This is a genomic window from Streptomyces sp. NPDC096136, assembly GCF_044763325.1.
Taxonomy (GTDB): Bacteria; Actinomycetota; Actinomycetes; order Streptomycetales; family Streptomycetaceae; genus Streptomyces.
Map to the genome: position 1 here is coordinate 1 of NZ_JBIWFZ010000002.1, position 56884 is coordinate 56884.

The window sequence follows — 56884 nt, forward strand, 5'->3', positions numbered from 1 at the left end:
GGAGTCTGGGGCCGGCTCCACGAGGAGATCTTGTACCGACTCGACGACGCCGGGCTCCTGGACCTGTCCCGAGCTGTCCTCGACTCCGCCCACGTGCGGGCCAAAAAGGGGGCGAACTCACAGGTCCGAGCCCCGTGGACCGGGGCAAGCCGGGCTCCAAGATGCACGTCCTGTCGGACGCGGCCGGACTGCCCCTCCTCGTCGGCGTCTCGGCCGCCAATACCCACGACAGCCAGGCCCTGAAGCCCATGGTCCTCGGTCACCAAACGAGACACGACCCCCATCGTGGCCGTCACTTCAAGCCCCGGAAACTGCACGCCGACAAGGCCTACGATATCCCTGAACTGCGGAAATGGCTTCGGGGGAAGCGGATCGGCGTCCGTATCGCGCGCAAAGGCATCGAGTCATCAGAACGACTCAGGCGGCGCCGGTGGGTGATCGAGCGGACCATGTCCTGGCTGACCGGCTACCGCCGACTCAACCACCGCTACGAACGCCACCCCCGCAACTACCTCGCCTTCCTCGGCCTCGCCGCCGCCATCTGCTGCTACAAACGACTCGTCCGCCTCACCACATAGGACACGGTCTAAGCACCTCGACTGGCTCGCCGCCCTATTTTGCCTGCTGAGCGGCGTCGAACACGAGTCGGCTTCCCACGTGAAGGATCAGTTCGTGTGCCTTCTGTTCGATCCAAACACGTTCTGCGAGCACGATGGGGTCAGCGGCCTCTCTGTATCTTGCGGCAAACTCGGCAGATATGGGAATGTATTGGATTCCTAGTGGAATCATATGCAATGGGTTTGCATGTAGGTCCATATCGACTCCTTGCGAGGGAGATTCCATGGGCACTTTCAATACTAGTCACATCGCTGGACGGTCCGCTGGGCCAGACGGCACGAGTGCTCATCCGTATCGGCGCAGTTCGTGGAAGAAGTCGTCGATGACGTGCAGCTGCCCGGTACGGGCGGCTTCGTCGTAGACGTGTCTGCCGACGGCCAGGTCGAGCACGCCCAGGCCGAAGGGGGAGAACACCACCGGTCGGCCTCGGGGCAGTGTCGCGCGGCCGGTCGTGACGTCGTGCAGCGTGCCCGTGAGGAAGTCGCGGTTCCCGGTGAGCTGTTCGGTCAGGTGGGGCGAGGTGTCGGCTTTGAGGCAGTGCTCGACGTCGTCGACGACGTTGGTCGAGGCGAGCAGGATTTCGGGGGCGAGGTCGCGCAGTGACACGTGCAGGACCAGGGGGGCGTGGTCGAACCATGTCGGGTCGGTGACGTGGGGCCGGTCGGCGACGGTGGCGAGGACGAGCAGGTCGCTGGAGCGGATCAGCTGCTCGGGGCTGTCGTGCACGGTGAGCTCGGTGGCCGCGTCGGCGGCTCGCAGGTAGCCGTGGAAGCCGGCCGCGCTGTCGGCGCTGATGTCGTGCACCCCGGTCTCTTCGAAGGACCAGCCAGTGGCAGTGAGGAACGTGTGGATGTAACGGGCGATGAGTCCCGTTCCGAGGAATCCGACGCGGGTCGGACGCGTCCCGCGGGCTCGGCTGAGCGTGTGGGCCGCCGACGCGGCCATCGCGGCCGTGCGGGTGGCGCTGACGATGGAGCTCTCCAGGCAGGCGAACGGGTAGCCGGTGTCGTGGTCGTTCAGGATCAGCACGGCCGAGGCCCTGGGGATGCCGGCCTGCACGTTGTCGGGGAAGCTGGAGATCCACTTGAGGCCGTCCACCCGTGCCCGTCCGCCGATCGACGCGGGCAGCGCGATGATGCGGGCGGTCGGGCGGTCGGGGAAGCGCAGGAAGTACGACGGCGGGTTCACCGACTCCCCCACGGAGTGCAGGTGGTAGGTGGTCTCGATCAGGTCCGTGATCAGGCGTTCCTGTCCCTGGAGGATGCGCTGGACCTGGGCTCCGGGGATCACTGCGAACGCGGGCGGGGTCATCGGGTGCTCCTGTCGGGGGACGCGGTGGGGGTGGCCGGGAACGGGGCCGGGGGCTGGGGTTCGGCCATGGCGACCAGGACCTCGCGCGGTGGCTCGAACGGTTCGCGGCTGTGGGCGGTGCGGATGTTGTCGATGAGCATCAGGTCGCCGGACTGCCAGGGCTCACGGACGGTGTGCTCGGCGTAGGCCGTGTTGATCAGCTGGACCACGTCCTCGCCGATCGGGTCGCCGTTCGCGAAGCGGGTGTTGAACGGCAGGGCTTCGGGGCCGTAGACGTCGAGGAGGTACTCCCGTACGTCGGGCTCCAGCGTCCATTCGTTGAAGAACGCGATCTGGTTGAACCAGCAGCGCCGGCCGGTGGCCGGGTGGCGCACCACTGCGGCACGGTGTTGGCGGGTGCGCAGACCGCCGTCGTCCTGCCAGTCGAACTCGATGGCGTTGGCGCGGCAGTAGTTCTCGACGGCCGCCCGGTCGTCGGTGCCGAACGCCTCGGTCCAGGTGGCGCCGATGTCGTCGTTGTAGCTGCGGGTGAGGAGCCAGCCTTCCCGTTCGAAGCGCCGTACGAGCTCTACCGGCAGTGCGTCCAGGACGGCGGCCGCATCCGCGAGGGCGGTGGCTCCGCCTGTGGTGGGTGCCGTCAGGCAGCCCAGCAGCAGCAGGCCGGGTGGTCTGTGGACGTAGCTGAGTTCGTGGTGCATGCACATGGGCTGGTTGGCGGGCCACGCCGTGGAGGAGTACACCCCGGGGGCGAGGACCTGACGGGGGGCGAAGGATTCGGTGTCGGTCGTCAGGGCGGGGGCCAGTCGGGCGAAGACCGCGGCGGCCTGCCCGGTGTCGCGCAGGGCGAGCCCGCGGACGAGTACGGCGCCGTGTTCGGCGACGAGGCCCCGCAGTGCGTGGCGGTGTTCGGCCGCCCAGGTTGGAGGGTCTGCCGGGGCGGGGGCGGGGACGTGCAGGACCGGGGGCCGCCTGCCCGGGTGCAGCTCCACCGAGGGCAGGGGCGCGGAGGCCGGCACGGAGCCGGTGACGCAGCGCGTGAATGACATGGTCTTCGTCCTTTCGGTGGGGCGCGGAGGAGGCGCGCGATCAGGGGGAGGCGGGCTGGGCGGTGGGGCTGCGGTCGGGCACGGCCTCGAGGAGCCGGGCCAGATCGGCCAGGACCGGGTGGCGGGCGACGTCCGCCGGGGACACCGCGCGGTCCAGGGCGACGGCGAGTCTGACCGCCGACAGGGAGGTCCCGCCCATGTCGAAGAAGTTGTCGCGGCGGCCGATCCGGTGTCGGGCGATGCCGAGCACGCTCGCCCAGGCGGCCGCGAGACGGCGTTCGCAGGGCGAGTCCGGAGCCTGGACGCCGTGCTCGGCCGTGTGCAGCCGTGCGGCCAGGGCCGACAAGGCCGTCCGGTCGATCTTGCTGTTGGCCGTGAGCGGGAGGCTCTCCTGCCAGTGGAGGACCGAGGGGACCATGTACCCGGGCAGGGACGTTGCCAGGTGGTCCAGCAGGACGCCCGTGTCGATCGGGTGCGGGGCGGTGTAGAACGCCACCAGGTGGGCGCTGCGGTCGGGCCGTTCGGTGACGACCACGGCGCTGGCGCGCACCCCGGGCGCTCGCAGCAGGACGTTCTCGATCTCTCCGGTCTCGATGCGGAATCCGCGGAGCTTGACCTGGTTGTCGTGGCGGCCGAGGAATTCCAGCTTGCCGTCCGGTCGCCAGCGGCCGACGTCGCCGCTGAGGTACAGGCGCTCGCCCCCACGGTGGGGGTTCACGAGGTAGGTCGGCCGGGTGCGTTCGGGGTCGTTGACGTAGCCGCGGCCGACACAGACCCCGGAGAAGGCGATCAGGCCGGGCGCACCGAGCGGCACCGGGTCGAGGCGCTCGTCGACGACGTAGAGGTGCACGTTGTTGACGGGGCGGCCGAGCGGGACCCGGTCCCCGTCCGGCGTGCGGTCCATGACCTCGTGGTTGGTGTCGTCGCTGGTCTCGGTCAGGCCGTAGGCGTTGACGAGCCTGATGTGGGGCTGGGCGGTGAACCAGCGCTGGGCGAGTTCCCGCTTCAGCTCCTCCCCCGTGACCGACACGTACCGCAGGTCCGGCAGCGTCCGGGGGTGCTGTTCGAGATGGGACACGACGACGTCCAGGTAGGACGGGACGACTTGCAGCACACCGACCCGGCCGCGGACGACGGTGTCGAGGAAACGTGAGACGTCGAGGATGGCTTCCTGCTCGACCAGCAGGGTCCGCCCCCCGGCCAGGAGCGGCGCGAGCAGCTGCCACAGCGAGATGTCGAAGCACTGGGGCGCGGTCTGGGCGACCACCTGCCCTTGGCCGATCTCCAGGTCGTCGATCTTGGCGTAGAGGTGGTTGAGCATGCCCTGGTGCTCGCACATCGCGCCCTTGGGCTCACCGGTCGAACCGGACGTGAAGTAGATGTAGGCCAGTTGGTCCGGCTCGACCGCCACACCGGGGTCGGTCCCGGGATACCCCTGGTCGTAGGCGGTGTCGACGATCAGCGTGCGGACCTCCTCGGGCGGGGAGGCCGCCAGGGCCTGCTGGAGGGTGGTGGGGGCGTCCTGGGGTGCCCGCTGGGTCAGCACCAGCCCGCATCCGGCACGGGCCAGCATGGCCTTGATCCGTTCGGCCGGCAGGTGTGGCTCGACGGGCAGGTACGCGCCGCCGGCCTTGAGGACGGCCAGGACGGCGGCCGGCCAGTCCAGCGTCCTGTCCATGGCGACCGCGACGACGCCTTCGCTCCGCAGTCCCTGGGCGCGCAGGGCATGGGCCAGCTGGTTGGCGCGGACGTTGAGCTCCTGGTAGGTCAGCTTCCGGTCGCCGTGCTGGGCGGCGACGGCATTCGGGTGCTGCCGTGCGCGCTGCTCGAACAGCTCGTGCGCCCGGCGCGGCGGCAGTGCTCGGCGCGGCCCGGCCAGGCCGCGGAGCTGGAAGCGGAGCTCTTCGGCCGACAGGATGCTCCGACCCGCGTGGTCGGCCTCCGGGTCGGCGGCCATCAGGGTGAGCACGGTGAGGTGGTATCCGGCGATCCGGGCGGCACAGCCCGCGTCGAGGACGTCGGTCCGGTAGCGCAGCCGGAGCGTCGGCCGTCCGGTGTCGTGGTGGCCGTCGACGCCCAGCCACAGCACCGTGTCCGCGTCCGGTGTGCCGCCGTCCCCGGTCAGTCCGCCGTCGGCGGTGGGGCGGTCGCCGTCGATGCCGGTGGGATCGAGGACGGTCTCGAAGGGTGCTCCGGTCAGGCCGAGTTCGCGCCAGAGGTCATCGACGGGGAAGTCCTGCTCGGCCAGTAGCCGCTCGGCGGCGTGGTGACCGTGCAGCAGCAGCGTCCGCCACGAGCCGGGCCCTGCCGTCAGCCTGCACGGCAGCGTCCGGCGGTCGGCGGATGTGACGTACCCGGTGATCACCTCCTGTTCACCACTGAGTGCGGCCAGTACCTTCGCGTGCGCGGTGAGCAGCACGTGGGCCAGCGGAACGGCCAGGTCGTCCGCCAGGCGGCGCAGTGCCGGCGCCAGGCCTTCGGGGAGGTGGGCCTCGTACGCGGCCACGCCCTCGAGCGGGCTGCGGGTCCAGCGTGGAAGGGACGTGCGGCCGCTGCCGGTGCGGCTGCCAGCGGTCAGGACGTCGTGCCAGAACTCTCTGCGGGTGGATGCCTCGACTGCCATGACGATCTCTCCTGTCCTGGTGCTGGTGGTGGTGGTGGTGCTGGTGCTAGTGGTGCTGGCGTGATCGGGGTGTCAGACGGCGTGTGCCGGGGGCGTCGCGGGTGGCGGGGTGTCCTCGTGCTGCTGGCGGGCCGGGTTTCCTGCCCAGCGGGCTCCTTGGGGGACCTGCTCGCCCTTCATGAGGAAGGAGTCGCAGGCGAGCTGGACGCCGTCGGCCAGCGTCACGCCGTAGTGGACGAACGCGCCGACACCGAGGGTGCAGCCGTCACCGATGGCGGTGCGGTCGGACTTGAAGGCGCCGTCCTCCTGCGAGTGGCACTGGACGACCGTGCCCGCGTTCAGCGTGCAGTCGTCCCCGACGGTGACGAGGGTCCGCTCCGGGAAGAAGCAGCCGTCGTCGAAGACCCGTTTGCCGATCCTCACGCCCAGCAACCGCCAGACGACGTTCTTGAACGGGGTTCCGTTGAAGAGCTGCGTGTAGTCGACCGACGCGGCCTTCCAGAAGCGCTCGTGCCGCCAGAACGACGGGTCGTAGATCGAGCAGTACAGCGGTTCCTGGGCCCTGAACCCGGCGGCGGCCCGTTCGACCAGCGCGAAGTGGACGACGCTGATCAGCAGTGTGACGACGCCGGCCAGCGCGAACGCCGACGCGCCCAGGGAGGGGTAGAGGGCATTGGCGCCCAGGGCGACGAGGGCGACGAGGAAGAAGTGGACCCACCGCGCCGTCAGGTACAGACCCGCCGTGACGGCGTTGTGCCGGTTCTTGGCGGCCAGTCGCCGGCGCAACTCGTCGCCGCTCTCCACGTCCTGGAACCTGGTGTCCCGCAGCACCGTGCGTGGAATGACGAAGGGAGGCGAGCCCAGCAGGCCCACGTCCTCCCGGACCTCTCCGTCGACCGGCACCATCACCTTCGTCGCCAGCAGACAGTTGTCACCGGTCCTGGCCTGCGCGGGATAGGCGATGCGGTTGCCGAGAAAGCTGTGGGCCCCGACCGAGACCCGGGACAGCCTGAAGGACGTGCTGGAGTATTCGGCGTTGATCAGCGACAGCCCGTCGGCGACCATCGTCCTGCTGCCCACCGACGTCAGGAACGGGCTGTCGTGCTTCACGCTGGACCCGAAGTTCGACCCGGTCTGTGTGACACGGGACAGGTCGTAGCCGAGATAGCGCAGGTAGTGGACGATCGCGGAGCTGTCTCCGAACAGCGCCGTGAAGAACTTCCTGTTGGTCAAGACCCTGATGGCCCGGTGCAGACCGTACTGGACGCCGTAGAGCGGATGGACCGTGTCCGGCTCGACCGCCAGGTTGAGCAGACGCGGTACGACGCCCTGGATGAGGAGCGCGACGAACCCGGCGGCCAAGAACAGCACCAGGGACGCGGCCAGCGCGGTCAGGTAGAACGTCCCGCTGGTGAAGGGCGACGTCCCGACGCGAGGCGGTGCGTCCAGGCGCGGCAGCGGGTCCAGCAGCACGGCGACGCCGCCGGTGGCCAGCGGCAGGTACACCATCAGGAGGGCCAGCAGCTGCCCGACGGTGTAGCAGACCTTCCTGGTGCCGGAGCGGTCGGCGCCACCGACCGTACCGACGGTACGGAAGTCCGTACCGCTGGGCTCGGCTGGTGAGCCGTGCCAGCTCTCTCCTGCGGGAACGCTCTGACCGGCATGCAGGCTGGAGGCGTGCCCGAGCTGGGCCTGGGCGCCGAGGGAGGTGTTGATGTCGAGGACGGCTTGTTCGCCGACGAAGGCGTTGTCACCGAGGGTGACCGGGCCGGTCTGGATGAGGCCGGCGTGTGCCCGGTAGCAGGAGAAGAGCACGTCCTTGCGGATCACCGCACCGTCACCGATCGTGAGCAGATCGGTGCAGACGGGAAGGTGCGTGGAGAAGATGGCGACATCGCGCCCGATCGTGGCGCCCAGCGCCCTGAGATAGGCCGCGTACAGCGGCGAGCCGGTGAACAGGCGCACAGGGCTCGTGCGGATCAAGGTCTTGACCAGCCACCACCGTACGTACGTGAGGCTCCAGACGGGGAAGTCCCGGGGCGTGAAACGACCGATGAGGGTCCATTTCGCCGCGATCGGCACCATGCACAGGCCGACGAAGCCCGCGCTGCCCACCAGCACGGAGCGCAGGTAGACGTCGAGCACGCCCTGGCCGGCGGCTACCCACTCGAAGCCCTGGACCGTGGCCACCGCGGCGAGGTAGGAGTACGCGAGGAACAGCAGGAGCTGGAGCGTTCCGCACAGCAGGTACTGGGCCGTTCCCGCCCTCGCCGGCGTCGTGGCCGCGGGCTCGGGGGCGGGGGCGGGCATAGGCGTGGGCGCGGGCGCGGGACCGCTGGCGGCGGGCACGGTGCCGGCGAGTGCGGTGGCGAGGCTGTTGACGGTGGGATGGCGGTAGACGTCCTTCATCGACACGGGCGGCAGGTCCGCCCGCTTCCTGGCCCGGGCGCAGAACCGTGCCATGACCATCGAATCGGCGCCCAGGTCCGTGAAGAAGTCGCTGTCGCCCGACACTCGCTCGATGCCCACGACATCGGCCAGCACCTGTGCGAGGAGCCTGGCGGTCTCGGCCGCGGGGCCACCGGACGCGCCTTCGGGCCCGGGTGCGGGCCTGGGTTCGGTCCTGGGCGCGGTCCTGGGTTCGGGAAGTGCTGCGGGGACCGGCCGGGCGGCCGCCCCCGCACCAGTGGGTTTCTCTGGCATGTCGGCTCCTCGACGAGGTTCGGGGCGCGCAGCACGGCGGAGGCCTTCAAGGGCGGGGTCGCGATGCCGCCCTTCCAGTAGGCCGGGCCTCCGGACGCCCGTCATGCCGCTCGATGTCGTGGCTTGACATGAGGTGTCCGCAGGGCTAGAGCGGCGGTGCCGAGCCGTGATCGCGGCCGGTGTCAAGTCCCGAGATCAGGTGACGTGACAGGGTTGCGGTCAGCCCGCGTACTGGAAGTGGCCCCGAAGGCGCCGAAGCCGACGGGGTGCTCCCCGAACCGCCGCCACACCGGGCCTCCACACCCGGACGCCGATGCGCGTGCACACAAGGAGGCGACCATGCCGGTCATCTCGACCCCCCAGGCATTCAACCAGGACGATCTCTACATCGACCTCGAGGCGATCACCGGGCACCGGCTGTTCCTGAAGTGCGAAGGGTTCAACTTCGCCGGGTCGATCAAGCTCAAGGCCGCGACCGCGATGGTCGAGGCTGCCGAACGCGACGGCCTGCTCTCCCAGGACTCCGTCCTGGTCGAATCCTCCTCCGGCAACCTCGGCGTGGCACTGAGCATGATCGCAGCCAGCAAGGGCTACCGGTTCGTGTGCGTGACGGACTCCCGTTGCAACCTGGCGACCAGGCTGCTCCTGGAAGCCCTCGGCAGCGAGGTCCACGTCATCACCGAACCCTCCCCCACCGGCGGCCTGCTCGGCGCCCGTATCGACCACGTTCGCGCCCTGTGCACGTCCGACGACCGCTACGTCTGGCTCAACCAGTACACCAACCCCCACAACCACGCCGCCCATTACCGCACCACGGCACCGGCCATCGCCCGAGCCTTCCCCGACCTCGACGTGCTCTTCATCGGGGCCGGCACCACCGGGACCCTCATGGGGTGCGCCCGCTACTTCCGCACCTGGCACCGACCGGTACGCGTCGTCGCGGTCGACGCGGAGGGCTCCGCCAGCTTCGGACGGCCGGCCCGCCGCCGCATGATTCCCGGCCTCGGCACCAGCATCCGCCCCCCGCTCCTCGACCGCTCCTACGTCGACGACGTGGTCCATGTCGACGAAGCCGACACGATCCGCACCTGCCACCGACTGGCCCGCCACGGCTTCGTCTTCGGCGGCTCCACCGGGACCGTGGTCCATGGCGCCGACCAGTGGCTGGCCCGGTGGGACCGGCCGGTGACCGCGGTCGCCATCGCCCCCGACCTCGGGGAGCGCTACCTCGAAACCGTCTACCGGGCCGACTGGGTGCAAGACCTCTACGGCGACGACGTACTGCGGTCCAAGACCGCCGCCTGACGGCCCGCCCGGCCACCGCAGGTGCTGCCGCACTCCGGGCACATGAAGCGCGGCCCCGCCGGCGTCGACCGCTTCGCGGCGGGCCTTCGCCGTGCGCCAAGCCCTCGTCCTGCACGTCGCGGAGCAGTACCGGCGGTTGCTCCGGAGCCCGTACGGCAGAAGCGCTGCGCACTGACCGCAACGCGGGGTCTTCCTGGTCACTACGCCCCCCAGGTTGCCCCTCGGGAGGCGGAGGCGGTGCTGGAGCGGCGGGCCATCGCCCGCGTGGATCCGGCCGAGGCTCCGGCCGGGCCGGAGCCACAGGACAGCGGCTTGGCTGCTTTGGGGCCGGGTCTCGTAGTCCCGGGCAAGGCGCCGCGCGCGTATCAACCAGCTCAGTGTCCTCCCCACCACCCGCCTGCAGGAAAGCACCACGAACCCGCTCATGTCATCAGTGCGTTTGACGAACTGAAAGGTGCGCGGGCCTGGACGTCCCCTTGACCCGCACTTCCTTTGGTACGACCGTCTCGGGGAAGGCCGGACTCCGGGGTGATGTGACGTCCAGGTCCGTCAGGCGAGGTGGATCGTGAAGCGCCTCACGACCTTGGGGGTCGTGGCAATCGTGTCGGAGTGGACCCAGCCGCGAGCCTTCTTGTACTCCCCGGTGCCGCCAGTGATCGCGTTGTCGAAGGGACCCTGGTCGAGGTAGTTGAAGTACATTCCCTGCACGGTGAGCTGGCCGCCCGGGAGGACGTAGGTCACGACGCACTGCTCCGCTTCGTCGGCGCCGCCCCGGGTGGTGGTGCAGGTGCCGTGGGACTCGCCGACCTTGTTGTGCGCATCGTCGAAGAGGTCCGAGCGGACGACGACTTGATCGCCCTGCGAGACGCTGCCGGGGGTGACGGGGAAGCGGGTCAGCTGCTGCACCTCGGCCAGGACTGTGATGGTCCGGGCCTTGTCCCCGGCCTGGGCCGAACCGGTGTCCGTCGCGGCGGCCGCGACGGGGGTGCAGGCGAGGAGGGTGACCAGCGTGGCCGTGCCGAGGCCGGCCGCTCTGATGGGGCGCATCATGCCACTCCTGAGGTTGGTGTTCGGGAAGGACCGGATGGCGAACTTCCATCCGATGTCGCTCGATTCCCTTCATAACCTCGACCCCGCTGCGCCTCGGAGCACCCCGGCACGAACCACCGGCACATCCAGCCGGTCGGACCAAAGTCAGGCGGCGGAGCTCAGCACGAAGGCGAACGGCAGCTCCAGGCGACGCCGGGCCATGAGCTCCTCGTCGGCGACGATCCCGCCCGGCGGCCCGTCGGCGGCGAGCGGCGTGCGAAGGCCGGCCGGTCTGGCCGACCACAGCGCTCAGTCATGGGGCGGCGTCTCAAGCCAGTCGGTGTAGCGGGTGGGGGCGAGGTGGGCGTCCATGTCGGTGAGGACGTCACCCTTGACGACGGCGAACATGCCGGCTGTCGGGTCGGTGACGACAGTACGGTTGTCGCTCTTGTGGGACAGGGTGATCCGGCCCAGCTCGTCCAGGGAGAAGACCTCGGGGCCCCCGATGTTGTGGATGCCGTTCACCGGGTCGCCCGCGGCGACCTCCGCCACCGCGTTGGCCACGTCCTTGGAGGCGATCGGCTGGATCGGTGTGGGAGGCAGCCGGACGGTGTCGCCGTCGGCGGTCCAGGACAGGACGGCGTCCATGAACTCCATGAACTGCGTTGCCCGGACGATCGAGTAGGGGACGGACCCGGCGGCGAGGACGTCCTCCTGGAGCACCTTGGCCCGGTAGTAGTCCAGCTCCGGTACCTTGTCCGCGCCGACGATCGAGAGGATGACGAAGTGGCCGATGCCGCCCTTCCGTGCCGCGGCCAGCAGGTTGTCCATCGAGGTCCGGAAGAAGGCCGGAGATGCTTCGTCGAAGGTCGGGGAGTTCGTCAGGTTGACGACGACGTCGGCTCTCGCCACCGCCTCCTCCACTCCCCGACCGGTGATGACGTCGACTCCGGTGGACTGCGAGTGTGGTAGAGCCTCATGACCGGCGGCGTTCAGAATCCTGACGACCTGCGACCCGATCAGGCCGGTGCCACCGATGACTGCGAACCTCATGACGTACCTCTCGTCGGGACATGCACGTGCGATACGGCACATGATCCCCATGTGGGCGTTTGACATGGAGTAAGGGCCTGCGTCGGGTGAGCGTGTTGCTCAGCCGGCCGGCTCACGCGCTCAATGGCCAACCACAACGCTCAGCACGCGTGAGTGTCCCGACCGCCGGCGCGGCGCGCCTGCTCAAGCGCTGTCGATGCGGGCGAGCAGGGCCTGGGCCACGGTGGTGCGGCGGCGATCCGGCGCAGCTCGTCGGTTACGGGTGGCCGTGGTGATGAGCGGCACATCCGGCCCTGTGCCGTGGGCTGCGACCCGGGCGCCGGCGGCGCGCTCCGCCTCGCATGCGGCGTGGAGGCCATCCTGCCCGAGGACGGCGGCAGCCTCTGCCTGCTCCGCCCTGGCGCATCGAGGAAGCCCGCGGCACGCGCCCCGGATGCGCCCTGGCTGTGTCGGGGTGCATCCGGTCGTCGTTGAGACCCGTACGCCACCGGCCCACCCTGGGTCTCGTGCGGCGGCCGGGTGGCCGGGGAGCTCAGACGGCGGTGGCGAGTGCCCGGGCGGGCTGGGTCTGCTCGTAGGCGTGGCCGACCCGCAGAAGGGTGGGCTCTCCGAGGGGGCGGCCGAGCAGCTGCATGCCGATGGGCAGGCCCGTCACGTCGTGGCCGACCGGAACGGTCAGGGCGGGCACTCCGGTGATGTTGGCGGGGGCGCAGAGACGTACGTAGGCGTCGGAGACGCTCTCGGCCGTGCCGTCGGGCCACGTCACGGTCTCCTCGTCGGCCTCGACCGCAGGCATGGGAACGCTCGGGGCGGCGATCACGTCGACCTCCTCCAGCATCCGCGCCCACTCCGCGCGCATGAGCGTGCGGGAGCGCTGGGCGCGCAGGTAGTCGCCGGCGCTCATCAGCTCGCTCGCCTCCAGGAGGATGCGGACGTCGTCCTGGTACCGGTCGGGGACCGTGCGCAGGCTGCCCTCGTGGTAGGCGCCGGCCTCGGGCACCATCAGGCCCCACTGGGTGGCCTGGATGTAACGGGTCATCGGGATGTCGACTTCGACGAGTCGCGCGCCCAGGGCTTCCAGTTGTGCGATGGCGTGCCGGACGGCGGTCTCCACCTGCGGGTGGACGTGGTCGAAGTAGTAGGTGCGCGGCACGCCGATGCGCAGCGCGGCCAGATCCGTTCCGCCAGTGGGCCGGTAGTCCGCGGCGGGCACGGACAGCGAGGCGGGGTCGCGCGGGTCGTGTCCGACCAGCGTGGTCAGGACCAGGGCGGCGTCTTCGACGGTGCGGGTGATCGGGCCGACGTGGTCCAGCGACCAGGACAGGGAGGTGACGCCGTGTCGGGGGACGAGCCCGTAGGTCGGCTTGAGGCCGACGACCCCGTTGAGCGCGGCAGGCACCCGGATGGACCCGCCGGTGTCGGTGCCCAGGGCGAAGGTGGCCGTGCCCGACGCCACGGCGACCGCGGAGCCGCCGCTGGAACCGCCGGCGACCCTGCTGCCGTCCCAGGCGTTGCGGGTCTGCGGAGTGGTCAGACCGAACGCGAATTCGTGGGTGTGGGTCTTGCCGAGGAGGATCGCACCGGCCTCGCTCAGCCTCGCGGCGACCGTGCTGTCCGCCGTCGCGCGATGGCCGGCGCGGACCCGGGAGCTGGCCGTGGTGGCCATCCCCTCGACATCGATCAGGTCCTTGAGTCCCATCGGGATGCCGTGCAGCGGTCCCCGGTAACGGCCGTGCGCCACTTCGTGTGCGGCTTCCCCCGCCGCCCTGCGCGCCTCCTCCGCGATGACGGTGACGTAGGCACCGAGGTGCGGCTCCGCCGCCTCGATGCGATCGAGGACGGAGTCGACCAGCTCGACGGGGGACAGCCGCCGGGCACGTATCGCGTCAGCGGCGGCGGCGACGGACAGTTCATACGGCTGCATCGTGCTTCTCTTCCTTAGTCGTGTGCGGCGCGGTAGGCGGCGGCGGGCGGTACGTCCGCGAAGTCCAGCTCGTGCAGGATCGTGACGACGCTGTGGATGTGGTTGGCGACCGCGGTGACGGCCGCGTGTCGCTCGGCGGGCAGGACCAGTCCGGCTCGGGCGGCCCAGCGGGCGGCCTCGGGTGGGGTGAGTTCGATGCCGGTCATGGGTTTCTCGCTCTCGGTGGAGGCAGCGGCGGCGGTGTGGCCGGCGCTGGGGAGGCCGGGTTCGCTTGGGGAAGGCTGTTGACGACGGCTCGGCAGGAGGCATTCGCGACGGGGCGGCCGTACGGGGTCTGTCCAGCGGACCCGGCCCTGCGGTCAGGCCGCGCCGGCCGGGATCTCGACCCCGTGCTCGCCGAGGAGCCGGTAGCCGCCGTTCCACCGTCGGACGGTGCCACCCGTGGGCTGCGGGAAGTGGGTACCCAGGAGCAGCGCGTCGGTGTCCGCCAGGGCGTCCAGGAGTCGGGCGCGGGTGCGGACGGCCTGGGCGGGGTCGATGTCGACGCAGCTGTTCACGTGGGGGTGGGACAGCTGGACGGGGTGGTGGATGCTGTCGCCGGTGATCAGCGCGCGGCGGTCGCTGCCGCGCAGTTCCACTGCGACCTGTCCCGGGGTGTGGCCCGGGGCGGGGAGCAGGAGGACGCCGGGGGCCACCTCGTGCCCTCGCGCGGGGACGTCCACGAGGTCGTACCGTCCGGCGTCGCGGACGGGGGTGACGGAGTCGCGGAACATCTGGCGCCGGGGCTCGTCCAGGTCGGTCGCGGCCCAGAAGCTCCACTCGGTGCGGCTGGCGACGTAGCGGGCGTTGGGGAAGGTGGGGACCCAGTCCTGGCCGGCGAGGCGGGTGTTCCAGCCGACGTGGTCGGTGTGCAGGTGCGTGGTGATCACCAGGTCCACGGACTCGGGCGGGAAGCCGGCTGCCGCCAGGCGCTGCGGGAAGTCGGTGTGGAGTCCGTTCCAGGCGGGGTTGGTGCGCGGCTTGTCGTTGCCGATGCCGGTGTCGACGACGATCCGCAGCCCGCCGGCCTCCACGGCGAAGCTGTGGCTCGCCAGTCGCGGCACGTCGGCGTCGGCGAAGTCCGGGCGCAGCCACGGTGCCTCGTCCAGGACCTCCCTGGTCGCGTCCGGCAGCAGCCAGGGCGCGGTCCGGCGGGGCAGTTCGATCTCGTCGACGCGTCGCACCACGATGTCGCCGAGATTCCAACCCGCGGCCGGGCGGGAGTCGGTCGAACGGGGCAGGGCGGTAACCACCGGCGGGTCCTTTCTGACGGGCGGACAGGGGAGCAGCTCTCCCCCCATACCGGCAAACGCAAAAGATTTGCGTTTGCCGGTATGGGGGGAGAGTAGACCCCCGGCCCCTCAAAAAGCAAACACTTAGCTTTTAGCTGCCCGAGGTGGGCCCCTGTCCGAGCGCCGCCGCCACGAGGCGGTCGGTGTAGGCCGACGAGAGGTCCGAGGGGCGGAACAGGATGCGGTACAGGAGGGGGGCGACAACGACGTCCAGCAGGGTCTCCACGTCCGGCACGGCCTCCCCGCGCCCGGCCGCGCGCACACCGATGGCCTTCAGCTGCTCGGCGGCGTAGTCGGAGCAGCGCAGCGCATTGCCCTGCCCGGGGTCCCCCAGCAGGGCGTCGCGGACGTACGTGCGGCCCGCCGTGGAGGACATCTCCTCCGCGAACTGCACCGCCCACGCCGCCAGGTCCGCCCGGAGGTCACCGTGGTCGGCCGGCGGGGCGTCGGGGCGCAACCGCTCGACGGCCACGTCCGACAGCAGCTCCCGCAGGTCCCCCCACCGCCGGTAGACGGTGGACGGCGTCACTCCCGCGCGGGCGGCGATCAGCGGCACGGTGAGCGCGTCCCGCCCCACCTCGGCCTCAAGATCACGAACGGCCTGGTGCACGGACTGCTGGACGCGGGCGCTGCGCCCGCCGGGGCGCGAGGTGGGTCGGGCACTCATACACCCAGCTTAACGCGAAGGAATTGCGTCTGCGTCTACCCTCTATTCCGCGCCGACCACGGATCGACGTGGTCGACGAGGCCCTCCATCGGCGCGGCCAGGTGCCGGCCCGGCCTGCGATCCGGCCGCCTGCCGCTTGCGGGTGATCCCCGCAGCGTGGGTCGCGCTGCGGGGATCACCGGCTTGGGTCCGAGTTCGGTCGTCAGCCCGGGCACTTCAGCCCGGTCCGGGCGGACTTCACCGCGCTGTCCAGCATCTGGGCCTGCGGCTTCAGCTTGGCGGCGGCCTCGGCGCCGGTGGAGTTGTCCGGCAGGTCGTCCCAGGTCTTCTTCAGCCCGTCCGCCGCGGACTTCACGGCATCCTTCTGCGCCGCACTCCATTGCGCCGTGGACTTCGAGACCGCATCCCAGCCGTCCCTGACGTCGTTGTACGCGCTCTTGACCTGGTCCTTCGTCGCTGACGACGGATTCAGTCCGGCCAGTGCCGTCGCGTCAGAGCGGAGCTGGTTCAAGTCGGTACACAACTGTGCAGCCGCCGCACTCGAGTTGGGGCTCGGATCGGCCGCCAAAGCGGCGGAGGCTCCGCCGATGGACAGGAACAGCGCTGCAGCCGCGCTCACGGCAGTACTCGGAATGTGCCTCATGGGTTTCCCCTCGTCCGGGATTCCTCGGGGTCGTTCCCGCCCCTGACCTCCCCGAGCTTCCGGCTAACCACGCTGACACAGCCCACCGGACCCCGCAATCGGCGGCCGCCGCACCCTGGCAGTGCATGGGCAGCCGACCTTGTCTGGTCGCCGGCGCGGCAGGAGCGGCGTGCGAAGAGCGGCTCGGATCCGCACGGGCCGCGTCCGCACGGCATGGGGAAGCCGACACGGCAGGGCTGCAGCGGTGGCGTATGCGGAGCGGATGTGCAAAGCACGGGATCGCGGGTAGGCGCAGCCCGTGATCGCCTCGGTGCCGCTCGCGGCACCGCGACGGATGCTTCGCGACCGACCAGGAGACAGCCCGTGCCGAGCACAGCCCTGACGTACGCCGACCGCATGCCGCGCCTCATCGCCCTACCGGGCGTCTACCGGCCCCAGGCCGATACCCTGCTGCTCGCCGACGCCCTCGCCCGCGAATCCCTGCGCCCGGGCGCGCGGGTGATCGAAATAGGGACCGGTACGGGCGCGCTCGCTCTGAAGGCGGCGGCCCGGGGCGCCGAGGTCACCGCGGTCGACGTCGCGTGGCCCGCCGTGCTGGCCGCCCGGCTGAACGGGTGGCGCCAGCGGCTGGAGCTGCGCATCCTCCACGGCGACTTCGCCACCCGGACCCGCGGGCAGCGCTTCGACCTGGCCCTGGCCAACCCGCCGTACGTCCCGTGTCCCGATGCCCGGCTGCCTGCCCGGGGAAGTCGGCGCGCCTGGGACGCGGGAACGGACGGGCGGGCCGTCATCGACCGGATCTGCGCCGCCGCCCCCGCCCTGCTGCGGCCCGGCGGGGTCCTCTTGATGGTCCACTCGGGGATGTGCGGCGCGCAGAAGACCCTGCGCCTCCTTTCCCGCCACGGAATGTCCGCGCAGGTCACCCAGCGGGACTCGGTGCCCTGGGGGCCGGTGCTGCGGTCGCGCAGGGCCTGGCTGCAGGAGCAGGGCCTGGCGGATGACGGCGACGAGCGGGAGGAGCTGGTGATCGTCCGTGCCCAGCACCTCTGACGGCCGGGGCCCCGGGGGCCCGTCCGGACAGGCCCCCGTAGCGCGGAGTGCCCGGCGGGTGGCCGTGGAACGTGCAGGGTCCGCGGACCGATGCGGCCCGGTCCTGGTCGAGGGACCGGTCGAGGTCACCCTGGACGACGGGACGACCGCCCGGTCGGACCGGTTCATGGTCGCCGTGTGCACCTGCCGCCGCAGCCGTACGTACCCCTGGTGCGACACCAGCCACCGCCCACGCGAGCGTGCGAAGCGGCCACCCGAGGAGCCCGAGGAGAGGGACGAACCATGACCGCAGCCACCGACGCCACCGCTCCGGCGCTGGTCGAGGGACGAGGTCCGCTGTCCCGCACCGTGGTGGACGCCCTGCGCGGCGGTCGGTCCCCCGCCGGCGCGACCGCGGCGGTCCTGAAGGCCGACCCGTGGGGCGAGGATCTCCAGCTCGCCCTGTACCTGCTGTACGAGCTGCACTACCGCGGTTTCGCCGGCGTGGACGAGGCCCTGGAATGGTGTCCGGACCTGCTGCGTCTGCGCCGCTCCCTGGAGGATCGTTTCGGCCATGCGCTGGCGGCGGAGACGGCAGGTTCCCCCGGCACCGTGGCGGAGGCGTTCGGCCCCCTCCTCGTCGAACCGGTGGACCTCGGCGACAGCCTGAGCCACTACCTGGAGACCGAGGGCGAGCTGTGGCAGCTGCGCGAGTACGCGGCCCTGCGCTCCCTGTACCACCTCAAGGAGGCCGACCCGCACGCCTGGGTGATCCCGCGGCTGCGCGGCCGGGCCAAGGCGGCCATGGTGGCCATCGAGTACGACGAGTTCGGCGCCGGGCACGCCGAGCGGATCCACGCCCGCCTCTTCGCCGACCTCATGGACGACCTGGGCCTGGACACCGCGTACGGCTCCTACCTGGACCGGGCCCCGGCGCCGCTGCTCGCCACCGTCAACCTGATGTCGCTCCTGGGGCTCCACCGGTCCCTGCGCGGGGCGCTCGTCGGCCACTTCGCCTGCGTCGAGGTGACGTCCTCACCCGGATCGCGGCGGCTCGCCAAGGCCATGCACAGGTGCGGAGCGGGCCCGGCGGCCGAGCACTTCTACGCCGAGCACGTGGAGGCCGACGCCGTCCACGAACAGGTCGTACGGCGCGAGGTCATCGGCGGGCTGCTCTCCGACGAGCCGGACCTCGAGCCCGACATCGCCTTCGGCTGCGCGGCGACCCTCCTGCTGGAGGACCGCCTGGCCGCCCACATCCGGCACGCATGGAGCAGCGGCCGCTCGGCCCTTCGCACGCCCCTGGGGCCGAGCCGGGCCGGGCGCGGCCGACGACCGCCCGACACTCACGGGCACGGACGGGGCGAGAGGTGGTAGACGGCGTATGCCCGGTCGATGACGGGCATGGCCACGTTGCGGACCAGGACTCCGCCGGCGGTGATCCCGTGTTCGGTGCCCAGGTGGGCATGGCCGTGGACGGCCAGGTCCGCCCCGATCTCGTCGATGGCCTCGGACAGCAGGTAGCTGCCGAGGAACGGATGGATTTCGGGGGGTTCGCCGGCCAGGGTGTCCGTGACCGGTGAGTAGTGGGTCAGGGCGATCCTCAGCGCGACGCCGGCCCGCGCGAGGTCGGCGAGCGCGCGGCGCAGTCCGTCGGCGCACGTGCGGGAGTAGCGCATGAAGGCCTTCATCTCGGGTTCGCCGAAGTCGCTGCCGCACCGTCCGGCGTAGCCGCCGCAGAATCCCTTGGCCCCCGCCACCCCCACCGCGGTTCCGTGGACGTCGATGACGGTGCTCCCGCCCTCCAGGACGGTGACTCCGGCCTCCGTGAGGACGCCGGCGACCTCCTGCGGCCGGTCGGCGTGGTGGTCGTGGTTGCCGAGTACGGCCACGACCGGCACGGGCAGGCCGGCCACCTCTCCGGCCACCACGGCAGCCTCCTCGGGCGTGCCGTGCCGGGTGAGGTCACCGGCCAGGAGCAGCAGGTCGGCCTGGTCGCCGAGACGTGCGAAGGCCGGCCGCAGCGTCCCCTCACCGCCCGGTGCCAGGTGGATGTCCCCCACCGCGGCGACGCGGATCACGGCAGGTCCTCTTCCCGGTCGGGCGGGCGCGTGCTGACGACGGTCAGGTCGTGGTGCCACACCAGGGGGTCCAGGACCTCTGCGGCCAAGCGCAGTACCGTCTCGCGGCACTCCGGGCTGGAGACCGGACCCCAGACGATGACCGTGCTGCCGCGCGGTTCGACGCGGACGCCGAGTTCGGCGACGTCCTCGTGGGCGAGTCGGTCACGCAGGTGCTGGGCCCGGTACTCGGGCGGGGTGGGCTCGCGTGTGGTCATCGCGGACCTCCTTGCGGGGCTCGATCACCTTGAGGCGTTCGAGGAGGTAGAGGAAGGCGTCGGGCAGGGGCTGGTCGCGGTGGCGGCGGTCGAGGAGGTCCCAGTCGATGCGTTCGCGGAGCATGCGTGCCATGGGGAGCAGATCGGCGAAGTCGCAGTAGTGCTCGCACAACGCGGTGAGGCCGCTGTCCATGAGATCGGTCGGGGCCAGTACGGGCATGCGGACGGAGTCCACGGCCCGCACGTCCGCGCGCCGCAGGAGCTCCGGGCCCACGGGTCTGCCGGCGAGGTCCAGGATCAGGTCGATGTCCTCGCCACCGTCGCGGCCCTTGATCAGCCAGTCTTCCGGTGCGTCGAGGATGGTGACGCCCCCCCGCGGACAGCGCCGCCACGGCGGCCGGTGCATCGTCCCGGCAGAGGCAGAAGTCGGTGTCGTGGCGGAATCGGGCGGGCAGGCCGTGGGCGAAGGCGGCGACGCTCCCGGCGAGCGCGAAGGGCACGTCGGCCTCCTTGAGGAGCGCGGCCACGCGTTTGGTGGACTCCAGGATGGCCTGCGTGTGATCGCGGGGGAGGGTGTCGGATCCGCTCACGGCGCGCCTCCTGCCGAAGAGGAGCGGCCGGTGCCGGCTCCCGACGCGGCCAGGGGCGGGGTGTCGGCGCCGAGGCCGCGGTGAAGGCCCGAGAGGAACTCCGCGACGGCCTGTGTGGCGGTGGCCGACGGTGCCCAGTCCAGCACGTCGCGGGCCCGGCCCGCATCGAGCAGGGGCAGCCGCAGGACGGCGTCCAGCAGGCCGGGGGCGGCGGGGACGAGGTGCATGCGCCAGGCCGCGGCGAGCGCGGCGCGGGCGGCGCCCGCGGGGAGCGGCACCGTGCGGGCGTGCAGGATCGCGGCGAGGGCGGCGGTGTCCAGTACGGGGTCGGCCACCAGGTTGAACGGTCCGCGGACCGGCCGGACGACGGCTGCCCGGTAGGCCTGGGCGGCGTCGTCGGTGTGCAGGGCCTGGAAGCGCAGGCCGGAGACGGCGGGGAGGGCGGGCAGCAGGCCCGGACGCATGAGGCGCCACGGCAGGAGCGGACCGGCGAAGATGCGGCGCTGTTCGCTCGCCGATTCCTCCTTGAAGAGGAACGCCGGCCGCATCCGCACCACCCGGATGCCGGGGTGCGCGAACTGGAATCCGTCGAGGTACCGCTCCAGGTAGGCCTTTTCCCGGGTGTAGGCGGCGCCCGGCCAGCCGTGGGTGGGCCAGGACTCGTCGACGGGGCGCCCGTCGGCGGGGCCCGGTGAGTACGCGCCGACGGACGAGGCGTGGACCAGTACGCCCACCCCGGCCCGGGCGCAGGCCTCGAAGACGCGGATGCTTCCCAGCACGTTGGTTCGCCAGGTGGTGACGGGGTCGTGGGTGGGCTGGAACTTCCAGGCGAGGTGGACGACGGCGTCCGCGCCCTCGAACAGGTCCGTCAGCTCGGCACGGCCGGGGTCGATGTCCGCCGCCGCCCAGCGCACACCCGGGACGTGGAGTCCCGGCAGCCGGCGGGCGACCCCGATCACGTCGCCGACCGTCCGGTCGGCGGCCAGGGCCCGCACCACGCTGGTGCCCGCGTTTCCCGTCGCACCGGTCACCACGACTCTCATGACGCCCACCCGGCCCTTCCCTGCAAGCCGTGGCCTGGCGATCGTCGTGACCGGCCGGGGGCAGCGGCCGCCGCCGAGGTCGCGAAGGACCGCCGCGCGGCCTCCACCCGCAACGCTTCCAGCTCGGACTCCTGCCGCACGGCCCGGGCCAGAAGCCGGTCGAAGGCGGCCCGGTCCAGGCGGGGATCGGTGACCGCGACAGCCCTCAGAGACCTCCACATGGCTGCCTTGCCCTCGACCCCGAGACGCATGGTTTCGAGTTCGAGCACGTCGCTCAGGGGCGAGCGCCTCACCAGGCGGCCGTTGAGCTTGAGCCGCGCGGCCTTCTCCGCCAGCCGCCCCACGACCACCCTGGGCCACTGCGCGGGCACGTCGAGAGCGGTCATGAACTCGCGCAGGCTCTCGCGATCCTCGGCGATCTCCGTGGCGAGTGCGGCCAACGGCTTCGCCGCAGGCCCGCTCCGGTGGGTCCGGGCCAAGCGGCGGATGAGGGCGACCCCACTGCCCGCACCTGCGAGATGGTCGTTGAGGTAGACCGCCAAGAGGCGCTGCGGCTCCGTAGGGGACTGGGCTTGAACCTCTGCGCTGGGGAAGGGGGTGTCCATGGCAATTCCGATCGCTCGGGTGTCGCGGTTGCCGGCATGGCCCGATCGGCGCGTGCCCCGGCCCACGGGACGCAAACCCCGCCGGCGGCTCACCGCGTCAGGTGGGGCGCACCGGGTAGGCGCCGCTTGCCCGGGGATTCGGCGCTGACGGGGCCGCACGGCGGAGAGGAGCGGCTGTGAGGCGGAACCCGCGGACGGATCCGGCGGGCGGCCCATGGGGGCGCCGTGTCACCGCTCGTCGACCTTGTCGCCCGGCGCGGGAAGTCGGACCGCGGCCGACTCCCGGACGCCACGCGTGTCACGTGTGCGACGGCGCGGCCCGCAGGCCTCCGAGCAGCAGGGCCAGGTAGCGGCGGGCGGTGTCGATCCGGTCGTCGGGGTCGCCGCCGTGAACGTGCACGGCATGGGCGACGCCGCACATGAGCGGGAGCAGGTCGGCCGGGGCCAGCTCAGGGCGGACCGCCCCGGCCCGGACGGCGCGGTCGACGAGTGTGCTGCCGGCCGACCGCAGCGACTGCTTGAGCTCCGCGGTGCGCGGCAGGGCGTCTGCGGGTGCGGCGGTGACCGGGGCCAGGGAGGCGTCCGTGATCTGTGCTTCGAGGGTGCGGGTCAGGAACCCCTCCAGCGCGCGCCACGGGTCGGTGTCGGCCAACGCGCGCTCGCCGTCGGCGGCCAGGGCCTCCAGGCAGGGGGCGGCGACGGTCTCCAGCAGCGCCTCGGGAGAGGCGAAATGTCGGTAGACGGTGCCGACGCCGAGTCCTGCGCGGCGGGCGACGTCGTTGAGTTGCAGCGGCGTGCCCTCGTCGACGAGTGCACGGGCGACGGCGACGATCCGGTCCCAGTTGCGGGCCGCGTCCTTGCGCAGGGGTGTCGTCGTCATGGGGACATGATAATCGGATGGCCCATCCGGATGGCCGCGCCGCCCGCATCGCAGTCACGGGTCGGGTCGGGCCGGGGCGGGTCAGGCCGGGTCGGATCGGATGGCCGCGAGAGGGGCGTGCTGTTCGCTGAGCCGGCGTACGGCCTCGGCGATGCGGGGGTCCGTCGCCGCACGCGGCGGCGCCACCGGCCTCGCCCGGGCACCGATGACGACCCCGGTGCGCCCCGCCAGAGCGCCGTCGGTGGCGGCGACGATCGAGGGCCTGGCCGCCACGGATGCCGGACCCGAGGTCGAGCGTTCGAACGTGCGGCGCACCAGCGGCCACAGCAGACGCAGGGCGGGCGAGACGATCTTCGGGTCGGTCATCGTGCCGTTGGTCATGTCGGTCGCCGCGCCGCCGGGGTCTGCGGCGAAGACCGATACGCCCGTGCCGTCCAGCCGCTTGGCCAGGTCGAGCGTGTAGGCGAGGTGGGCGAGCTTGGCGCGGCCGTACCAGTGGAATCCGTAGTAGCCCCCGGGAGGCTCGACCGTGTCGAACACCCGCTTGGCGACCCCCACCGCGCCCGAGGTCACGTTCACGATCCTGCTCGGCGCACCGGCCGTCAGCGTGGGCAGCAGCAGTTCGGTCAGCAGGTACGGCGACAGGTGGTTGACGACGAACGACGCCTCGACTCCGCCCAGGTCCCGTCGCTCCGCGAACATCGCCCCGACGTTGTTGACCAGTACGGTCAGGGGTTCACCCGAGGCGGCGTGCTCGGCGGCGATCCGTTCGGCGAGCACGCGCACCTCGTCGAGCGAGGCGAGGTCCGCGGGAAGGAAGCGGGCAGGGTGCACCGGGCCGGCCGCGTTGATCCGGTCGACCGCGCGGGCACCCCGGTCGGCGTTGCGCCCGACCACGGTGACCGCGAACCCGGCGGCAGCCAGCCCCAGCGCCGTCTCCCCACCGATGCCGGCCGTGCCGGCCGTGACCACAGCGGTTCTCTTCACCACTTCTTCCACCCCTGACAGTATCCGGATACTCCATCCGCTTGGCGCGACCGTACCATACATTCGGATGACCTATCCGGTTAGCGGCTGATCAGGGTTGCGTTCGGAGCAGGCAGGCGACTGTCCGGAGGCGGGGCCCGACCGCGCCTGGCCCGGTCGGCGAACCCGCAGGGTGCGGCCGGTTCGAAAGTCACTTGTAACGTTCGGCGCGGCAACGGCACTGAGAGGTATGAGCGTTGACGACCTGCGTGCACGGCTTCCCGACCGCCCGCTGAAGAAGAGCCCGGACCGGAGCCGAACGGAGGCCCTGCCCGGGGGCAGCCGCCAGCGCGGCGCCGGACCCGTCGTCTCCCGATCCGGGTGCGGGTTCGAGTGCGACGACCCGGAACACCGCCAAGCCGCCAACGAAAGGCCGAGAACGATGACTGCCGAAACCGTCGAGACCATCCACACCTGCGCTTACCCCGGTTGCACCCATCCGCCCGAGCCGCAGGCACCCGACGCCCAGGGGCCGGCGCCGCGCTACTGCGAGCACCCGGAACACGACGCGCTCGGCGCGTTCAGGAAGTTCCGTGCCAGGCGGCAGAAGCGCAAGGAGGACAAGCGCGCGGCAGCCGAGACCATGAAGGCCGCCGGGGAGAGGGCCGAGGCGCCGGCCGCCGGGAAGGCCCGTGCCGCCGGCTGTACGGCGCACGGTACGCCCGGGCACCTGTCCGCCCCCGAGGCGCTGCCCCACGTGTGCGGGGCGGTCCCCGACACCGAGGTGACGCCTCAAGCACCCGTGCACGTCGCCACCGCCGATGCGTTCGAGCCGGCGCCGACGGCAGCCTTGGACGCCGAGATGACGGCCGCGGTGGCGATACCGGTCGTCTACGGCGACCGCGCCGCTCGATCACGCGACGACCTCGTCACGCTCATCATGCGGCTCAACTCCGATCTTCCTTCCTACATCGAAGAGTTGGCGATCATCACGGACTCCGCGGCGGCCGAGGCCCGGATCGAGGCGGTCACCCGCGCCGCCGCGCAGCGGATCCTCGCCGCCGAGGAGCGTGCCGCGCTCGCCGAGGAAGCGGGGGACATGGCGGTCGCCGCGCTCGACGCCGCGACGGAGAGGTTCGCCGAGGAGACCGCCGCCATCCGCGAGGAGACGGGCCGGCAGGTGGCGGACGCCGAGTTCGTCCGAGCAGAGCTGGAACGCTACCGCGCGCGTGTCGGCATGCTCGAGATCCGCCTCGACGCCGTCCGCGACGAGGTCGACGAGCTGCGCCGCGAGAGGGCCCCCCGCCCCGCCGGGGAGGAGCACCGGCACGCCTCCGAGGTCCAGTGCTGACCGTCGTCCGACACCCCGTCACCTGAGCCGACGGCCGGCAGGTGCAGGGCCGGCCGGGGCGCCGGTCCCGGGCCGGCCCCGTGCGCCGCGCTGCCGTGCGCCGCGCTGTCTTCCGGCGCACACCCCGCAGGTGCCGACCGCCGATCCGCCGTGATCACCGAACAGAAACGGAATCCCTCATGTCCCGAACCAAGCACCGTCCCGCCTTCTGGATCACCACCGCGGCGGTCGTCGTCGCGGCGGCCGTCGGCCTCTACCTGTTCCAGCCCTGGCGCCTGCTCACCACGGAACGCGTCAATGAGGCGGCTCCTGTGGCCGACGCACGGCAGGGGGCCACGGCCACGCCGTCGGCGACCGGCGCCTTCATCTCCCACGAGCACGAGACCAGCGGGGCGGTGGAGATCCTGCGGGGCGAGGACGGGAAGGCGACACTGCGCCTGACGAACCTGCGTACCTCCGACGGCCCCGCCCTGCACGTGTGGCTGAGCGACCAGCCGGTCAGGCGGGGCGACGGCGGCAACCTCGACGACGGCAAGCACGTAGACCTGGGCAGCCTCAAGGGCAACGAGGGCAATCAGAACTATGCGATCCCGGCGGGGACCGACCTGAAGGCGTACTCCACGGTGACGATCTGGTGCGAGCGGTTCAGTGCGTCGTTCGGTGCGGCCGAGCTGAAGCAGCGCGCCTGAGGGGTCCGGGCGTCACCACTCCCCCGGTGCCTGAAGGGCGCCCGGGGGGACTCACCGCCCGCGCCAGCCCCTGAAAGCGGCGAGCAGCTGCTGCCTGGCGTCCGGTGAGACGCCGTCAGGGGTCAGTTCACCCGTTGCGGCGATCGTCTGACGGAACTGGTCGAGGTAGGTCTCACAGCCATGGCATCGCGCCAGGTGGTCGATGAAGCGCCGCTCGTCGCCCTCGGGCAGGGCGCCCTCGAGGAAGTCGGTCACCAGCTCTACGAAGTCAACGCAGTCCACGGTCGTTCCCTCCCACCGCAACGTCATGGGCACTGGACAAGTAGGCCTCCAGCTTACGGCGCAGGATGGCGCGGGCCCGATGGAGGAGCACCCGCTGGTTTCCCGGTGAGATCTCCAGCAGGGCGCAGACCTCCTCCGAGGGGTACCCCTCGACATCGCGCAGTGCGATCACGGTACGGAGGCGGGGCGGGAGTTCGTCGAGCGCCTGCGCGATCATCTCGCGCACTTCGTCCCGCAGCACGTGGTCCTCGGGAATGTGCTGGTGACGCGGTTCCTGCCCGACGACCCAGTGTCCGGGGTGCTGCTCGTCGGAGCCACGGAAGCGCGACGGGTCCACCGTCGGCCCTTCCTCCTCCGGCAGGAGGCTGGCGAAAGGAAGGGTCCTGCTCTCCTTCGTACCGCGCGCCTTGGCCGTGTTGACCAGGATCCGGTACACCCAGGTCTTCAGGGACGAACGGCCTTCGAAGTCGTCGACCCCCCTGATGACCGCCAGCCAGGTGTCCTGGACGGCCTCCTCCGCGGACGCCCGGGTCGACACGAACGACATGGCCAGCCGGATCATGCCACCCGACCAGGTGTCCAGCACCAGGGCGAACGCCTCTTCGTCGCCATCACGCAGCCGCTGCACCAGGACCTCGTCCGGCGGCAGTTCGCGCCCGCCTCCCATGCACCTCTCCCCTTGCCGACCCTCAACCGGAAGGGTCAGCTTAGGGCAGCCCGATGAACCGCATCGCACGCCGACGGCGTCGGCGCCGGGGAAGGAACGCGAGCCCTGGCCAGGGCCGCCGGCTTCGACGTCGAACAGCCGGCTGCCCTGGGCGCTCCGGGACCGTCCCCGGACCGGCCCCACGCCAACGGTCCCCGCCCCCCTTCGCTGCTCGGCGTGGGTGCAGCTGCTGTACCCGGGAGAGGAACCGGCTGAAACCCGTCCTTACCCTGACGGGGTGGGCCTAGGGTCGGGTCATGACCGCTACCAGTGACACCGCTTACGAGTTCCGCACCGCCCGTCCCGAGGACGCCGAGGCCATCGAGGCCGTCGACGGGTCCTTCACCACCGGCACCGTCTTCGAGGTCGCCGTCAGCGAGGACGGTTTCGCCTTCAGGGAGGTGCCGGTGGACCCGCCGCTGGTGAAGGTGTTTCCCGAGGACGACGGGAGCGGGGACGGGGCGGACGGTGAGGACGCCGACGGCCGCACCTTCGTGGCCGTCGGCGCCGGCGGTGCGGTCGCCGGCTTCGCCGCGGTTTCCTACTCCCCGTGGAACCGGCGCCTGACCATCGAGGACATCGAGGTCGCCCCGGGGCACCGGGGGCGGGGCGTGGGGCGGGAGTTGATGGGGCGCGCGGTCGGGTTCGCCCGCGAACGCGGTGCCGGGCACATCTGGCTGGAGGTCACCAACGTCAACGCCCCGGCCATCCACGCCTACCGGCGCATGGGCTTCTCCTTCTGCGGCCTGGACACCGCGCTGTACCACGGCACCGAGTCCGAGGGCGAGCACGCGCTCTACATGAGCATGCCCTGCCCCTGAGCCGCGAGCAGGCGGGCGACGGCCGGGCCGGAGCCGTCGCCCGGCGCGACCGTCACCGTCAGCAGCCAGCCGGCGGTGCCGCCCGGCACCGCCGGCGGCGCGTACCACTCCACCCGGGCGTCCAGGAGCCGGTCTCCGGCCTCCCGGCGGGCCGTGTACCAGGTCCGGAACGCCTCGGTCCGCCACACCGTCAGCGGCACCGCCCGCTCGCCGCCGCCGCGCGCGCCGCCCGGTCCGACCGCCCGCAGGGCCGCCCTGGCGGCCTCCGCAAGGGTCCGGGCCACCGGCACGTCCCGGGCCCCGGCGAAGTGAAGCAGGTACTCCATGCGCTCGGCCCGCGGCGGGGCCCCGAGCACGGCGCGGCCCGAGTCGTACCACGTACCCCACTTGACGTTGGACACCAGGCCGGGCAGCCGGGCCATGTCCCGCGGGATCCAGAACAGGACCACGTCGGAGCGGCTCATGGCCTCCTCCTCCCAGGCGATCTGCTCCGGGTACGCCGGGTAGGCGCCGCCCGGCACCGGCTCGGGCAGGAACACCACCAGCCGCCCGGCACCCGACCACAGCGACCGCAGCGCGGCGACGGCGTCCGGGCGCCAGGAGGGCTCGGCCGGGTCCGCGGGGGTGGGACCGCACAGGTACACGGCCGCCGCCCAGGACGCGGGCGGTTCCTGGCCGACGTGGACGACGGTGACGGGGCTCTCAGGGGACACGGGACACTCCGGGGTCGGTGGTCGGGGCGAGGGCGGTGAGGAAGTCCAGCAGGACGGTGTTGAAGGCCTCGGGCCGTTCCAGGAACCCGAGGTGGCCGGCGTCCGCCAGCTCCGTGTAGCGGGCGCCGGGGACCGCCCGTGCGACCTCCCGGCCCAGCGGGGCCGGCGCCAGCACGTCGTCGGCGAAGCCCACGACGTGCACGGGCACCGTGATCCGGCCGTACTCGGCCAGCCGGTCCCGGACCGGCGGACCCGGCCGGTGGGCGGCCGACCGGCCGGTCAGCGCGGCGAGCTCGAACAGATCGAGCCAGTAGGCCGTCGCCCCCTCGTCGGCGAGGGTCCGGGGCGAGAGGTTCTGTACGAGCCGGACGAAGGCCTCGTACGCGGGCGGCGGCGTGGTCCCGGCCCGGGCGGCGGCCGCCTCGGCGCGCGCCAGGGCCTCCCCCACCGCGTCGGGCCGGCCCCGGGTGGCGGCGAGCAGCGCGCCGTCCACCAGGCCGGGATCGGTCAGCAGCAGTTCCTGGACGGCGAGCGAGCCGAGCGAATGACCCACCAGCGGGCACCCGGCGAGTCCGAGGACCGGCAGCAACTCACGTATCAGCGCGGCCAGTTCGACGGGGCCCACGGCCGTCGGGCCGTGGTCGAAGGTGACGGCCCGGCGGCCCGCGGCGGTGAGGGCCGGGACCTGGTGGTGTTCCCAGATCCGGCCCGACCCGCCCGCGCCGGCCACCAGGACCACCGGCGGGCCGACCGCACCGTGCACCGTGTACGCCGTCCCGCCCGGCGTGCGGCCGCTCGTGCGCGTCCCGGCGCCCGGGCCCGTCATGGCGCCATCCTGCGCAGGGCCGTCTCCACCCAGGCGGGGCGGCCGGTGTCCAGGCCGCGCAGGGCCACGTGGACCCACAGGAAGTCGGCCCGGGCCAGCACGTGTTCCCGCAGGCCGGGGCGTACCTCGCCGCCCGCTGCGCGGTAGGCCGCGAGGAGCCGGTCGAGGAGGGCGGGGCCGCCCGCGTACAGCAGGTCGACGAAGTCGACGGCGGGATCGCCGACGTGGGCGTTCGCCCAGTCCAGCAGGCCGGCCAGGACGGGCGGCCCGGAGTGGGGGCGGGTCACCAGGGTGTGCCCGGGGTGGACGTCGCCGTGCACCAGCGCCAGCCGCCCGGGCCACAGCCGGTCGTCGTCCAGCCAGGACCGCCAGCGGCGTACCCCGGCCGCCGGGAGGGGGAGTTCGGCCCGGGCCCGGGCCAGCCGGTGCGCGGTGCGGGCGCGGACGGCGCCGGGGTCCGCCCCCTCCCCCGCCGCCCGGGCCGCGAGGGCCGGGGAGAGGTCCGTCGGGGTCGTGTGCACCGCGACCAGGGTCCGGGCGAGCGGCTCCAGGTACCGGTCGGGGTGGCCCAGCGGGTCCATGGACCAGCCGTAGACCAGGGTGTCCGGGTCCTCTGTGCCCGCGGGCGCGCCGGGCAGGCGGGGGTAGGCGACCAGGTCCGGGGCGTGCAGGCGCCAGTGCGGCACCGGCACGGGCACGCGGTCGCGGACGGCGGTGAGCACGACCCCTTCGAACGCCAGCAGCGCGGCGGCCTCGGGCCTCCGCGGCTGCCGCAGGATCCACCGCGTGCCGTCGGCGGCCCGGACGTGCACGACCCGGAAGTCCCAGCCCGACTCGTCGGCCCGGGCGCTCGCGGGGTCGAGCTCCTCGCCGAGCCGCCGCGCGGCCTCCCCGACGAGGGCGTCCAGCCGTGCGCGGCCGTCCGCGTCCGCGCCGGCACGGACGGCCTGCTCGGACGGGCCGGGTCCGAAGGCGGGTGCGGCCGGCTCCGCTCCTGCGGGCCGGTTCACCGGTCCGCCCCGGTGGGGGCGAGGTGGCGGTCCCGCGTGGCGTCGCGGTCCACCTTGCCGGTGTGGGTGCGTTCCAGTGCCGGGACGGGGACCAGCACGCTGGGGACGAGCTGCGGGGCCGCCGTGGCCGAGAGGCGGGCGCGGACGGCCGCCGCCACCTCGGCGGGGTCGTGGTCGGGCAGCGGTACGAAGAACGCGGCCAGGGTGCTGTGCTCGGCGCGCTCCACCCGGGCGGCGGCGGCCTCCAGGACGCCCGGGCAGCCGCCGACCAGGCCCTCCACCTCGATCAGGTCCACCCGGTGGCCGCGGATCTTGACCTGGTGGTCGGAGCGGCCCCGGAACACCAGGGCTCCCCCGGGCGCCTCGCGGACCAGGTCCCCGGTGCGGTACCAGCGGACGCCCTCGTGCTCGGTGAACCCGGCCGCCGTCGCACCGGGATCGCCGTGGTAGCCCAGGGCCAGGCCCGGCCCGGACACGGACAACTCCCCCGCCTCGTCGATGCGTTGCCCGACGTGCGGCAGCGGGAGCCCGATCGGCAGGTCGCCGCCGGCCGCGGGGAGGGCGGGCGCCCCAGGCCCGGCCAGCTGCACGGCGTGGGTGACCAGGGCCGTCTCGGTGGATCCGTACGTGTTGAGCAGGCGCACTCCGTCGGAGCCGAGGCGCCGCCAGCGCTCCAGCATGTCGGCCCGCACCGCCTCCCCGCCGATCACCACCGTCCGCAGGGTGGCCGGAAGCCCCGCACCCTGGTGCAGCAGGTCTCCGGCCAGGCCGTGCCAGAAGCCGGTCGGCAGCACCGCGACGGTGACCTCCTGCTCCTCGGCCACCTGGGCGAACCGTTCCCGGGCCGCGTCGTCGACGACGAGCGCGGCCCCGCCGGTCAGGGTCGGGAGGATCTCCTCCAGGCTCGTGTCGCCGCCGGCGCCGTGGAAGTGCAGCACGGTGGCGCCGGGTCCGATCCCGTACAGCGTGCGCAGCGGCGGCACCACGGCGGACAGCGCCCGGTGCGGCACCACGACGCCCTTGGGCTCGCCGGTGGAGCCCGAGGTGAACAGCACGTAGGCCGGGTCCTCGGGGCGGGCGCGGGCGGCGGGCGGCTCGGCGGTCCCCGGTGCGGGAGCGGCGGGCGTCCAGCGCGGGCGGAGCACCCGTGCGACCGGCGGCTGCCAGCCGGTGTCCGCGGTCGCCACGGCCTCCTCGACCCCCAGCCGGGCCAGGACCGATTCCAGCCGGGCGGGCGGGTGTCCGGCCTCCAGCGGTACGTACGCCCGGCCCGCCGCGAGCACGCCGAGCAGGGCGGCCACGTCCCGGGCCGAGTGGTGCACGACCACCCCGACCGGCGGCTGCGGCCGGTCCGTGCGCGGGGTGACGGCGGCCGCCACCTCCAGCACCCAGGCGGCGAAGACGCCGTAGCCGATGACGAGTCCGTTGTCGATGACGGCGGGGCGGGCGGGATCGGTGCGCGCCGTTTCGAAGAACGGTTCCAGCAAGGGAATTCCGGTGTTTCCGGAGGACTGCATTGTGAATTTCCTCGTCCTGATGGAATATGAGCGGGTGCGTATTGTTGTGGAACACGATGTGAAAATACCCGTGCGCGACGGCGTCTTATTGGCCGCCGACCTCTACCGGCCCGACACCGCGGACCCCGTTCCGGTTCTGGTGCGCCGCACGCCCTACGGAAGGTCCGGCGCACCGGGCGGCGCGTCCGTCGACGGGCTGCGCCTGGTCCGCTCCGGGTACGCCCTGCTGGTGCAGGACGTCCGCGGCCGGTTCGGTTCCGGCGGCGGCTTCGATCCGTACTGGCACGAGGCCGCCGACGGCGCGGACACCGTCGCCTGGGCCGTGTCGCAGCCGTGGTGCGACGGCTCGGCCGGACTGTTCGGCCGCTCCTACGAGGCCATGGCCGCGCTGCTCGCCGCGGCGGAGCGCCCGCCGGGCCTGGGCGCCGTCGTCCCGCACGTGGCCGGATCGGGCTTCGACGAGGGCTGGACCCGCCAGGGCGGCGCCTTCCAGCTGGGCTTCGTCCTGTACTGGGTGCTCTACGACCTCCTGCTGGAAGGGGCCGGGCTGAGCGCGGCCGAGCGGGCCGAGGTGGCCGGGGCCGTCGACCGGATCGACGAGCTGTACCGCGACCCGGACGCCGCCGCGGACCTGCTGGACCGCCTGGCGCCGTACTACCGCCGCTGGCGCGAGCACCCGGCCGGGGACCCGTACTGGCTGCGCGCCGCGCCCCGCGAGGCGTACCCGGCGATCGACGTCCCCGCGCTCCACCTCACCGGCTGGTACGACATATTCCTCGCCGGCGCCCTGGAGAATTACCGGGGAATTCGGGAATGCGGGAACAGTACGCGTCTGGTGGTCGGTCCGTGGTCGCACTGCATCACCGGCGGAATATTTCCCCAGCGTCGTTACGGACTGGCCGCGGACGAGGCCGAACTCGATGTCACCGCTCTGCACCTGGAGCATTTCGACGAGCATCTGCGCCGCTCCGGCGGGGGCCCCGACCGCCGCGATGCGGTGCGGCTGTTCCTCACCGGCGCCGACGCCTGGCGCACCTTCCCCGACTGGCCCGTCCCCGGCACCGAGGAGCTCGTCCTGCACCTCGACGGCCGCCGCCTGGCGTCCGGCCCCGTCCCGGCACGCGCCGGGACGGACCGGATCCGTCACGACCCGGCCGACCCGGTGCCCACCACCGGCGGCGCCACGGCCCTGCCCGGGCAGTTCACCGGCGGCGACTGCGGCCCGCTGGACCAGCGCGAGGTGGAACGCCGTCCCGACGTGCTCTGCTTCACCGGCGAGCCGCTGGAGGCCCCGCTGACCGTCGTCGGCGACACCGTCCTGACCGTGTACGTCACCCCCGACGCCGCCGGCGCGGACGTGACGGCCAAGCTCGTCGACGTCCACCCCGGCGGCCGGGCCGAGCTGCTGTGCGACGGGGTCCGCCGGCTCGCGGCGGGGCCGGACGGCGGGGGCGCCGGCGGGCCGGTGGAGGTCACCGTCGCGGTGGGGGCGGTGGGCCATGTGTTCCGCGCGGGCCACCGGATCCGTCTGGAAGTCGCGGCCAGCAACGCACCGCGCTTCGACGTCCATCCGCCGGCCTTGGCCCACCACACCGTCCACCACGGCGGTGACCACCCCTCACGCCTGCTGCTGCCGCGCCTGCCCGGCGCCTGACGCGGGACCGGGGCCGGCGGCGTCCGGGTGGAAGACCGACAGGTCCGCCACCTTCTCGATCCGCCGGCCCGCCTCCCAGTGGGCCCGCCGCAGCCGCCGCAGCTGGGCGCCGGACAGCTTGGTGCTGTGCTGCGGGATCGAGCGCACCATCCGGGCCCGCTTGGCCGAGGCCGGGTAGCGGTCGCGCACCTGGTACGGGTCGTTGAGCAGGTGGTGGGCGGTGCCCACGTGGAAGGCCGCCTTCAGCAGGGCGTAGTACGCCGCCGCCGCGGCGCCCTTGTCCCGGGCGCAGTGCACCAGCGTCCGCGAGGCCTCGAACAGCCGCCACGCCACCGGCACCGCCGGAGTGGTGAACACGCCCGTCTCCTGGGCGATGCCCTCGCCGACGCCGTAGCGGAAGTAGCTGCGCATGTTGGCGAAGCCGTGCTGGGCGTCGTGGAAGATCCGCGCCTGCGGCAGGTACACCACGGGGATGCCCGCGAGCTGGAGCCGGAAGTCGAACTCCCGGTCCTCGCACCAGTGGATCAGCTCGTCGAAGTGGTAGCCGCCGATGTGGTCGACGATGTCCCGGTTGTAGATCAGCGGCGGGGACAGCGCGCTGACGTAGTCGCCCTCGTCGAACTCGCGGACCCGCGCCGTGAGCCGGCTGAGCAGACCCTGCGACTCCCCGTAGACCACCTGTCCCTTGACCACGGGCTCGGTGAGCACCCACCGCACCATGGCGCGGACGACGCCCGGGGCGAAGGTGCAGTCGGAGTCCATGAGCAGCAGGTACTGGCGGTCCGTGGCGGCGGCTCCGGCGTTGTAGGCCGCCCCGAGGTTGCCGACGTCCTCGATCTCCGTGACGGTCAGCGGGCGCGGATGCTCGGCGATGAGCTTCAGCACGGCGTCGCTGGGGCCGTTCAGCGCCAGGACGATCTCGACGTCCTCGTCGACGGAGGCGATGCAGTCGGCGATCCGCAGGTCGTCGCGCAGGGCGATGATCACGGCGGTCCGGGCGATGCCCTTGTCGACCGCGGCCTCGTCCACCGGGTCGGTGGCCATCCCGTTCTCCCTTGTGTCGTTCGTGTCCGTACGGTGGGCCCGCGCAGTGCCGCGGGCCGGTCGGTGCGCGGTCATCGGGCGGGCGCCCGCAACCGCAGGGGCAGGGCGCGCAGCGTGCGTTCGGCGATGGCCTCGGCCTCCGCCGGCGCCTCGGCATGGGCGATCACCCCGGCCAGCACGTCGGAGCCGCCGCGGTAGGCGGGCAGTTCGGTGCCGGGTTCCAGGTCCATGCCCCAGAACACGTCGTGCACCCCGGCCCGGCGGGCGACGTGGTGGGGGTCGCCGACCCACTCGACGACCCCGCCGTCCGCCGGCACGAACCGCTGTACCACGGCCCGGCTGTGCCGCGGCGTCAGCTCGTCCAGGTCCAGGGGCTGCCCGAGGGCGAGGCGGACCACGTTGGGCAGCGGGTCCACCCCGGTGGCCAGCCGCATCACCTCGGTGGCGATCCGGGCCCCGGTGATCCGGCAGGTGATCTCCAGCAGGACCACGCGGCCGTCGCGGGTGCGCAGGATGTCGGTGTTGATCACCGCGGGGTCCAGGCGCAGGGCCCGGGCCCCGCGCCGGACCGTGTCCGTGACCTCCTCGATCTGTTCCTCGGTCAGCACGCTCGGCAGGGTGTCGCCGCCCTCGAAGAAGTGCGGGGCGAACTCCTCCTTGCGTCCGTACTCCCGGTCGGCGAACCCGAAGCGGTGCAGCTTCCCGTCAACCATGAAGGCCGCCAGGGTGTGCTCGGTGCCCTCCAGGAACTCCTCGACCACGATCCGGCCGCCCGGGCTGAGCAGCAGCGCCTCCTGCGCCAGCTCCCGCACCTGCTCCGCGGACTCCACCTTCATCACGCCCAGCGAACCGGTCTGGTCGCTGGGCTTGATGACCGCCGGCAGCCCGATGTCCTCGACCGCCCGCACGGCCTCGCCGACGCTCTCGGCGGTCGCGTACCGCGGAAGGTCGAGCCCCGCCTTGCGCAGGACCGCCAGCCGCCGGTCCTTGAACGTGCAGTTCAGGGCGGTCTCCAGGGGCAGGCCCGGGCAGCCGAGGTGCCGGGCGAGCGTACTGATCACCGGCGGGTTGTCCGCGCCCAGCGAGAACACGCCGTCGACCCGGTCGATCCCGGCTGCGGACAGCGCGGCGAGGACCGCCACCGCGTCGTTCGGGTCGCACACCAGCAGGACGTCCGCGGCGGCGCGGACCCGGTCCGTGGGCCGTTCGGTCACCACCACCAGCTCCCGGCGGGGCGAGCGCAGTTCGGTCAGCGACCGGTCCATGCCCGAACCGAGCCCGCACACCAGCAGGCGGTCAGTCACGGCCGCCTCCCGCCGGACCCGCGGGCGGCGGGGTGCCCAGGCCCAGCACCTGGAACACCTCCGCGTGGCCGGAGCCGCCCGAGACCGCCCCGCGGTAGCGCGCCAGGCCCTCCACGCCCTCGTCCCAGGCGGCGTGCCGGAGCTGGGAGACGTACGCGCGCATCGCCGCCACCTTGGCCCCGATCTGCCCGCCGATGTCCTCGGCGTACTGGAAGCGCGCCATCGGCGCCCACACCTCGTAGCCGAGCACCAGCCGCGGCGCCGGCATCGGCGGCCCGCCGGCCTCCTGGAAGAACTCGGAGCGCGCCATCCACAGGGCTTCGAGGGTGAGTTGGTGCACCATGCGGTGCTCGACGTCGTCGTCGTTGTCGTGCGGCAGGTACACCACCTGCGGCTGCACCTCGCGCAGCACCCGGACGAGGTCCAGATGGACGCGGCGGCTGAGTGTGAAGTCCCGCGACGGCTCGTCGAAGCGGATGCAGCGGTGCACGCCCAGGGCCTTCGCGGCGGCCTCGGTCTCGGCGGCGAACTCGGCGTCGGTGACCGCGTCGTCCAAGGCGCTGCGCTCGCGGCCGATGACGATCACCACGGTCACCCGGGCACCGTCGCGGACGTGCTTGGCGATGGAGCCGCCGCAGCCGATCACGTCGTCGTCGGGGTGGGGCGCGACCACCAGGACGTCGGTCACCGCGGACCCCGTCCCCGTCCTCTGCGCGCTCACGCCCCGGCCTCCGGGGCTTCCCCGGCCCAGCGGGCCCACTGCGCGGTGGCCGCGGACGCCTCGGCGAACGGGGTGCGCGCGGTGAAGCCCAGCACCCGGCGGGCCTTGGCGTAGTCGGCGCGGGCCGTCGAACGGTACAGCTCCAGCTCCCAGTCGGCCACCGGTTCCCCGGCGGTGACGGCCGCGGGACCGCCCAGCCCGCGCAGCGCGCGGACCGCGTCGAAGAACGTGCCCCAGCGCAGTTCCGCGGAGTGCCCCACGAGGAACCGCTCGCCGGCCGCGGCCGCGGTGTCCACGGCGAGCAGGACGGCCTCGGCCAGGTCGTCCACGTACACGGCGTTGCACACGCCGCCGTCGTCACCGGCCGGGAGCTGGGCGAAATCGCCCTCCGGGCGCCGGAGCTGCGCCGTCGTCCACTGGCCGCCCCAGGGGCCGTGGACCACGCCGGGCTGGATCACCACCGTCTCCAGGCCGTCGCCGTGGGCCTGTACGACGAGCTGTTCGGCGGCGAGCTTCTGCTGCTCGTACTCCTGGTCGGCGGGGTCGGCCGGGCGTGCGGCGGAGTCCTCGGTCAGGGCGCCGGTCACGGCCGGGTCGTAGACGTCGATCGTGCTCAGGTGCACCACGCGCCGCACACCGGCGGCGCGGGCGGCGGCCAACACGTTCCCGGTGCCCGCGACGGAGGCGGCCCAGCGGTCGCCCTCGTCGCCGGAGCTGCCGAACGCGCAGTGCACGACGGTGTCGCAGCCCTCGAACGCCTCCCGGAGCGCGGCCGGGTCCAGCAGGTCGCCCTGGCGGAACTCCAGCCGGTCCTGGGGCAGGACCGACAGCCGGGCGGCCCGGCCGAAGCCGCGCACGACGGGCCGGACCCGGGCCTCGGTGCCGAGCACCAGCCGTTCGACGAGCCGGCCGCCGATGAAGCCGCTCGCGCCCGTGACGGCCACGGTACGGCCCGCCAGCGCGGGCAGGGCGCCGGACCCGGCCGCGGCCTCCCGGCCCCGGGTCGTCCACGGCTGCGCGGAACGCTCGTGGGCGGGGCCGCCGTAGCACTCCTGGATCAGCTCGACCACCCGCACGCCGTCCTGCGCGGTGGAGTGGACGGCGGCCGTTCCCCGCACGGCCGCCGCGAAGTTGGCGAGCTGCTCGCCGAACAGCAGCTCCCACTCGTCCTGCGCCGGGGCCTGGGCCGGCACGTCCCCGCGGTGCAGCTCCACACCGTCGGCGGTGACCAGGGTGCACTCTCCGGCCGGGAAGTCGGTGCCGATCGTCACCGTCGCACGGGTACCGGTGACCCTGCAGCTGATGCCGAGGTCGCGCAGCCGGCTGAAGTCGCAGGTCACGTCGGTGGTGCCGAACCGCAGCCGGACGTGGGCGTCCGTCTCCACCCCACCCAGCGAGTTGTCCTCGGCGCCGACCACCTCGACGTCGGGGCCCAGCCACCACAGCAGGGTGTCGAAGACGTGCGAGGCGGTGTCGGTGAGGACGCCGCCGCCCGCGAGCCGCCGGTCGAACATCGACCAGGAGACCGGCTCGTGGGCGTACGGGTGCCCCTCGGACCAGTCGATCCGTACGACCTCGCCGAGGTCCCCGGCGTCGATGAGCCGCTTGATCCAGGCGTAGGCGGGGAAGAGCCGGCGCGGGTGGGCCATGGCCAGCACCGGCGCGCCCTCGGCCGCGGCGGTCCGCGCCAGCCGGCGGGCGTCCTCGACCGAGGTGGTCATGGGCTTCTCCAGCAGGACGTGCTTGCCCGCCGCCAGCAGCGCCTCGACGATCGGCGCGTGCAGGGTGTGCGGGGCCACCACGACGGCGGCGTCGAACGCGTCCGCGGCCAGGGCCGGGTCGGTGGCGAGCACCACCTGCTCGGCGGCGGTGCCGCCCAGCTCCCGGTAGAGGGCGAGCGCGGCCTCGGCCTGCCGAGGGTCACGGTCGATCAGCGCGGTGAGCTGCACGTCGCCCTTGAGCGGGGGCAGCGCGGGCAGGTGGCAGCCGCGGGCGGCGGCGCCGCACCCGACGATCGCGAGGCGTACGGGAGTCATGGTCGTCTCCAAGGGTGTACGGAACGGGGGAAGGGGCTTTTCAGAGGGCGGGGTGGTGAACCCACACGTTGGGCTCGGCGTAGGTGCCGTGGCCGTCCTCGGCGACCTGCAGCGGCACCAGCCCGCCGGGCAGCGGGTACGCGCCCGGGCCCGGGAGCGGCCGGCCGAGGAACTCCTCCCAGCGCGCGACCGGCTGACGGATCACCAGCGAGCGCTCGGCGATGCCGAGCCGGCGCGCGCCCAGCTCCAGGTGGGTGCGCAGCCAGGGGTCGAAGCAGCGCCCGTCGGGCAGCCGCCAGGCGGCGTACTCGGCGAGGGGGATCAGCGGGTAGTGCGGCTTGCGGGTGGGCCGCACCGGGATGACCACGCCCCGGGGGGCGTGCTCGGCGGCCCGTCGGCGGACCTCGGTCAGCAGCCGCTCGGCGTGCCCGGCCGCCCGGTGCGCGCGGTCCACGGACACCGACAGCATGCACACGGCGTCGGCCCGGTCCGGCGGGCCGTGGTCGACGGCCTCCACCAGCACCTCGTCGCTGCCTGCCGGCAGGGAGGCGGGGCTGCCGTCCCAGCGGACGGGCAGCCCGTTGGCCACCGCAACCAGCCGCCCGTCGCCGTCCACCAGGCACAGCTGGTGGGCGGGGTAGCGGTCGTACATGCCGTGCCAGCGCCAGTTGCCCGGGGATTCCCAGCTCATGAACTGCGGCATGTTGGCGCCGATCAGGGCGTCGACGGCGGGCAGCAGACCAGGGTCACGGGACAGGTCGGTCAGGGTGGGGGTCACCGCCGCGTCAGCCCAGCAGCCGGGTCCGGGCGGTGGCCCGCATCTCGCGCGAGCGCCGCAGGTCCGAGGTCACGCACACCCGCTTCAGCCAGCGGTCGGTGCCGTCGTAGCGGGCCCGGAACGGCAGCCGGCCGTGCACCGCCCGGTGGTTGTCGATGAACAGCACGTCCCCCTGGTCCGCCACGACCTCCCGCATCGCGGCGTCCACCACCTTGAACAGTGCGTCGTAGGCGCGCCGGGCGTCGGTGTCGTCCTCCGGGACGGAGGTGAAGTACGGGTCGAGACGCATGTACGGGTCGACGCGCGAGCCGTACAGCAGCGGGCCGAGCGGCCGTTCGTCGATCATCCGCTGGATGGTGGCGAACCGGGCCGCCTCCTCCTCGGAGGCGATGGTGTTGTTCTTCGGCAGGTGCGACTCGTCGGGCGCGATGAAGAAGCGCGGCTCGAAGAGGACGTCGATGTCGTCGGCGGACAGCGAGGACAGGTCCAGCTCGCCGACCGTCGTCGGGACGTGGTCCGGGTTGCGCAGCGCACCGAGGATCAGGTAGTCGCTGCGGTAGGGGTGGAAGGCGTCCTCGGTGTGCCAGGTGAGCAGCTCCTTGCTGCCCATGCCGAGCTGGTCGTTCTCGTGCGCCCGGATCGGGAAGATGTCGTGCACGAGGTGCCCGTCCTGCTGGGTGGCCCAGCCGAACGGCTCGCCGAGCAGCGCCGAGTAGAGCATCAGCAGGAGCTCCTCGGGGAACTCCGGGCCGGGCCGCAGGCGGCCGCGCCAGTGTTCGGGGGTGGGGCCGATGCGCTGCTGGTCGAAGTCGTGGCCGCTGACCACGGCGTGGCCGTGGCGGTCGGCCAGTTGGAACTCGCGCAGGAAGCGCTGTACGCCCTGCGGCAGGCCCGCGGCCAGCCGGGGCAGGTCGTGCAGCAGCCCGGGGTCGCCGAAGGACGGGTAGGCGGAGGCCAGTTCGAGGCACAGGTCCGCTGTGGCGGAGGCCTCGTCGGGCGTCAGGGTGTAGCCGTGCGTGGACTGGTCGGTGAGGTTCGACATGCCAACTCTCGCTGAGTGGTCGGGGGTGGTTGCTGCTGCCCGCGGCCGGCGGTGGCCGGGCCGGGGCCCTCGGGTGGTGCGGGTGGTACGTGTCGGTTCGGTCCGGTGGCGCGCGGATAGTCCGCGGGGCGCGGGCCCGCCGGTTCAGCGCCCGGCCGGCATTCCGCCGCAGGACGGGGCGGCCGTGAGCGCCGCGGCGAGCAGCCGGGGCGTGGGCGAGGCGAACAGCGCGCTCGCACGGAGTCCGGCGGCGCCGGGGTGGGACTCGCGCAGCCGCGCGAGCAGGCGCATGGCGAGCAGGGACTGGCCGCCGTGGTCGAAGAAGTCGTCGTCGGGGCCCAGGCGCGGGTCGCCCAGGACCTCGCGGAAGAGGCCCAGCGTGGTGGCCAGCGGCTCCCCGGGGCCGGCCCCGTCCGGGCCGGGCGCCCCGGCGCCGGGGTCCTGGAGGGCCGGGGCCCTCGCGGGGGCCTTCGCCGGGGCCTGTGCCCAGGCGGCCAGCAGCCTCTTGTCGATCTTGCCGTGCGGGTTCTTCGGCAGGACGGCCACCCGATGGAGCACCCGCGGCACCGCCCAGTCCGGCAGCTGCGCCTCCAGCGGCGCGACCAGCGCGTCCCGGTCCGCGCCCGTGAGCAGTACGGCCTCCCCCGGCGGCGGCGCCGCAGCCGCATCGGCGGGCACGGTGAACGCCCACAGGACCGTGCCGGTCGCGGGGTCGGGGAAGACCACGGCCTGGCCCACGCCCGCCGCCTCGCACAGGGCCCGCTCCACCCGGGCGGGCTCCAGCCGGTGCCCGCGGATCTTGATCTGGTCGTCGGCCCGGCCGAGGAAGACCAGCTGCCCGTCGGCGTCGATGCGGCCGAGGTCTCCCGTCACGTACACGCGGGCGCCGGGCGCGGTGGCGTACGGGTCGGGGACGAAGCGCCGGGCGGTGGCCGCGTCGTCGTCGAGGAAGCCACGGGCCAGCAGCGGGCCCCCGATGTGGATCTCCCCGGTCTCGCCGTCGGGCACCGGCCGGCCGTCGCGGCGGACGGTGGTCTCCACGTCCCGCAGCGGGGTGCCGAGCGGCACTTCGTCGGCGTCGGCCGGGAGCCGTCCGGTGTAGAAGGTGGAGCTGACCGTGCATTCGGTGAGGCCGTACACATGGGCGAGGGCGGCGGGCTGCCGGTCCTGCCACTCCCGGTAGGGCCGCGGGTCCATCCGTTCGCCGCCGACCACCACGGTGCGCAGGGCCCGCGGGGTGGTCGCTGCGGCGGCCTCCAGCCAGCGGGCGTACTCCAGCCAGTACTGGGTGGACAGTTCCACCACGGTGGTCCGGCTGCGGGCCATCGCGATGTGGAGCTCCTCGGCGTCCAGGGCGCGGGTGTCCTCCCGGCACACCACCGCCGCACCGGCCGCGAAGGCGGGGAACACCTCCTCGATCAGTACGTCGAAGCCCAGCGAGGCCACCTGGAGCCAGCGGTCGTCCGGGGTCAGCGCGAGCCGCTCGGCGACGGCGGCCGCGAACCGGCCCAGGGCGTCCCGCTCGACGACCGTGCCCTTGGGCTGCCCGGTGGAGCCGGAGGTGAACAGCACGTAGGCCACGTCGGATCCGGCGGCCGCCGACCGGCGCCGCGTCCTGGCCGCGCCGTCGTGCACCGCGCCGTCGTGCACCGCGCCGTCGGCCGCCCGGCCCGGTGCGCCGGGCGCCGGCGCCGGTACGTACGCGGCCTCCGGCGCGTGGTCGCCGTCGCCCAGCCAGACGGCGGCCGCGGTGCGGCGGACCAGGGCCGCGCGGGCCTCGGCCGGGAGCCGGTCGTCCAGGACGGTGAAGCCCGCTCCGGCCTTGAGCGCCGCCAGCATCCCGAGCACCGTACGGGCGGGATCGCCGAACGCCAGGCCCACCAGCCGCCCGGGGGCGGCCCCCCGCTCGACGAGCGAGTCGGCCCAGGCGTCGGTCAGCCGGTCCGCCTCGCCGTACGCCAGCACCCGGTGCGGGGTCACCAGGGCCGGCCGGGCGGGACGGGCGTGCACCGACCGCTCCCACAGGTCGAGCACGTCGAGGCCGGGACCGCTCCCGGTCGCGGCGGTCACCGGCCCGGCCCGCGGGTGCGCAGGAAGGCCGACAGGCCGTCCAGGCCGGCCCGGAAGGCCCCTTCCGGGCCGCCGAAGCCCAGGCGGGCGCCGTGCGGAGCCCCGAAGGCCGTGCCCGGAACCAGCAGGGTGCGGTGCCGGTCCAGCAGCTCCAGGCAGAACCGTTCCACCGCCTCGGGGGCGGCGCCGGCCCGCTCCAGCTCGCGGAGGACCGGCAGCGCGCACACCCCGCCCTCCGGCGGGGTCCACCGGACCAGCCCGAGCGCCTCGTGCTCGGCCATCCACTCCGTCAGGTGCGCCAGGTTGCGCCGGGCCTCGGCCGCCCGTGCCCCGATCAGCGCGTCGGCGTTGCGCATCGCCCGCTCGGCGATCAGCTCGACCAGCGGCGACAGGAACAGGGTGGTCCGGTCGCGCAGCGGGAAGGTGGCGGTGAGCAGGGGCTCGGGGGCGACGGCCCAGCCCACGCGCAGCCCGGGCAGGCCGAACGTCTTGGAGAAGGTGCCGTAGGAGACGGTGTCGCCGCCGTCCGCGCCGGGATCGGGCAGCACCTCCCAGCGGTGGGCGATCTCGGCGGTGGCCGCGTCCCAGACGAGCGTGGCGCCGGTGACGGCGGTGCGCTCCGTGAGGGCCTTCAGGCCGTGGGGGGAGAGGGAGGCTCCGGTGGGGTTGTGCGGGAAGTTGACGATGACGGCCGCGGTGCCCGGCGTGACCAGGGCGGCCAGCACCTCGGGGTCGATCTCGCCGTCGCGGACCGCCGTCGCCGGCAGGGTGGCGACGTCGCATCCTGCCGCCCGCGGATAGTGGCCGAGCGAGTGGTAGATGCCCTCCTGGACGACCACCCGGTCGCCGGGGTGCAGCAGCGTGCTCAAGGTCAGCGCGATGGCCTCGCTGGAGCCGTGCGTGACCAGCACCCGGTCGGCGTCGCCGCCGGCGTACCGGTCGGCGATGGCCGCGCGGATGCCGGCGCCGCCCTGCGAGACGCTGTCGTCCATGACGATCTCGTCGAGGTCGGCGGCGGAGATCCGGCACAGGTCGCGTATCTCGGCGAAGGTGTACGGGTGGACCCCGCTGGAGCTGATGTCGTGGATGTCCGGGCCGAGGTGCCGGCGGTACCACTCCTCCAGCACCGGAGGTTCTTCACGCCGTGGACGGAGACTGCTCATGGCTGTGCAACTGTCCCTTCTCTACCCCTGACGGGTTTCCCGCCACCAGCGCTGCCCGGAGAGGGGGAGCGTGTCGATGGGGTCGTAGTAGTGGTACGAACCGCTGTGGGCGTCCGGGTCCGCCGCCTCCAGCGGGGTGAGGTAGCTCTTGCTCCAGTGCGAGACGCCGAGTTCCCGGTCGTAGGCGTCCGCCTGGTCCACCCACCGCTTGCCGGCCATCGGCACGTCGCACACGATGCGCGGAGTGGCGAACCCCGGGAGGTAGCCCATGATCTGGCGCTGGATCTGCTGTGCGCCGTGCAGCGGGACCCGCCAGTGCTCGGCGTTCGGGATCATGTCGCACATGTAGAAGTAGTACGGGGTGATGCCGGCGTGGTCGCAGAGCGCGAAGCACAGGTCGAGCAGGTCGTGCGCGCTGTCGTTGACCCCGCGCATCAGCACGCCCTGGTTGCGCACGTCGTGCAGACCGGCGCCCAGCAGGCCCCAGGCCGCCCGGGCCACGCCGGACGTCACCTGCTGGGCGGCGTTGGCGTGCGTGTGCAGCGCGATGCGCACGCCCCGGGACCGCGCCTTGGCGGCGACGCGTTCCACGCCCCTCAGCACCGGGGCGGAGTTCCAGTGCTGCGGCAGTCCGATCAGGCCCTTGCTGGCCAGCCGGATGTCGCGGACCGACTCGACGTCCAGCAGCCCGTCCACGAAGCGCTCCAGCCGCGGCCAGGGCATGTTCGCCAGGTCGCCGCCGGAGACCACCACGTCCCGGATGCCCGGGGTGGCGCGCAGGTGCGCCAGGATCCGCTCGGCCCGGTCGGCCGGCTTGAGCCGGAGCCTGTTCTTGGTGACCTGCGGGGTGGAGTTGCCGACCAGGTCCATCCGGGTGCAGTGCCCGCAGTACTGCGGGCAGGTCGACAGCAGCTCCGCCAGCACCTTGGTGGGGTAGCGGTGGGTCAGCCCCTCCACCACCCACATGTCCTGCTCGTGCAGCGAGTCCCGGCTGGCCATCGGGTGCGAGGGCCACACCGGGTGCCGGTCGGAGAGGACCGGCAGCATGTAGCGCCGTACGGGATCGTCGTAGAAGGCCTTGGTCAGCTCGCCGGGGCGGGCCGCCGAGGCCTCCGCGGCCATCGTGTTGATCATCTGGGGCGGCAGCAGCACCGACATCGTCGCCCGGTGCAGCCGGTCCTGCTCCCAGTCCTCGTAGAACTCCTCGTCGAGCAGGTCTCCGACGACGGCGCGCAGTCCCTTCGCGTCCTTGACGCAATGGGCGCGCTGCCACTGCGGATCCGCCCACTCCGTCTCGGTGACCTCGCGCCAGCCGGGGAAGCGTCTCCAGTCGGGTTCCACGAGCGGACGGCTCCGGTACGCGTAGACGGCTTCGAGAGCCGCTGATTCCGTCTGGCTGCGTGCTGTGTCCACCAACCCGCCACCCAATCCCGTCGGTTTCGGCCGTATCGCCTGACGTCAACCGATCTTGCAGAGCCCCGGCGTTGTACACGAGGCCAGGTTGTACGGGGTGCAGCTGCCGTACGCCCCTGTACAACCGGCCGGCGGGGACGGAGGGCCGTACGAGCCGCTGTACGGGTCTCCGGACGGGAGCGGCCTTGTACGGTCCTCTGACGGGCGACCGAAGCGGAATGCCCGGAGAACGGGTGGCGGCCAGCCGGTTCGGCAAGGAGCCGAAATAGGACGACCCGCGCCGGAAGTGGCCGGAATTCTCGACTGGTGATTGATCGATTTGTCAGTGGCATGTACCAATGTCCGAGAGATCCGGTGCTGAGGTTTCCGGTCGCCTGAGGGGCCTCCAGCTCGGCGCACCGCCCGGGTCGTGCGCCCTGACCAGGTTGTACGGCCCGGATGGACCATGTGCTTCGTTCAACACCACCGATGAGCAGGGGGAGAGGCATGCCCAGGCCAGAGCGATTTCTGGACCCCACGGCGGGGCCGTTGGAACAGTTCGCCCACGACCTGCGCCTGCTGCGCAGGCAGGCCGGGAACCCCTCCTACCGGACCATGGCCAAACGCGCCCACTACTCCGTGGCCACCCTCGCCGAAGCGGCCCGCGGGCTGCACAAACCCTCCCTGAAAGTGACCCTCGCCTACGTGGCCGCCTGCGACGGCGACCCCGAGCCGTGGGCCCGCCGCTGGTACCGCCTCAGCAGCGAACTGGAAGGACCCGACGCCCCCGCCCGCGGACAGCCGCGCACCCCCGGTCTGGTGCCGCCCCAGCCGGCCGCCGGCCACCGCCGCCCCGCGGACGAGGGACCCGCCCCCGCCGGGCGGCCGGCCGCGCCCCGCACCCCCGCGTCCTCCGCCCCGCCCGCACCGGGGGCGGGCCCCGGCCGGCGCCGGATCGCCGCCGGCGCGCTGACGGCCGACGAGCGGGCCGAACTGAGCCGGCTGCGCAGCGAGGTCGAGGAACTGCGGCACGCGAACGCGGTGCTCAAGGCGGCCTCCGCGATCTTCGCCGCGGATCTCCGCACAAACTCCCTGGTCGTGTACAACCCGGCGGACCGCCAAGATCCGTTGGCATGACCGGAACGCCGGGCGGCCTGGGCCCCCGGCGCACCCGGCGGACCCGACGACCGACCCTTGGGGACTGACCATGCGTGTGCTCGGAGTCAACGGCTGGCCCGGCGCCAGCCACGACGGTGCTGCCTGCCTCGTCGTGGACGGCGAAGTCATCGCCCTGGCCGAGGAGGAGCGCTTCACCCGCAACAAGCACGCCTACGGCGAGGCGCCCTTGAACGCCGCCGCCCACTGCCTCGCGGAGGGCGGTCTCACCCTGGACGACATCGACGTCGTCGCCCACGGGTGGGACCTGCCCACGCTCTTCGCCGACCGCGGCCTGGACTGGTTCGACAGCGACGCCGACGCCCTCGAACACCTCCTGCCCAAGTCCCTCTTCCCGCGCGCCCGCGACCCCCGGCTCACGTTCGTCGACCACCACGTCGCCCACGCCGCCAGCGCCTACCTCCTCTCGGGGCGCGACCGGGGCGCCGTCCTCGTCCTGGACGGCCAGGGCGAGAACGCGAGCACCACCCTCGCCGTCGGCATCGACGGCCGGATCAAGACCCTGCGCTCCCACACCCCCGGCTGGTCCCTCGGCTACTTCTACGCCGCCGTCTGCGCCTACGCCGGCCTCGGCGCCGACAACGCCGGCAAGATGATGGGCCTGGCCTCCTACGGCACCCCCGGCGACCTCACCTTCGGCGGCGCCCTCGGCTTCACCGACGAGGACTTCACCGTCGGCGTCGTCCCGCCCGACCTGCGCTCGACCGGCAGCACCGACGAGGAGAGCGCCACCATCCGGTACTGGCTGGAGCACCTGGAGAAGACCCTCCGGGACGCCCCCAACCGCACCGTGTGCCACTTCGACCCGCACCACGCCCGGTACACCAAAACCACCGACCGGGACCCGTTCGAGTACCGGGACCTCGCCGCCACCGCGCAGGCCGCGCTGGAGCGGGCCGTGACGGGCCTGGTCCGCGGCCTGTTGCGGGAGACCGGCGAGACCACGCTGATGATCGCCGGCGGAGTCGGCTTCAACGCCACCCTCAACGGCAAGCTCCTGCGGATGCCCGAGGTCCGGGACCTCTTCGTCCAGCCGATAGCGGGCGACGCGGGCGTCTCGCTGGGCGCCGCGGTCTGGGTCGCCGCCGAGGAGGGCGACCGGATCCTGCCCATGACCGGCTCGGTCGCCTGGGGCCCGCAGTGGTCCGCCGGAGAGATCCGCCAGGTCCTGGAGGCCACCGGCACCGCGTTCACCGAGCCCGCCGACATCGCCGCGGCCACCGCAGGCGTCCTGGCCTCCGGCGGGGTCGCCGGATGGTTCCAGGGACGCGCCGAGGGCGGCCCCCGCGCCCTGGGCCACCGCAGCCTCGTCGCCGTGCCGGACCCCGAGACCACGCGGGACCGGGTCAACATCCGCATCAAGGACCGCGAGGCGTGGCGCCCGTTCGCCCCCAGCATGCAGGAGGAGGTCGCCGAGTCCCTGATCGGGACCGCCACCCCGCTGCCGTACATGATCGTCACCACTCCGGTGACCGAGGCCGGCGCCGCGGCCATGCCGGCCGTGGTCCACAGCGACCGCACCACGCGTCCGCAGACCGTCTCCGCCGCCGTCGACCCGCTCTACCACCGCCTCATCGGCGAGGTCGGCGGGCACACCGGGACCGCCGTCGTCATGAACACCTCCTTCAACGGCCGTGACGAACCCGTCGTGTGCACCCCCCGCGACGCCCTCGCCACCTTCCACCGGCTGCCGCTGGACGCCCTCGCCCTCGGCCCGTTCCTCGTGCGCCGCCCCGCCGGAGCCCTCGGGGAGGCCGGCGCGTGACCGCCCCGGCACGCCAGGACGCTCCCCCGGCCGGGACGGGCGCCGCGCCGCCCGTCGCGGCCGGGCCCGCCGCCGAGGAGGTCCGCGCCCGGCTCACCGGCTGGCTCGCCGAGTCGGTCCTGACCCCGGACACGGGCCTCACCGCCCCGCTGCGCGACCTCGGCGTGGACTCCATCGACCTGATCCGCACCGCCCGCCGCATCGAGACCTCGTACGGGGTGCGGGTGCAGCTGCGCGAGCTGTTCGCGCCCGGACTGACGGCGGCCGCCCTGGCCGCGCTGGTCGCCGAGCGGGCCGCCCGCCGCGGCGGCGCCGCGGCCGCCCGGCCCGGCACCCCCCACGACCCGGTCGTCCTCACCCCCTCCCAGGAACAGGCCTGGGAGGAGCAGACGGGCGACCGCGGCCAGTGGAACCAGGCCATGCTCTTCACCACCCGACCGGGCATCGACCCGGACCTGTTCGCCGAGACCGTGCGGCGGCTGGTCGCCGGCCACGCCTCGCTCCGCCTCGCCGTCGAGGAGCGCCCCGCCCGGCGGCCCCGGCAGCGGACGGCGGCCCTGGCGACCGACGGGCCGCCCGCCGACGCCCTGGGCCCGGTGCTCGACACCGTCGAGATATCCGAGCTCGCCGACGCCGACCTGTCGGCAGCCGTCACCCTCCGGTGCGAGCTGGAGCAGCGCTCCCTGGACCCGCGTGCGGGGCGCGTGGCCCGCTTCGTCCGGTTCGACGCCGGCCCCTCCCGGCCCGGCCGGCTGCTGATCGTCTTCCACCAGCTCGCGATCGACATGCTGTCGTGGTCGGTGGTGCTGGCCGACCTGGAGGAGACCTACACGGCGCTGGAGGCCGGCCGGGACGACGTCTGGCCGGCCGAGGGCACCTCGTACCCCGAGTGGGCCGAGGCCCTGGCCGCCCATGCCCGCACCCCCGAGGCGGAGGCCGAGGCGCAGTGGTGGACGCAGGTGGCCCGCACCCCCGCCACGCTGCCGCCGGACCTGCCCGCGGCCGGGGAGGGGGCGCAGGCTCCGGCCGACCCGCGGGCCGCGAACACCGCGGCCACCGCCGCCACGCACCTGGAGGAGTTCCCGCCGGACCTCACCGCCCGCCTCCACGCCGCCGCCCGGGCCCACCGGGCCCACCCCGGCGACCTCGTGCTGCACGCCCTCGGGGAGGCCCTCGGCGAGCGGCTCGGGGAGCCGGCCGTACGCGTGGACCTCCTGCGCCACGGCCGCGAGGAGACCGTCGGGGACGCCCATCTGTCCCGCACCACCGGCTGGTTCACCTCCACCGTCCCGGTCCGCCTCGACCTGGCTCCCGGAACCCCGGCCGAACGGCTGGCCCGGACCGTGGGCCACCTCGCGGCCCTCCCCGGCGGCGGGGTCGGCCACGGAGCGCTCGCCCGGCACGGCCGGCCCCGGACCGCCGCCGTCCTGCGGGCCGCCCCGCCCAGCGACGTCTCGTTCGACTACGAGGGCGACGACGCCGACTCCCTGCCGCTGGGCACCCTGCTGACGGAGGTGGCCCCGGAACCGGTGGGCGACATCACCGCGCCCCACTGGACCCGCCCGCACGCGGTGGAGGCGATCGCCACCACCGACGACGGGACGCTGCGCGTCGAATGGTGGTACTCCACCGCCCTGCACCGGGCGGCGACCGTGCGCGCGCTCGCCACCCGCCACCGGGCCCTGCTCACCGACCTCCTCACCGCACTGTCGCCCACCGCCCCCGAGGCACCCACCCGCTGAACGCCCCACGGACGGACCGGAACCCCCTGCCATGACCCTGCCCAGCCTGCTCGACCCCTTCTTCGCCCTCGCCCGCTCGGACCCCGACCGGCCCGCGGTCGTCGACCACGGAGTGACCGTCGGCTACGGTCAACTGGCCGGCTGGGCAGGGGCGGTGGCCGATCTGGTCGCCACCCGCGGCCCGGCCGGCGAGCAGCCGCCGGTGGCCGTCCAGGTCCACCACGCCGCCCGAGACATCGCCGCCGTCCTCGGCGTCCTCGCCGCCGGCCGCGCCTACGTCCCCGTGGCCGACGGCCCCGCCGGCCACGCCGACGCGGCCCTGCGCCGGCTGGGCTGCCGGGAGCTGATCGCCACCGCCGGCCCGGGGGCGCTGCCCTCCGTCGACCGGGTGCTGCGGCCCCACTGGGGCCGCACGCAGGCCCCGCCCCGCGAGGCCGGGAAACCGGTGCGGGCCGAGGACCCCGCGTACGTGCTGTTCACCTCGGGATCCACCGGCGCCCCCAAGGCGGCCGCGGTCCCGCACGGCGCGCTCCACGCCGTACTGCCCCCGCTGCGGCGGCAGTACGGCGTCGGGCCCGGCACGGTCGCCCTCAACTTCCACCGCATGGACGGTGACACCAGCCTGGAGGAGGTCCTGCCGGTCCTGCTCGCCGGAGGGCTCGTCGTCCTCGACGAGGACAGCGAGGCCGACCTCGACCGGGTCCTGACCGACCACGAGATCACCCTGGTCAACCTGCCCGTCGACTACTGGCACGTCTGGACGGGCCACCTGCTGGACTCCGGGCGGACCGTGCCGGCCTCGGTCGACACCGTCGTGATCGGCGGCGAGGCCGTCCGCCCGGACATGCTGGAGCGCTGGCGGCGGCTCGGCGCCGACGACGTCGTCCTGCTCAACACCTACGGGTCCACCGAGACCGCGCTCGTCACCCACAGCGCGGTCCTCGCCGGGCCGGGCGCACCCGCCCGCTTCCCCGACGGGGTGCCGATCGGCAGGCCGCTGCCCTCCGTACGGCAGGCGCTCGTGCCCCTCCCGGACGCACCGTACGGGCCGGCCGAACTCCTCCTGGCCGGGCCCCAGCTGGCCCTCGGCTACGTGGACGACCCGGAGCGGACCGCCGACCGGTTCACGGCCGCCGACCCCGCGCTCGGCACCGGACGCTGGTACCGCACCGGGGACCTCGTCACGGAGACCGACGACGGCTCGCTCGTCTTCCACGGCCGGATCGACCACCAGGTCAAGATCCGCGGCCACCGGGTGGACCTGCTCGACGTGGAGGGGGCGGTGGGCCGGCTCCCCGGCGTCACGGCCGTTGCCGCGGCCGGCCACCGCAAGGGCGACCACACGGCGCTGGTCGCGTTCGTCGTCCTCCCCGGACCGGCCGGACCGGCCGGCAGCGGCGACGACACGGCGGAGCTGCGCGAGCGGCTGCGGGAGGCCGTGCCCGCCCCCCTGGTCCCCGACCGGATCATCGCCGTGCCCGAACTGGTGCACACCCGCACCGGCAAGGTCGACCGCGCGGGCACCCTGGACCGGTACCTGTGAGCAACCGACTCTTCGACGCCTCCGTCGCCCCCGCCGCCGTCCCCGAGGCGGACTCCCGCGGCCCCTGGGCCTACCTGTGGTGGCTGGTCCGCATCCGGCCCCGGCCGCTCGTGCTCGCCGCCGCGCTCGGCGTGCTCTGGATGATCCCCCTCGCGCTGGTCCCGCTGGTCATCGGCCGGGCCATCGACGCGGCCGGGCAGGACACGGGGCAGACCGGCCTGTACCTGTGGTCGCTGCTCGCCCTCGGTCTCGGCGTCCTCCAGGCCCTCGCCGGCGCCGGCCTGATCCAGGCCGCCGTCGGGGCCGAGGCCCACGCCCTGTCCACCACGCACCGGGTGCTGATGCGTCAGGTGGTCCGCCTCGGCGCGACCCTGCGCGGCAAGGCCCGCTCCGGGGACGTCGCGGCCTCCGCCGCCGCCGACGTGGAGAGCATCGGCAACTCCTTCGAGGTCATCGGCCGTACCGTCGGCGCGGTCGTCGCCGCCGTCCTCGTGGCCGTGGCGCTCACCGTCACCTCACCCGTCCTCGGACTGGCCGTGCTCGTGGGGGTCCCCGCCGCGGTGCTCAGCATCGGCCCGCTCCTGCGGCCCCTGCAGGAACGCGACGAGGCCCAGCGCGAGCTGATGGGCGTCGCCACCTCCCAGGCCGGCGACATCGTCGCCGGCCTGCGCATCCTGCGGGGCATCGGCGGCGAGGCGGCCTTCGCCGCCCGCTTCCGCCGCACCAGCCAGCAGGTCCGCCGGGCCGGCGAGTCCGCCGGCCGCATGGAGGCCTGGCTGCAGGCCGCCGGGGTCTTCCTGCCGGGGCTGGTCACCGTCGGGATCGTCTGGCTCGGCGCCCGGCTCGCCCTGAACGGCACCATCACCGCCGGCGAACTCGTCGCGTTCTACGGCGCCTCCGCCTTCCTCACCCTGCCCGTGAGCACGGCCACCGAGGCCGCCGAGACCCTCAGCCTCGCCAAGGTGGCCGCCGGCCGGGTCTGCACCCTGCTGCGCCTGACCCCCGACACCGTCCGGCCCGAGCACCCCGAACCGCTGCCCGCCGGGGCCCTCGCCCTGACCGACACGGACCGCGGCATCACCGCCGAGGCCGGCCGGCTCACCGTGATCACCGGCCCGGCCGACCGCATGGCCGGCCTCGCCGACCGGCTCGCCCGCCCCGGGCCCGCCGGCCCCGCAGCCGTCCGGCTGGGCGGCGTACCGCTGGACCGGGTGGACCCCGCGGAACTGTCCGCGCGGCTGCTGCGCTCCGGCCCGGCCGACACCCTCTTCAGCGGCACCGTGCGCGAGGAACTGAGCGCCGGTTCCGCCCGGTCCCGGGAGGCACTGGCCCGGGCCCTGTACGCCGCCGACGCCTCCGACGTCGTCGCGGCCCTGCCCGGCGGACCGGACGCCTGGCTGGACGAGGGCGGCCGCGCCCTGTCCGGCGGCCAGCGCCAGCGCCTCGTCCTCGCCCGCGCCCTGCTCGCCGCCCCCGACGTCCTCGTCCTGGAGGACCCCACCGCTTCCGTCGACGCCCACACCGAGGCCCGCATCGTCGGCCGGGTCGCCGCGCTGCGCGCCGGACGCACCACCGTGGTGCTCACCGACAGCCCCCTCTGGCGCGGCGCCGCAGACCGCACGGTCCGCCTCGCCGCGGACCCGGACGCCGCCCCCGGCCGCTGCACAGGAGTGCCTTCATGACCACCACCCCCGCCGCCACCCGGGCCCCCGCGGCGGGCGCCGCCACCACAGCGGACCCCGGACCCGCCGGTCCCTCCCCCGCCGGCCGCCTGCCCCTCGCCGACCGGGCCGAGGTCCGCGCCTGGACCGGCGCGTTCGTCCGTACCGAGGCGCGCCGGCTGGCCCTCACCTTCGGGCTGTTCGCCGCCGCCCTGGTGGCCGGACTGATCGGCCCGCGGCTGCTGGGCCACCTGGTCGAGTCCATCAAGGACGGCACCACCGCCGGCCGGGTCGACGTCCTCGCCCTGACCTTCGTCGCCCTCCTCGTCGCCCACGCCCTCCTCGCCCGCGCCGCCCGCACCCAGGCCACCCTGCTGGGCGAACGCGTCCTGGCCCGCACCCGCGAGGACTTCGTCCGCCGCGTCCTCGGGCTGCCCCTGTCCGAGGTGGAGGCCGTCGGCACCGGCGACCTGCTCAGCCGGGCCACCAACGACGCCGACCGGCTGAACGAGAGCATCCGCCAGGCCGTCCCGCGCATCGCGCTGGCCGCCGTCACCCTGGTGTTCACGCTCGCGGCGATCCTGCTCACCTCTCCGCTGCTCGCCCTCGGCCTGCTGGCGGGCGTGCCCTTCGCCGCCCTGTCCACGTGGTGGTACCGGCCGCGCGCCACCCGCGCGTACGAGCGGCTGCTCGCGCAGGAGGCCGACGTGCTGGCCGTCACCCACGAGAGCACCCGCGGCGCCGCCACCGTCGAGGCGCTCGGGCTCGGCCCCCGGCAGGCCGGGCGCCACGGTGCGGCCGTCGACCGCGTGGTCCGCACCCGGCAGCGCACCACCTGGCTGCAGACCATCTGGTTCCCCAGCCTGGACCTGGCCACCATGGTCCCGATGGCGCTGACCCTCCTGATCGGCGGGCTGGCCTACCAGCGCGGCGAGGTCGGGCTGGCGGAACTGACCGCCGTCGTCCTCTACGTCCAGGCCCTCGGCGAACCCCTCAACGACCTGCTGACCTGGACCGACGAACTCCAGATCGGGAACGCCGCGCTGCGGCGCATCCTCGGTGTCGAACGGCTGCCCCGGGAGGAGCCGCGTCCGCCCGCCGTGCTGGACGGGCACGCCCTGCGCCTGGAGGGCGTCGGCTTCGGCTACGGTCCCGGCCGCGAGGTCCTCAGCGGCATCGACCTGTCCATCGCGCCCGGCGAGAAGCTGGTGGTCGTCGGCGCCTCGGGGGCGGGCAAGTCCACCCTCGGCAAGCTGCTCGCCGGGGTGCACCACGCCACCCGGGGGACGGTCAGCATCGGCGGCGCCGACATGGCCCGGCTGCCGGTGGGCCAGTTGCGGCGGGAGGTCGTCCTGGTCACCCAGGAGCAGCACGTGTTCTCGGGCACGCTGCGGGACAACCTGACCCTGGCCGCCCAGGAGCCGGAGGACGCCGAGGCCGCCGGAGCCGCCGAGGGGGCCGCGGGCCCGTCCGGCCCGGCGGACGCCCGCCTGTGGAATGCGCTGGAGACGGTCCTCCTCGCGGACTGGGCCCGCTCCCTGCCCGACGGCCTGGACAGCGAGATCGGCCCGGGCGCCGCACCGGTCTCCCCCTCCCACGCCCAGCAGCTGGCCCTGGCCCGCCTGCTGCTGTCCGACCCGCACGCCCTGGTCCTGGACGAGGCCACCGCCCTGCTGGACTCGACCGCGTCACGCCGCGTCGAACGCTCGCTGGCCGCCCTGATCGAGGGCCGCACCGTCATCTCGATCGTGCACCGGCTGGACTCCGTGCACGCCGCCGACCGCATCGCGGTCATGGAGGCCGGCCGGATCGTCGAACTCGGCAGCCACACCGAACTCCTGGCGGCCGGCGGGGCCTACGCGGCCCTGTGGCGCTCCTGGTCCGGGGGCGGCGCGGCGTCCCGGCGGGAGTCGGCCGAGCAGGGGGCGTCCACGCCGGACCCGTGACCGGCCGCGCCAACAGCCCAGCCGGCCGGGCACCCATGACCGGCACGGCGGCGCCCACCCGCGGCCGGGGGTCGGGCGACCGGGGCGTCCGACGTCCGGTCCGTGCCGCGGAGCTCCGCCCAGGCGGCAGGCAGGACGGCCACCCCGTGCTGCCGGCCGGCGGCACGCGGACCATGAGGACCACCAGGACCAGAGGCATCCGCCGCCGGCTGACCGGGACGGAGCGACGCAGGATCCAGGAATTGGTTTGCCCACCCGGTGGCGGTGTGTCACCGTTCGGCCTGGACCGGCAGTTGATCACCGGCGACCAGCCGATGTCGGTAGGCCGGCGGCCTCTCGGCGATCCGCCGCAGAGGTGACGAAACGATGGGAATCGGTGTCGTGGGGAACAGTTACGAGGACGAGTGTCGCCGGTCGTTGGCCGAGGAGCAGGCGAAGAGCCTTGCCGATACCAACCACTGGGAACATGTGGACAGGGAGCGGGTCCACCAGGACTGGGACGTCCTCTACCGGGAGATCACACCTCTCCTGGACGGCGGCTCCCTGCCCGCAGACCAGCAGATCCAGGAGCTCGTCCGCAGGCACTTCGACATCGCCTGCCGGTTCTACACCCCCTCCAGGGAGGCTTACGTCGGCATGTCGCTCTTCTACGCCGAGGACGAGGCCATGAGGGCGTTCCACGATTCATACCACCCCGAGATGGTGGAGTTCCTGGGCGCCGCGATCAAGGTGTTCGCCGAGCAGGCGAGCGGGTTCGCCCCCGGCGCAGGGGCCGAGGCTTCGGCGTAATCCCGCGACACGGGCCAGGACATACATGTGCGGGTGCGCTCGGACCCGGTCCGGGCGCGCCCGCCGAGCGGCGGGGCCGGATTCAGGCCCAGGCGCTGCGACAGCCCCCGACCCGATCTTTCACGTGTGCGGGGAGCGGTACGCCCACGACGGCGGCGGACTCCACCGTGTGAGCGGCACGCACTGACGGCCTGCTCCGCGAACGGACAGCTACCGGGGCGGTTGACGACCCGTGGACACCGATGGCTTGTCTGTCCGGCAGCACCCGAATGACGTCGCGCCTCAGTAGGACTGGAGTTCCCAGAGGTTGCCCTCGGGGTCGCGGACGTGCGCGTTGCGCATGGTCGGGCCCCACTCGGGGCGGTCCGCCGGCGGGCCGGCCGGAGCGGCTCCGTGGTCCAGGCAGGCGGTGTAGGCGGCGTTCACGTCCGGTACGCGGCTGACCAGCATGGTCCGGTCGTCGGGGGCGGCCTCGTGCAGGGCGACCGTGGCGGCCATCGCCGCGCGGTCGAAGAGGGCCAGCACGCCCTGTCCGTCCACGTCCCAGGAGGCGTACGGGCCCTCGGCGGTTCCGCGGGTGCGGGTGGCACCGAGGAGGGTGGGGAGCAGCGCGTCGTAGAAGCGGAAGGTCTCGTCGAAGCGGCAGGTCAGCAGTCGGGTGTACAGGGCGTCCATCGGGCTCCGTTCCGTGGGGTTCGGCAGGGCGGGCGGTCGCCCAGTTCGTAGGTGGCAACCTATGATTGGTTTCAGCCTACAATCCCGCCATGGCTTCCCCCGCTCTGCCCGTCCCCCGACTGACCGCTCTCACCCCCTACTTGCTCTCCAAGGTGGGCAAGACGGCCCGCACCCTCGTCGGCGACCGGCTCGCCGCGCGCGGGCTGCGGCTGTGGGACATGGCCGTGCTCGCCGCGCTCGCCGACTCCGGGCCGCTGGCGCAGCGGGAGCTCGCCGAAGGCCTCGCGCTGCATCCGAGCGACGTGGCCAAGGTGCTCGACTGCCTGGCGCGGCTCGGGCACGTCGAGCGGGAGCGCGATCCGGCCGACCGGCGCCGGGTGCTGGTGCGCCTCACCGGGCAGGGCCTCGGCCTGCTCGACGAACTGACCGCCGGGACCGAGGCCGTACGGGACCAGCTGCTGGCCCCACTCGAAGAAGCCGAACGGGCCACCCTCCACGCGCTCCTGCTGCGCGTGTACGCGGAGACGCCGGCAGGGTCGGCGCCTAAGGCGGCCAAGGCGGCCAAGGCGGCCAAGGCGCCGATGCCGGGCTGACGCCACCTCGTACTTCTGCCGGACATGTGGGCAGGTGTCACGGAGGGGGGACGAGCAGCCCGACCGTCCCCTCCCGGGGCACGACGGAATCCTCGGCCGGCACCGCACGCGCATCCCCGTTGATCCACACCGCCCCTATCGGCTCACACCGTGCCGGGGGCGCGTGTGGTT

Annotated in this window: 50 protein-coding genes and 1 pseudogene; 17 read left to right on the forward strand and 34 right to left on the reverse strand. The window is 73.5% G+C overall.

Annotated elements, in window-relative coordinates:
* Positions 1 to 578: pseudogene (locus ACIRBY_RS03125) on the forward strand (IS5 family transposase); the annotation flags it as partial.
* A gap of 325 nt (positions 579 to 903) precedes the next feature.
* Here ACIRBY_RS03125 and sbnB read toward each other — a convergent pair.
* From sbnB to ACIRBY_RS03145, 4 genes are all read right to left on the reverse strand, one after another.
* Positions 904 to 1929, reverse strand: a complete 1026-nt coding sequence (sbnB, locus tag ACIRBY_RS03130) for a 2,3-diaminopropionate biosynthesis protein SbnB (RefSeq protein WP_403895294.1) — start codon at positions 1927 to 1929, stop codon at positions 904 to 906.
* Complete coding sequence (locus tag ACIRBY_RS03135) at positions 1926 to 2975, reverse strand: TauD/TfdA family dioxygenase (protein ID WP_403895296.1); 1050 nt, start codon at positions 2973 to 2975, stop codon at positions 1926 to 1928. The genes sbnB and ACIRBY_RS03135 overlap by 4 nt, the downstream gene beginning before the upstream one ends.
* Before the next feature lie 40 nt (positions 2976 to 3015).
* On the reverse strand, positions 3016 to 5598 hold the full coding sequence (locus ACIRBY_RS03140) for an amino acid adenylation domain-containing protein (protein WP_403895298.1): 2583 nt from the start codon (positions 5596 to 5598) through the stop codon (positions 3016 to 3018).
* A 72-nt stretch (positions 5599 to 5670) separates the two neighbouring features.
* Complete coding sequence (locus ACIRBY_RS03145) at positions 5671 to 8301, reverse strand: Pls/PosA family non-ribosomal peptide synthetase (protein ID WP_403895301.1); 2631 nt, start codon at positions 8299 to 8301, stop codon at positions 5671 to 5673.
* A 339-nt stretch (positions 8302 to 8640) separates the two neighbouring features.
* On the opposite strand from ACIRBY_RS03145, the gene sbnA reads away from it, so the two are divergent.
* On the forward strand, positions 8641 to 9606 hold the full coding sequence (gene sbnA / locus ACIRBY_RS03150; protein WP_403895303.1) for a 2,3-diaminopropionate biosynthesis protein SbnA: 966 nt from the start codon (positions 8641 to 8643) through the stop codon (positions 9604 to 9606).
* A 549-nt stretch (positions 9607 to 10155) separates the two neighbouring features.
* Here sbnA and ACIRBY_RS03155 read toward each other — a convergent pair.
* The 7 genes from ACIRBY_RS03155 to ACIRBY_RS03185 form a co-directional block, all read right to left on the reverse strand.
* On the reverse strand, positions 10156 to 10653 hold the full coding sequence (locus ACIRBY_RS03155; RefSeq protein ID WP_403895306.1) for a hypothetical protein: 498 nt from the start codon (positions 10651 to 10653) through the stop codon (positions 10156 to 10158).
* A 291-nt stretch (positions 10654 to 10944) separates the two neighbouring features.
* A complete protein-coding gene (locus tag ACIRBY_RS03160; RefSeq protein ID WP_403895308.1) occupies positions 10945 to 11688 on the reverse strand; it encodes an SDR family oxidoreductase in 744 nt (247 codons plus the stop codon).
* A 532-nt stretch (positions 11689 to 12220) separates the two neighbouring features.
* Positions 12221 to 13612: an amidase gene (locus ACIRBY_RS03165; protein ID WP_403895310.1), complete on the reverse strand. Its 1392-nt coding sequence runs from the start codon at positions 13610 to 13612 to the stop codon at positions 12221 to 12223.
* Between the two features lie 14 nt (positions 13613 to 13626).
* Positions 13627 to 13818, reverse strand: a complete 192-nt coding sequence (locus ACIRBY_RS03170) for a hypothetical protein (protein WP_403895313.1) — start codon at positions 13816 to 13818, stop codon at positions 13627 to 13629.
* Positions 13819 to 13971: 153 nt separating this feature from the next.
* Positions 13972 to 14904: an MBL fold metallo-hydrolase gene (locus ACIRBY_RS03175; RefSeq protein ID WP_403895316.1), complete on the reverse strand. Its 933-nt coding sequence runs from the start codon at positions 14902 to 14904 to the stop codon at positions 13972 to 13974.
* A gap of 130 nt (positions 14905 to 15034) precedes the next feature.
* Positions 15035 to 15610 carry a TetR/AcrR family transcriptional regulator gene (locus tag ACIRBY_RS03180; RefSeq protein ID WP_403895319.1) on the reverse strand — a complete coding sequence of 192 codons (576 nt, stop codon included), beginning with the start codon at positions 15608 to 15610 and terminating at the stop codon, positions 15035 to 15037.
* Between the two features lie 202 nt (positions 15611 to 15812).
* Positions 15813 to 16229 (reverse strand): hypothetical protein, encoded by a 417-nt coding sequence (locus ACIRBY_RS03185; RefSeq protein WP_403895321.1) that lies wholly within the window; start codon positions 16227 to 16229, stop codon positions 15813 to 15815.
* Positions 16230 to 16649: 420 nt separating this feature from the next.
* Here ACIRBY_RS03185 and ACIRBY_RS03190 point away from each other — a divergent pair, with 420 nt between their 5' ends.
* The 3 genes from ACIRBY_RS03190 (at position 16650) to ACIRBY_RS03200 (ending at position 18659) form a co-directional block, all read left to right on the forward strand.
* Positions 16650 to 17303, forward strand: coding sequence for a HemK2/MTQ2 family protein methyltransferase (locus ACIRBY_RS03190; protein ID WP_403896851.1), 654 nt, complete (start codon positions 16650 to 16652; stop codon positions 17301 to 17303).
* A 64-nt stretch (positions 17304 to 17367) separates the two neighbouring features.
* The gene (locus ACIRBY_RS03195; RefSeq protein ID WP_403895324.1) at positions 17368 to 17589 is read left to right on the forward strand and encodes a CDGSH iron-sulfur domain-containing protein; all 222 of its coding nucleotides are present in this window, start codon (positions 17368 to 17370) and stop codon (positions 17587 to 17589) included.
* The gene (locus tag ACIRBY_RS03200) at positions 17586 to 18659 is read left to right on the forward strand and encodes an iron-containing redox enzyme family protein (RefSeq protein ID WP_403895327.1); all 1074 of its coding nucleotides are present in this window, start codon (positions 17586 to 17588) and stop codon (positions 18657 to 18659) included. Before ACIRBY_RS03195 ends, ACIRBY_RS03200 begins: the two co-directional genes overlap by 4 nt.
* Here the strand turns inward: ACIRBY_RS03200 and ACIRBY_RS03205 are convergent.
* The 7 genes from ACIRBY_RS03205 to ACIRBY_RS03235 all read right to left on the reverse strand — a co-directional run bounded on the left by ACIRBY_RS03205 (position 18629) and on the right by ACIRBY_RS03235 (position 23725).
* Positions 18629 to 19363, reverse strand: a complete 735-nt coding sequence (locus ACIRBY_RS03205; protein WP_403895330.1) for a metallophosphoesterase — start codon at positions 19361 to 19363, stop codon at positions 18629 to 18631. The two genes, ACIRBY_RS03200 and ACIRBY_RS03205, sit on opposite strands and share 31 nt — an antisense overlap.
* Entirely contained in the window at positions 19360 to 19620 is a 261-nt protein-coding gene (locus ACIRBY_RS03210) for a hypothetical protein (RefSeq protein WP_403895332.1), read from the reverse strand. Before ACIRBY_RS03210 ends, ACIRBY_RS03205 begins: the two co-directional genes overlap by 4 nt.
* The gene (locus ACIRBY_RS03215; RefSeq protein WP_403895335.1) at positions 19568 to 20026 is read right to left on the reverse strand and encodes a hypothetical protein; all 459 of its coding nucleotides are present in this window, start codon (positions 20024 to 20026) and stop codon (positions 19568 to 19570) included. Before ACIRBY_RS03215 ends, ACIRBY_RS03210 begins: the two co-directional genes overlap by 53 nt.
* 180 nt (positions 20027 to 20206) lie before the next feature.
* Positions 20207 to 21253 carry an NAD-dependent epimerase/dehydratase family protein gene (locus ACIRBY_RS03220; RefSeq protein ID WP_403895338.1) on the reverse strand — a complete coding sequence of 349 codons (1047 nt, stop codon included), beginning with the start codon at positions 21251 to 21253 and terminating at the stop codon, positions 20207 to 20209.
* Positions 21250 to 21795 carry a hypothetical protein gene (locus tag ACIRBY_RS03225; RefSeq protein WP_403895340.1) on the reverse strand — a complete coding sequence of 182 codons (546 nt, stop codon included), beginning with the start codon at positions 21793 to 21795 and terminating at the stop codon, positions 21250 to 21252. The genes ACIRBY_RS03220 and ACIRBY_RS03225 overlap by 4 nt, the downstream gene beginning before the upstream one ends.
* A 361-nt stretch (positions 21796 to 22156) precedes the next feature.
* Positions 22157 to 22738, reverse strand: coding sequence for a TetR/AcrR family transcriptional regulator (locus tag ACIRBY_RS03230; RefSeq protein WP_403895343.1), 582 nt, complete (start codon positions 22736 to 22738; stop codon positions 22157 to 22159).
* A gap of 81 nt (positions 22739 to 22819) precedes the next feature.
* Complete coding sequence (locus ACIRBY_RS03235; protein WP_403895346.1) at positions 22820 to 23725, reverse strand: SDR family NAD(P)-dependent oxidoreductase; 906 nt, start codon at positions 23723 to 23725, stop codon at positions 22820 to 22822.
* Positions 23726 to 24146: 421 nt separating this feature from the next.
* On the opposite strand from ACIRBY_RS03235, the gene ACIRBY_RS03240 reads away from it, so the two are divergent.
* Positions 24147 to 25055 carry a hypothetical protein gene (locus ACIRBY_RS03240; protein ID WP_403895349.1) on the forward strand — a complete coding sequence of 303 codons (909 nt, stop codon included), beginning with the start codon at positions 24147 to 24149 and terminating at the stop codon, positions 25053 to 25055.
* A 179-nt stretch (positions 25056 to 25234) separates the two neighbouring features.
* Entirely contained in the window at positions 25235 to 25744 is a 510-nt protein-coding gene (locus tag ACIRBY_RS03245) for a DM13 domain-containing protein (protein ID WP_403895351.1), read from the forward strand.
* A 51-nt stretch (positions 25745 to 25795) separates the two neighbouring features.
* Here the strand turns inward: ACIRBY_RS03245 and ACIRBY_RS03250 are convergent, their stop codons facing one another.
* A complete protein-coding gene (locus ACIRBY_RS03250; RefSeq protein WP_403895353.1) occupies positions 25796 to 25999 on the reverse strand; it encodes a zf-HC2 domain-containing protein in 204 nt (67 codons plus the stop codon).
* Positions 26000 to 26012: 13 nt separating this feature from the next.
* Positions 26013 to 26693 carry an RNA polymerase sigma factor gene (locus ACIRBY_RS03255; RefSeq protein WP_403895355.1) on the reverse strand — a complete coding sequence of 227 codons (681 nt, stop codon included), beginning with the start codon at positions 26691 to 26693 and terminating at the stop codon, positions 26013 to 26015.
* Between the two features lie 296 nt (positions 26694 to 26989).
* Here ACIRBY_RS03255 and ACIRBY_RS03260 point away from each other — a divergent pair, with 296 nt between their 5' ends.
* Positions 26990 to 27553, forward strand: a complete 564-nt coding sequence (locus tag ACIRBY_RS03260; protein ID WP_403895358.1) for a GNAT family N-acetyltransferase — start codon at positions 26990 to 26992, stop codon at positions 27551 to 27553.
* On the opposite strand, the gene ACIRBY_RS03265 is transcribed toward ACIRBY_RS03260, so the two are convergent.
* The 4 genes from ACIRBY_RS03265 to ACIRBY_RS03280 are packed head-to-tail and all read right to left on the reverse strand — an operon-like array spanning position 27529 to position 31619.
* Entirely contained in the window at positions 27529 to 28266 is a 738-nt protein-coding gene (locus tag ACIRBY_RS03265) for a nucleoside 2-deoxyribosyltransferase domain-containing protein (protein ID WP_403895360.1), read from the reverse strand. The genes ACIRBY_RS03260 and ACIRBY_RS03265 overlap by 25 nt on opposite strands.
* Entirely contained in the window at positions 28256 to 29092 is an 837-nt protein-coding gene (locus tag ACIRBY_RS03270; RefSeq protein WP_403895363.1) for an alpha/beta fold hydrolase, read from the reverse strand. Before ACIRBY_RS03270 ends, ACIRBY_RS03265 begins: the two co-directional genes overlap by 11 nt.
* Entirely contained in the window at positions 29089 to 30102 is a 1014-nt protein-coding gene (locus tag ACIRBY_RS03275) for a macrolide 2'-phosphotransferase (protein WP_403895366.1), read from the reverse strand. Before ACIRBY_RS03275 ends, ACIRBY_RS03270 begins: the two co-directional genes overlap by 4 nt.
* Positions 30099 to 31619 carry an AMP-binding protein gene (locus ACIRBY_RS03280; RefSeq protein ID WP_403895369.1) on the reverse strand — a complete coding sequence of 507 codons (1521 nt, stop codon included), beginning with the start codon at positions 31617 to 31619 and terminating at the stop codon, positions 30099 to 30101. Before ACIRBY_RS03280 ends, ACIRBY_RS03275 begins: the two co-directional genes overlap by 4 nt.
* Positions 31620 to 31677: 58 nt before the next feature.
* Here ACIRBY_RS03280 and ACIRBY_RS03285 point away from each other — a divergent pair, with 58 nt between their 5' ends.
* Positions 31678 to 33273: a CocE/NonD family hydrolase gene (locus ACIRBY_RS03285; RefSeq protein ID WP_403895371.1), complete on the forward strand. Its 1596-nt coding sequence runs from the start codon at positions 31678 to 31680 to the stop codon at positions 33271 to 33273.
* Here ACIRBY_RS03285 and ACIRBY_RS03290 read toward each other — a convergent pair.
* The 9 genes from ACIRBY_RS03290 to ACIRBY_RS03330 form a co-directional block, all read right to left on the reverse strand.
* A complete protein-coding gene (locus tag ACIRBY_RS03290; protein WP_403895374.1) occupies positions 33238 to 34317 on the reverse strand; it encodes a glycosyltransferase in 1080 nt (359 codons plus the stop codon). The two genes, ACIRBY_RS03285 and ACIRBY_RS03290, sit on opposite strands and share 36 nt — an antisense overlap.
* 71 nt (positions 34318 to 34388) lie before the next feature.
* Positions 34389 to 35621, reverse strand: coding sequence for an acetyl-CoA carboxylase biotin carboxylase subunit family protein (locus tag ACIRBY_RS03295; RefSeq protein WP_403895377.1), 1233 nt, complete (start codon positions 35619 to 35621; stop codon positions 34389 to 34391).
* Positions 35614 to 36342, reverse strand: coding sequence for a PIG-L deacetylase family protein (locus ACIRBY_RS03300; protein WP_403895380.1), 729 nt, complete (start codon positions 36340 to 36342; stop codon positions 35614 to 35616). Before ACIRBY_RS03300 ends, ACIRBY_RS03295 begins: the two co-directional genes overlap by 8 nt.
* Positions 36339 to 38378 (reverse strand): NAD-dependent epimerase/dehydratase family protein, encoded by a 2040-nt coding sequence (locus ACIRBY_RS03305; protein WP_403895384.1) that lies wholly within the window; start codon positions 38376 to 38378, stop codon positions 36339 to 36341. Before ACIRBY_RS03305 ends, ACIRBY_RS03300 begins: the two co-directional genes overlap by 4 nt.
* Positions 38379 to 38418: 40 nt before the next feature.
* Positions 38419 to 39156, reverse strand: coding sequence for a hypothetical protein (locus tag ACIRBY_RS03310; protein ID WP_403895387.1), 738 nt, complete (start codon positions 39154 to 39156; stop codon positions 38419 to 38421).
* Between the two features lie 7 nt (positions 39157 to 39163).
* A complete protein-coding gene (gene vioC / locus ACIRBY_RS03315) occupies positions 39164 to 40198 on the reverse strand; it encodes an arginine beta-hydroxylase, Fe(II)/alpha-ketoglutarate-dependent (protein WP_403895389.1) in 1035 nt (344 codons plus the stop codon).
* A gap of 144 nt (positions 40199 to 40342) precedes the next feature.
* On the reverse strand, positions 40343 to 42268 hold the full coding sequence (locus ACIRBY_RS03320) for an amino acid adenylation domain-containing protein (protein WP_403895391.1): 1926 nt from the start codon (positions 42266 to 42268) through the stop codon (positions 40343 to 40345).
* Positions 42265 to 43395 carry a capreomycidine synthase gene (gene vioD, locus ACIRBY_RS03325; protein ID WP_403895394.1) on the reverse strand — a complete coding sequence of 377 codons (1131 nt, stop codon included), beginning with the start codon at positions 43393 to 43395 and terminating at the stop codon, positions 42265 to 42267. Before vioD ends, ACIRBY_RS03320 begins: the two co-directional genes overlap by 4 nt.
* A 57-nt stretch (positions 43396 to 43452) precedes the next feature.
* Entirely contained in the window at positions 43453 to 44844 is a 1392-nt protein-coding gene (locus ACIRBY_RS03330; protein WP_403895397.1) for a KamA family radical SAM protein, read from the reverse strand.
* A gap of 486 nt (positions 44845 to 45330) precedes the next feature.
* Here ACIRBY_RS03330 and ACIRBY_RS03335 point away from each other — a divergent pair, with 486 nt between their 5' ends.
* The 7 genes from ACIRBY_RS03335 (at position 45331) to ACIRBY_RS03365 (ending at position 55445) form a co-directional block, all read left to right on the forward strand.
* Entirely contained in the window at positions 45331 to 45960 is a 630-nt protein-coding gene (locus ACIRBY_RS03335; protein WP_403895400.1) for an XRE family transcriptional regulator, read from the forward strand.
* A gap of 70 nt (positions 45961 to 46030) precedes the next feature.
* Entirely contained in the window at positions 46031 to 47764 is a 1734-nt protein-coding gene (locus tag ACIRBY_RS03340) for a carbamoyltransferase (protein ID WP_403895403.1), read from the forward strand.
* Positions 47761 to 49506 (forward strand): condensation domain-containing protein, encoded by a 1746-nt coding sequence (locus ACIRBY_RS03345; RefSeq protein ID WP_403895406.1) that lies wholly within the window; start codon positions 47761 to 47763, stop codon positions 49504 to 49506. The genes ACIRBY_RS03340 and ACIRBY_RS03345 overlap by 4 nt, the downstream gene beginning before the upstream one ends.
* A 31-nt stretch (positions 49507 to 49537) precedes the next feature.
* Positions 49538 to 51049 (forward strand): AMP-binding protein, encoded by a 1512-nt coding sequence (locus ACIRBY_RS03350; RefSeq protein WP_403895409.1) that lies wholly within the window; start codon positions 49538 to 49540, stop codon positions 51047 to 51049.
* Complete coding sequence (locus ACIRBY_RS03355) at positions 51046 to 52731, forward strand: ABC transporter transmembrane domain-containing protein (protein WP_403895412.1); 1686 nt, start codon at positions 51046 to 51048, stop codon at positions 52729 to 52731. Before ACIRBY_RS03350 ends, ACIRBY_RS03355 begins: the two co-directional genes overlap by 4 nt.
* Complete coding sequence (locus tag ACIRBY_RS03360; protein ID WP_403895415.1) at positions 52728 to 54656, forward strand: ABC transporter ATP-binding protein; 1929 nt, start codon at positions 52728 to 52730, stop codon at positions 54654 to 54656. Before ACIRBY_RS03355 ends, ACIRBY_RS03360 begins: the two co-directional genes overlap by 4 nt.
* Before the next feature lie 381 nt (positions 54657 to 55037).
* On the forward strand, positions 55038 to 55445 hold the full coding sequence (locus ACIRBY_RS03365) for a TipAS antibiotic-recognition domain-containing protein (RefSeq protein ID WP_403895418.1): 408 nt from the start codon (positions 55038 to 55040) through the stop codon (positions 55443 to 55445).
* Between the two features lie 282 nt (positions 55446 to 55727).
* Here ACIRBY_RS03365 and ACIRBY_RS03370 read toward each other — a convergent pair whose 3' ends face one another.
* Positions 55728 to 56120, reverse strand: coding sequence for a VOC family protein (locus tag ACIRBY_RS03370; protein WP_403895421.1), 393 nt, complete (start codon positions 56118 to 56120; stop codon positions 55728 to 55730).
* An 89-nt stretch (positions 56121 to 56209) separates the two neighbouring features.
* On the opposite strand from ACIRBY_RS03370, the gene ACIRBY_RS03375 reads away from it, so the two are divergent.
* Positions 56210 to 56713, forward strand: a complete 504-nt coding sequence (locus tag ACIRBY_RS03375; protein ID WP_403895424.1) for a MarR family winged helix-turn-helix transcriptional regulator — start codon at positions 56210 to 56212, stop codon at positions 56711 to 56713.
* The last annotated feature ends 171 nt before the right edge of the window (positions 56714 to 56884 follow it).

Coding starts and splice junctions, on each gene's coding strand:
- ACIRBY_RS03140 (WP_403895298.1), bottom strand. CDS start 5,598: ATGGCAGTCGAGGCATCCACCCGCAGAGAGTTCTGGCACGACGTCCTG.
- ACIRBY_RS03160 (WP_403895308.1), bottom strand. CDS start 11,688: ATGAGGTTCGCAGTCATCGGTGGCACCGGCCTGATCGGGTCGCAGGTC.
- ACIRBY_RS03135 (WP_403895296.1), bottom strand. CDS start 2,975: ATGTCATTCACGCGCTGCGTCACCGGCTCCGTGCCGGCCTCCGCGCCC.
- ACIRBY_RS03145 (WP_403895301.1), bottom strand. CDS start 8,301: ATGCCAGAGAAACCCACTGGTGCGGGGGCGGCCGCCCGGCCGGTCCCC.
- ACIRBY_RS03165 (WP_403895310.1), bottom strand. CDS start 13,612: ATGCAGCCGTATGAACTGTCCGTCGCCGCCGCCGCTGACGCGATACGT.
- ACIRBY_RS03255 (WP_403895355.1), bottom strand. CDS start 26,693: ATGGGAGGCGGGCGCGAACTGCCGCCGGACGAGGTCCTGGTGCAGCGG.
- ACIRBY_RS03180 (WP_403895319.1), bottom strand. CDS start 15,610: ATGAGTGCCCGACCCACCTCGCGCCCCGGCGGGCGCAGCGCCCGCGTC.
- ACIRBY_RS03335 (WP_403895400.1), top strand. CDS start 45,331: ATGCCCAGGCCAGAGCGATTTCTGGACCCCACGGCGGGGCCGTTGGAA.
- ACIRBY_RS03260 (WP_403895358.1), top strand. CDS start 26,990: ATGACCGCTACCAGTGACACCGCTTACGAGTTCCGCACCGCCCGTCCC.
- sbnA (WP_403895303.1), top strand. CDS start 8,641: ATGCCGGTCATCTCGACCCCCCAGGCATTCAACCAGGACGATCTCTAC.
- ACIRBY_RS03215 (WP_403895335.1), bottom strand. CDS start 20,026: ATGCACCGGCCGCCGTGGCGGCGCTGTCCGCGGGGGGGCGTCACCATC.
- ACIRBY_RS03200 (WP_403895327.1), top strand. CDS start 17,586: ATGACCGCAGCCACCGACGCCACCGCTCCGGCGCTGGTCGAGGGACGA.
- ACIRBY_RS03240 (WP_403895349.1), top strand. CDS start 24,147: ATGACTGCCGAAACCGTCGAGACCATCCACACCTGCGCTTACCCCGGT.
- ACIRBY_RS03230 (WP_403895343.1), bottom strand. CDS start 22,738: ATGACGACGACACCCCTGCGCAAGGACGCGGCCCGCAACTGGGACCGG.
- ACIRBY_RS03280 (WP_403895369.1), bottom strand. CDS start 31,619: ATGCAGTCCTCCGGAAACACCGGAATTCCCTTGCTGGAACCGTTCTTC.
- ACIRBY_RS03305 (WP_403895384.1), bottom strand. CDS start 38,378: ATGACTCCCGTACGCCTCGCGATCGTCGGGTGCGGCGCCGCCGCCCGC.
- ACIRBY_RS03350 (WP_403895409.1), top strand. CDS start 49,538: ATGACCCTGCCCAGCCTGCTCGACCCCTTCTTCGCCCTCGCCCGCTCG.
- ACIRBY_RS03370 (WP_403895421.1), bottom strand. CDS start 56,120: ATGGACGCCCTGTACACCCGACTGCTGACCTGCCGCTTCGACGAGACC.
- ACIRBY_RS03245 (WP_403895351.1), top strand. CDS start 25,235: ATGTCCCGAACCAAGCACCGTCCCGCCTTCTGGATCACCACCGCGGCG.
- ACIRBY_RS03220 (WP_403895338.1), bottom strand. CDS start 21,253: ATGAGAGTCGTGGTGACCGGTGCGACGGGAAACGCGGGCACCAGCGTG.
- ACIRBY_RS03375 (WP_403895424.1), top strand. CDS start 56,210: ATGGCTTCCCCCGCTCTGCCCGTCCCCCGACTGACCGCTCTCACCCCC.
- ACIRBY_RS03340 (WP_403895403.1), top strand. CDS start 46,031: ATGCGTGTGCTCGGAGTCAACGGCTGGCCCGGCGCCAGCCACGACGGT.
- sbnB (WP_403895294.1), bottom strand. CDS start 1,929: ATGACCCCGCCCGCGTTCGCAGTGATCCCCGGAGCCCAGGTCCAGCGC.
- ACIRBY_RS03210 (WP_403895332.1), bottom strand. CDS start 19,620: ATGACCACACGCGAGCCCACCCCGCCCGAGTACCGGGCCCAGCACCTG.
- vioC (WP_403895389.1), bottom strand. CDS start 40,198: ATGTCGAACCTCACCGACCAGTCCACGCACGGCTACACCCTGACGCCC.
- ACIRBY_RS03170 (WP_403895313.1), bottom strand. CDS start 13,818: ATGACCGGCATCGAACTCACCCCACCCGAGGCCGCCCGCTGGGCCGCC.
- ACIRBY_RS03290 (WP_403895374.1), bottom strand. CDS start 34,317: ATGGCCACCGACCCGGTGGACGAGGCCGCGGTCGACAAGGGCATCGCC.
- ACIRBY_RS03190 (WP_403896851.1), top strand. CDS start 16,650: ATGCCGCGCCTCATCGCCCTACCGGGCGTCTACCGGCCCCAGGCCGAT.
- ACIRBY_RS03155 (WP_403895306.1), bottom strand. CDS start 10,653: ATGCGCCCCATCAGAGCGGCCGGCCTCGGCACGGCCACGCTGGTCACC.
- ACIRBY_RS03360 (WP_403895415.1), top strand. CDS start 52,728: ATGACCACCACCCCCGCCGCCACCCGGGCCCCCGCGGCGGGCGCCGCC.
- ACIRBY_RS03270 (WP_403895363.1), bottom strand. CDS start 29,092: ATGACGGGCCCGGGCGCCGGGACGCGCACGAGCGGCCGCACGCCGGGC.